The sequence below is a fragment of the Oscillibacter sp. PEA192 genome, assembly GCF_003574015.1.
In the GTDB taxonomy this organism is placed as follows: domain Bacteria; phylum Bacillota; class Clostridia; order Oscillospirales; family Oscillospiraceae; genus Oscillibacter; species Oscillibacter welbionis.
The window spans coordinates 907353-965023 of record NZ_AP018532.1 but is presented as its reverse complement, the minus strand read 5'-3'; the positions used below and the strand labels follow the sequence as shown (position 1 = coordinate 965023).

General features: G+C 55.8%; 53 protein-coding genes, 5 tRNA genes, 3 rRNA genes and 2 pseudogenes (1 of these 63 only partly in view). 23 read left to right on the top strand and 40 right to left on the bottom strand.

Translation table 11 applies throughout. From position 1 onward, the window contains the following. Positions 1-134: 134 nt before the first annotated feature. From DN611_RS04695 to DN611_RS04670, 7 genes are all read right to left on the bottom strand, one after another. Positions 135-1019: a hypothetical protein gene (locus tag DN611_RS04695; protein WP_025543706.1), complete on the bottom strand. Its 885-nt coding sequence runs from the start codon at positions 1017-1019 to the stop codon at positions 135-137. Between the two features lie 40 nt (positions 1020-1059). Continuing rightward, positions 1060-1743, bottom strand: a complete 684-nt coding sequence (gene kdpC, locus DN611_RS04690) for a K(+)-transporting ATPase subunit C (RefSeq protein WP_025543707.1) — start codon at positions 1741-1743, stop codon at positions 1060-1062. Positions 1744-1758: 15 nt separating this feature from the next. After that, positions 1759-3819, bottom strand: coding sequence for a potassium-transporting ATPase subunit KdpB (kdpB, locus tag DN611_RS04685; RefSeq protein WP_021750421.1), 2061 nt, complete (start codon positions 3817-3819; stop codon positions 1759-1761). Between the two features lie 15 nt (positions 3820-3834). Then, complete coding sequence (locus DN611_RS04680) at positions 3835-5640, bottom strand: potassium-transporting ATPase subunit KdpA (protein WP_021750420.1); 1806 nt, start codon at positions 5638-5640, stop codon at positions 3835-3837. Positions 5641-5676: 36 nt separating this feature from the next. Then, positions 5677-5754: a K(+)-transporting ATPase subunit F gene (kdpF, locus tag DN611_RS17255; protein ID WP_081692053.1), complete on the bottom strand. Its 78-nt coding sequence runs from the start codon at positions 5752-5754 to the stop codon at positions 5677-5679. Positions 5755-5874: 120 nt separating this feature from the next. Beyond that, complete coding sequence (locus tag DN611_RS16935; protein ID WP_021750419.1) at positions 5875-6006, bottom strand: hypothetical protein; 132 nt, start codon at positions 6004-6006, stop codon at positions 5875-5877. A 151-nt stretch (positions 6007-6157) separates the two neighbouring features. Further along, positions 6158-8839 (bottom strand): DUF4118 domain-containing protein, encoded by a 2682-nt coding sequence (locus DN611_RS04670; protein ID WP_119310764.1) that lies wholly within the window; start codon positions 8837-8839, stop codon positions 6158-6160. Between the two features lie 307 nt (positions 8840-9146). Between DN611_RS04670 and DN611_RS04665 the strand changes: the two genes are divergently transcribed. From DN611_RS04665 to DN611_RS04650, 4 genes are all read left to right on the top strand, one after another. Then, the gene (locus DN611_RS04665) at positions 9147-10304 is read left to right on the top strand and encodes an ABC transporter ATP-binding protein (protein WP_021750417.1); all 1158 of its coding nucleotides are present in this window, start codon (positions 9147-9149) and stop codon (positions 10302-10304) included. Then, positions 10286-11056 carry an ABC transporter permease gene (locus tag DN611_RS04660; RefSeq protein ID WP_025543709.1) on the top strand — a complete coding sequence of 257 codons (771 nt, stop codon included), beginning with the start codon at positions 10286-10288 and terminating at the stop codon, positions 11054-11056. Before DN611_RS04665 ends, DN611_RS04660 begins: the two co-directional genes overlap by 19 nt. Before the next feature lie 68 nt (positions 11057-11124). Next, entirely contained in the window at positions 11125-12066 is a 942-nt protein-coding gene (locus tag DN611_RS04655) for a glycine betaine ABC transporter substrate-binding protein (RefSeq protein WP_025543710.1), read from the top strand. A gap of 73 nt (positions 12067-12139) precedes the next feature. Continuing rightward, complete coding sequence (locus tag DN611_RS04650) at positions 12140-13042, top strand: YitT family protein (protein ID WP_021750414.1); 903 nt, start codon at positions 12140-12142, stop codon at positions 13040-13042. Between the two features lie 197 nt (positions 13043-13239). Here DN611_RS04650 and DN611_RS04645 read toward each other — a convergent pair whose 3' ends face one another. The 3 genes from DN611_RS04645 to DN611_RS17245 are packed head-to-tail and all read right to left on the bottom strand — an operon-like array spanning position 13240 to position 14576. Continuing rightward, on the bottom strand, positions 13240-13998 hold the full coding sequence (locus tag DN611_RS04645) for an IS5 family transposase (protein WP_158629822.1): 759 nt from the start codon (positions 13996-13998) through the stop codon (positions 13240-13242). A gap of 45 nt (positions 13999-14043) precedes the next feature. Next, positions 14044-14361: a DUF6718 family protein gene (locus tag DN611_RS17250; RefSeq protein ID WP_442950790.1), complete on the bottom strand. Its 318-nt coding sequence runs from the start codon at positions 14359-14361 to the stop codon at positions 14044-14046. Between the two features lie 56 nt (positions 14362-14417). Continuing rightward, positions 14418-14576 (bottom strand): Fic family protein, encoded by a 159-nt coding sequence (locus DN611_RS17245; RefSeq protein ID WP_353734004.1) that lies wholly within the window; start codon positions 14574-14576, stop codon positions 14418-14420. 129 nt (positions 14577-14705) lie between these two features. On the opposite strand from DN611_RS17245, the gene DN611_RS16640 reads away from it, so the two are divergent. Beyond that, positions 14706-15005 (top strand): hypothetical protein, encoded by a 300-nt coding sequence (locus tag DN611_RS16640; RefSeq protein ID WP_160117407.1) that lies wholly within the window; start codon positions 14706-14708, stop codon positions 15003-15005. Between the two features lie 308 nt (positions 15006-15313). Here DN611_RS16640 and hydA read toward each other — a convergent pair whose 3' ends face one another. The 10 genes and pseudogenes from hydA to DN611_RS04580 all read right to left on the bottom strand — a co-directional run bounded on the left by hydA (position 15314) and on the right by DN611_RS04580 (position 27006). Beyond that, the gene (hydA, locus tag DN611_RS04630) at positions 15314-16786 is read right to left on the bottom strand and encodes a dihydropyrimidinase (protein WP_119310762.1); all 1473 of its coding nucleotides are present in this window, start codon (positions 16784-16786) and stop codon (positions 15314-15316) included. A gap of 22 nt (positions 16787-16808) precedes the next feature. Continuing rightward, the gene (locus DN611_RS04625) at positions 16809-17765 is read right to left on the bottom strand and encodes an ABC transporter permease (RefSeq protein WP_025543713.1); all 957 of its coding nucleotides are present in this window, start codon (positions 17763-17765) and stop codon (positions 16809-16811) included. Positions 17766-17785: 20 nt separating this feature from the next. Further along, entirely contained in the window at positions 17786-19291 is a 1506-nt protein-coding gene (locus DN611_RS04620) for a sugar ABC transporter ATP-binding protein (protein WP_025543714.1), read from the bottom strand. A gap of 5 nt (positions 19292-19296) precedes the next feature. Next, on the bottom strand, positions 19297-20484 hold the full coding sequence (locus tag DN611_RS04615) for a Zn-dependent hydrolase (protein ID WP_160117406.1): 1188 nt from the start codon (positions 20482-20484) through the stop codon (positions 19297-19299). Positions 20485-20499: 15 nt separating this feature from the next. Further along, positions 20500-21474, bottom strand: coding sequence for a threonine ammonia-lyase (locus tag DN611_RS04610; RefSeq protein WP_119310760.1), 975 nt, complete (start codon positions 21472-21474; stop codon positions 20500-20502). Positions 21475-21477: 3 nt separating this feature from the next. Beyond that, on the bottom strand, positions 21478-21939 hold the full coding sequence (locus tag DN611_RS04605) for a RidA family protein (RefSeq protein WP_025543718.1): 462 nt from the start codon (positions 21937-21939) through the stop codon (positions 21478-21480). 97 nt (positions 21940-22036) lie between these two features. After that, positions 22037-23083, bottom strand: a complete 1047-nt coding sequence (locus DN611_RS04600; RefSeq protein WP_025543719.1) for a sugar ABC transporter substrate-binding protein — start codon at positions 23081-23083, stop codon at positions 22037-22039. Positions 23084-23341: 258 nt separating this feature from the next. Further along, positions 23342-24019 carry a helix-turn-helix transcriptional regulator gene (locus DN611_RS04595; RefSeq protein WP_158629821.1) on the bottom strand — a complete coding sequence of 226 codons (678 nt, stop codon included), beginning with the start codon at positions 24017-24019 and terminating at the stop codon, positions 23342-23344. Between the two features lie 1868 nt (positions 24020-25887). Beyond that, positions 25888-26313, bottom strand: a pseudogene (locus DN611_RS17240) (DUF6076 domain-containing protein). Beyond that, positions 26314-27006, bottom strand: a complete 693-nt coding sequence (locus DN611_RS04580; protein ID WP_036626896.1) for a hypothetical protein — start codon at positions 27004-27006, stop codon at positions 26314-26316. Positions 27007-27201: 195 nt separating this feature from the next. Between DN611_RS04580 and DN611_RS16635 the strand changes: the two genes are divergently transcribed. The 7 genes and pseudogenes from DN611_RS16635 (at position 27202) to DN611_RS04545 (ending at position 32227) form a co-directional block, all read left to right on the top strand. Beyond that, positions 27202-27348, top strand: a complete 147-nt coding sequence (locus DN611_RS16635) for a hypothetical protein (RefSeq protein ID WP_155979257.1) — start codon at positions 27202-27204, stop codon at positions 27346-27348. Positions 27349-27548: 200 nt separating this feature from the next. Further along, the gene (locus DN611_RS04570; RefSeq protein ID WP_025543725.1) at positions 27549-27908 is read left to right on the top strand and encodes a hypothetical protein; all 360 of its coding nucleotides are present in this window, start codon (positions 27549-27551) and stop codon (positions 27906-27908) included. Between the two features lie 618 nt (positions 27909-28526). Next, positions 28527-28787 (top strand): annotated as a pseudogene (locus DN611_RS16850) (plasmid mobilization protein); the annotation flags it as partial. A gap of 1 nt (position 28788) precedes the next feature. Next, on the top strand, positions 28789-29658 hold the full coding sequence (locus DN611_RS04560) for a relaxase/mobilization nuclease domain-containing protein (RefSeq protein ID WP_119310758.1): 870 nt from the start codon (positions 28789-28791) through the stop codon (positions 29656-29658). A gap of 117 nt (positions 29659-29775) precedes the next feature. Continuing rightward, positions 29776-30699, top strand: coding sequence for a tyrosine-type recombinase/integrase (locus tag DN611_RS04555; RefSeq protein WP_136891615.1), 924 nt, complete (start codon positions 29776-29778; stop codon positions 30697-30699). Positions 30700-30827: 128 nt separating this feature from the next. Further along, positions 30828-32006 carry a tyrosine-type recombinase/integrase gene (locus tag DN611_RS04550; RefSeq protein ID WP_119310756.1) on the top strand — a complete coding sequence of 393 codons (1179 nt, stop codon included), beginning with the start codon at positions 30828-30830 and terminating at the stop codon, positions 32004-32006. Continuing rightward, positions 32006-32227, top strand: a complete 222-nt coding sequence (locus tag DN611_RS04545; RefSeq protein WP_119310755.1) for a hypothetical protein — start codon at positions 32006-32008, stop codon at positions 32225-32227. The genes DN611_RS04550 and DN611_RS04545 overlap by 1 nt, the downstream gene beginning before the upstream one ends. A gap of 294 nt (positions 32228-32521) precedes the next feature. Here the strand turns inward: DN611_RS04545 and DN611_RS04540 are convergent, their stop codons facing one another. From DN611_RS04540 to DN611_RS04515, 6 genes are read right to left on the bottom strand one after another with little or no spacing between them, the layout of a single operon-like run. Next, positions 32522-33478, bottom strand: coding sequence for a 3-hydroxyacyl-CoA dehydrogenase family protein (locus tag DN611_RS04540; RefSeq protein ID WP_158629817.1), 957 nt, complete (start codon positions 33476-33478; stop codon positions 32522-32524). A gap of 56 nt (positions 33479-33534) precedes the next feature. Then, positions 33535-34833, bottom strand: coding sequence for a GntP family permease (locus tag DN611_RS04535; protein WP_119310753.1), 1299 nt, complete (start codon positions 34831-34833; stop codon positions 33535-33537). Further along, positions 34830-35630 carry an N-acyl homoserine lactonase family protein gene (locus DN611_RS04530; RefSeq protein WP_119310752.1) on the bottom strand — a complete coding sequence of 267 codons (801 nt, stop codon included), beginning with the start codon at positions 35628-35630 and terminating at the stop codon, positions 34830-34832. Before DN611_RS04530 ends, DN611_RS04535 begins: the two co-directional genes overlap by 4 nt. A gap of 13 nt (positions 35631-35643) precedes the next feature. Continuing rightward, positions 35644-36417 (bottom strand): N-acyl homoserine lactonase family protein, encoded by a 774-nt coding sequence (locus DN611_RS04525; protein WP_119310751.1) that lies wholly within the window; start codon positions 36415-36417, stop codon positions 35644-35646. 14 nt (positions 36418-36431) lie between these two features. Then, a complete protein-coding gene (locus DN611_RS04520) occupies positions 36432-36740 on the bottom strand; it encodes an AtuA-related protein (RefSeq protein WP_119310750.1) in 309 nt (102 codons plus the stop codon). Position 36741: 1 nt separating this feature from the next. Then, entirely contained in the window at positions 36742-38088 is a 1347-nt protein-coding gene (locus tag DN611_RS04515) for an acyclic terpene utilization AtuA family protein (RefSeq protein ID WP_119310749.1), read from the bottom strand. A 178-nt stretch (positions 38089-38266) separates the two neighbouring features. On the opposite strand from DN611_RS04515, the gene DN611_RS04510 reads away from it, so the two are divergent. From DN611_RS04510 to DN611_RS04495, 4 genes are all read left to right on the top strand, one after another. Further along, positions 38267-39529 (top strand): PucR family transcriptional regulator, encoded by a 1263-nt coding sequence (locus DN611_RS04510; protein WP_160117405.1) that lies wholly within the window; start codon positions 38267-38269, stop codon positions 39527-39529. Between the two features lie 378 nt (positions 39530-39907). Continuing rightward, positions 39908-40120: a hypothetical protein gene (locus DN611_RS04505; RefSeq protein WP_136891614.1), complete on the top strand. Its 213-nt coding sequence runs from the start codon at positions 39908-39910 to the stop codon at positions 40118-40120. 21 nt (positions 40121-40141) lie between these two features. Then, the gene (locus tag DN611_RS04500) at positions 40142-40957 is read left to right on the top strand and encodes a site-specific integrase (protein WP_136891613.1); all 816 of its coding nucleotides are present in this window, start codon (positions 40142-40144) and stop codon (positions 40955-40957) included. Continuing rightward, entirely contained in the window at positions 40890-41111 is a 222-nt protein-coding gene (locus DN611_RS04495; protein ID WP_119310745.1) for a hypothetical protein, read from the top strand. Before DN611_RS04500 ends, DN611_RS04495 begins: the two co-directional genes overlap by 68 nt. 60 nt (positions 41112-41171) lie before the next feature. Here the strand turns inward: DN611_RS04495 and DN611_RS04490 are convergent, their stop codons facing one another. Together DN611_RS04490 and DN611_RS04485 are read right to left on the bottom strand one after the other, a co-directional pair. Further along, complete coding sequence (locus tag DN611_RS04490; protein ID WP_119310744.1) at positions 41172-41879, bottom strand: gamma-glutamyl-gamma-aminobutyrate hydrolase family protein; 708 nt, start codon at positions 41877-41879, stop codon at positions 41172-41174. Between the two features lie 63 nt (positions 41880-41942). Beyond that, positions 41943-42019: transfer RNA gene (locus DN611_RS04485), tRNA-Arg, on the bottom strand. Between the two features lie 360 nt (positions 42020-42379). Between DN611_RS04485 and DN611_RS04480 the strand changes: the two genes are divergently transcribed. The 3 genes from DN611_RS04480 to DN611_RS16790 all read left to right on the top strand — a co-directional run bounded on the left by DN611_RS04480 (position 42380) and on the right by DN611_RS16790 (position 44364). Continuing rightward, a complete protein-coding gene (locus tag DN611_RS04480) occupies positions 42380-43009 on the top strand; it encodes a redox-sensing transcriptional repressor Rex (protein WP_021750403.1) in 630 nt (209 codons plus the stop codon). A 26-nt stretch (positions 43010-43035) separates the two neighbouring features. Beyond that, positions 43036-44127 (top strand): S-layer homology domain-containing protein, encoded by a 1092-nt coding sequence (locus DN611_RS04475; protein WP_119310743.1) that lies wholly within the window; start codon positions 43036-43038, stop codon positions 44125-44127. 81 nt (positions 44128-44208) lie between these two features. Further along, positions 44209-44364, top strand: coding sequence for a hypothetical protein (locus DN611_RS16790; protein ID WP_170180093.1), 156 nt, complete (start codon positions 44209-44211; stop codon positions 44362-44364). Positions 44365-44438: 74 nt separating this feature from the next. Here the strand turns inward: DN611_RS16790 and DN611_RS04470 are convergent, their stop codons facing one another. The 9 genes from DN611_RS04470 to DN611_RS04430 form a co-directional block, all read right to left on the bottom strand. Further along, entirely contained in the window at positions 44439-45011 is a 573-nt protein-coding gene (locus DN611_RS04470) for a manganese efflux pump MntP (RefSeq protein WP_021750400.1), read from the bottom strand. Between the two features lie 12 nt (positions 45012-45023). Continuing rightward, a complete protein-coding gene (gene sfsA, locus DN611_RS04465; protein ID WP_025543746.1) occupies positions 45024-45704 on the bottom strand; it encodes a DNA/RNA nuclease SfsA in 681 nt (226 codons plus the stop codon). A gap of 55 nt (positions 45705-45759) precedes the next feature. Continuing rightward, positions 45760-45875, bottom strand: a 5S ribosomal RNA gene (gene rrf, locus DN611_RS04460). Positions 45876-45961: 86 nt separating this feature from the next. After that, positions 45962-46036 (bottom strand) — tRNA-Glu (locus DN611_RS04455). 1 nt (position 46037) lies between these two features. Beyond that, positions 46038-46113 (bottom strand) — tRNA-Lys (locus tag DN611_RS04450). A gap of 77 nt (positions 46114-46190) precedes the next feature. Then, positions 46191-49027: ribosomal RNA gene (locus DN611_RS04445) — 23S ribosomal RNA — on the bottom strand. A 316-nt stretch (positions 49028-49343) separates the two neighbouring features. After that, positions 49344-49420, bottom strand: a tRNA-Ile gene (locus tag DN611_RS04440). Positions 49421-49451: 31 nt separating this feature from the next. Further along, positions 49452-49527: transfer RNA gene (locus DN611_RS04435), tRNA-Ala, on the bottom strand. A gap of 105 nt (positions 49528-49632) precedes the next feature. Then, positions 49633-51163 (bottom strand): 16S ribosomal RNA (locus tag DN611_RS04430). Together the 16S, 23S and 5S rRNA genes with 4 tRNA genes alongside form the textbook arrangement of a ribosomal RNA operon. Positions 51164-51720: 557 nt before the next feature. Between DN611_RS04430 and dapF the strand changes: the two genes are divergently transcribed. Together dapF and DN611_RS04420 are read left to right on the top strand one after the other, a co-directional pair. Beyond that, positions 51721-52563 (top strand): diaminopimelate epimerase, encoded by an 843-nt coding sequence (dapF, locus tag DN611_RS04425; RefSeq protein ID WP_051320066.1) that lies wholly within the window; start codon positions 51721-51723, stop codon positions 52561-52563. Between the two features lie 55 nt (positions 52564-52618). Next, positions 52619-53914 (top strand): dicarboxylate/amino acid:cation symporter, encoded by a 1296-nt coding sequence (locus DN611_RS04420; protein WP_021747575.1) that lies wholly within the window; start codon positions 52619-52621, stop codon positions 53912-53914. Positions 53915-53968: 54 nt separating this feature from the next. Here the strand turns inward: DN611_RS04420 and sdaAA are convergent, their stop codons facing one another. Both sdaAA and sdaAB read right to left on the bottom strand, forming a co-directional pair. After that, a complete protein-coding gene (sdaAA, locus tag DN611_RS04415) occupies positions 53969-54862 on the bottom strand; it encodes an L-serine ammonia-lyase, iron-sulfur-dependent, subunit alpha (RefSeq protein ID WP_119310742.1) in 894 nt (297 codons plus the stop codon). Position 54863: 1 nt separating this feature from the next. After that, entirely contained in the window at positions 54864-55532 is a 669-nt protein-coding gene (sdaAB, locus tag DN611_RS04410; RefSeq protein WP_174232994.1) for an L-serine ammonia-lyase, iron-sulfur-dependent subunit beta, read from the bottom strand. A gap of 136 nt (positions 55533-55668) precedes the next feature. Here sdaAB and DN611_RS04405 point away from each other — a divergent pair, with 136 nt between their 5' ends. Then, complete coding sequence (locus DN611_RS04405) at positions 55669-57027, top strand: 8-oxoguanine deaminase (protein ID WP_119310741.1); 1359 nt, start codon at positions 55669-55671, stop codon at positions 57025-57027. Between the two features lie 66 nt (positions 57028-57093). Here DN611_RS04405 and DN611_RS04400 read toward each other — a convergent pair whose 3' ends face one another. After that, positions 57094-57447, bottom strand: a complete 354-nt coding sequence (locus tag DN611_RS04400) for a helix-turn-helix domain-containing protein (RefSeq protein WP_158629814.1) — start codon at positions 57445-57447, stop codon at positions 57094-57096. Positions 57448-57586: 139 nt separating this feature from the next. Between DN611_RS04400 and DN611_RS04395 the strand changes: the two genes are divergently transcribed. After that, positions 57587-57671, top strand: partial view of an AbrB/MazE/SpoVT family DNA-binding domain-containing protein gene (locus DN611_RS04395; protein ID WP_119310740.1) — the 5' portion only. The gene runs 161 nt beyond the window's last position; only the first 85 of its 246 coding nucleotides appear in the window; its start codon is at positions 57587-57589; its stop codon lies beyond the right edge, outside the window.

Below are 57671 nucleotides of genomic sequence, written 5' to 3'. Positions count from 1 at the left end.
TTTGACCTTATCATACTGCTTTTCAGCTTAAATCGGGAAAAAGAAAGCGTTTCCCGTATTAAGGAATCATAAGAGGCTGAAAGGCGAACCGGATGTACCGGTCCGCCTTTCAGCCTTATTTCAGAATCTCTCGGTCATTGGTTGAGCGGGAACAGGACTTTCATCAGCACCTGCTCTGCCGCCTCGGAATGGTCTACACCGAAATAGATGCGGTGTCCTTCCTTGTCCAGCAGCTCAAATTGTCCGTCCTTACAGAAAAAGCGAATGTTCTCTTCCTCCAGAACACGATAGAGCGCTAAATGCCACTCGATCCAGTTTGGAACAGCTCCCTGGAGCATTGCATCTCTGAGCCATTCGAATTCCGGCAGAAATAGCCGCTTTCCCAAAAACATCCGCCACAGTTCGCATTTCTGCTGAAGCGTCAGTCCGGAAAGCCATCCGACCGGGTCCGCGCTCTCCTCTTCTTCAAGTGAGACATAGCAATAGGAGAGTGTCCGGTCAATTCTTGCCAGCCGCTGCTGTTCCAGAAAATCGGCGTACTCCCACTCCAGGGCCACGGCAGCAGACTTTTTCTCCACCGCGTCCAGCAAACGGAACATACAGTCCGCCGCCAGAGGATCCGGGAACTTCACGCAGAAGTACAGGTCTCTCAATTCCGCACATGGAATCCCGGAGACGTTCTTCTGCTGGATAGTGGGGGCTGTCCCCTCCTTTGTGAAGGACAGCTCGACCAGCTCATCCTGGCTTCCCATTCCAAATACCTGCACAGGCCATGCCTGATTGATCGCATAGATCAGCGGGCCGAAAATCTGTGCAAACTCCGCAACCGGGAACGTCAGCACCTCATAGCCGAACTGCAGGTACGGCTCCTCACTTTTGCAAAAGATTCTGGGACTCTGGCCGATCCAGTCCTTTATGGACTCCGCCAGGCAAATCATCAGCCACGCCGGGGTCTCGTTCGTAACAGTGACCTGCGGCTCATACCGCTTTTCCAGCGTTTTCTCAAAATGAAACTGCATACCAGTGTCCTCTGCCCAAGAAGGCATCCGGGGCCCGTGATTACTTGGAGATCTCGCCCACCAGGCCCATGGCCAGGGCGATGTCCAGATTCACGCCCAGCACGTTGACGGTCTCCTCTCCGAACACGCCCAGGGTCTTGCCCTTGGTGTTGTCGGCGATGATCTGGCGCACCTCATCCTCACTGAGGCCGGAGGCCTCCACAATGCGGGGAATCTGCACCTCCGCAGAGGCGGGAGAGATGTGGGGATCCAAGCCGGAGCCGGAGGCAGTCATCAGGTCAGTGGGGATATCCTCCCGGCTGACACCGGGATTCTTCTCCAGGAATTCCTCGATGTCCGCTTCCACCCGCTCCGTCAGGGCGGGGTTGGAGGGGGCGTAGTTGTTGGAGCCGGAGCTCAGGCCGGCGAATTCAGAACCGTCGTTGTAGTACTGCTCCACCTGGCCGTCGCCGTCGGTGTCCTCTTCATAGTAAGTATTGTAATTGTACGCGGAGGGACGGCACCACATAAAGTAATCCTCGGTGAAGTCCTGACCCACGTTCTTGGCGCCCACGGCGATGCCGTCTGCCGTCACCAGAGAGCCCTTGGCCTGGCTGGGGAAAATCACAGCAGAGAGGCCGCTGAGCAGCACCGGAAATACCAGGCCGCACAGCACCAGCAATACCACGGTGACCAGAACGGCCTGCCGGATATTGTGGCCAATGCCATGTTTCTTCTCGTTCATCATTCAGGTTCCTCCTTACATACCAAAGCCGAGGGCAGCCAGCACCGGGGCGATGATCAGGTCAATGATCTTGATGCCCACGAAGGGGGCGATGATGCCGCCCAGGCCGTAGATCATCATGTTCCGGCCCAGCATCTTCCCGGAGGACATGGGGCGGTACTTGACGCCCTTCATGGCCAGGGGGATCAGGCAGGGGATGATAATGGCGTTGAAGATCAGCGCGGACAGGATGGCGCTGTAAGAGGTCGCCAGCCCCATGATGTTCAGCACGTTCAGCTCAGGAACAGCCAGCTTGAACATGGCCGGGATGATGGCGAAGTACTTGGCCACGTCGTTCGCGATGGAGAAGGTGGTCAGGGAGCCGCGGGTGATCAGCAGTTGCTTGCCGATCTCCACCACTTCCAGGATCTTGGTGGGGTCGGAATCCAGGTCCACCATGTTGGCCGCTTCCTTGGCGGCAGTGGTGCCGGAGTTCATGGCCAGGCCCACGTTGGCCTGTGCCAGGGCGGGGGCGTCGTTGGTTCCGTCGCCGGTCATGGCGACGATCTTGCCCTCGGCCTGCTCCTTCTTGATCAGGGCGATCTTGTCCTCAGGCTTGCACTCTGCCACAAAGCCGTCCACGCCGGCTTCCTTGGCGATGGTGGCCGCGGTCAGGGGGTTGTCGCCGGTGCACATGATGGTCTTGATGCCGATGGCCCGCAGGCGCTCGAACCGCTCCACCATGCCGGGCTTCACCGTATCCTTCAGGTAGATGACGCCCAGGACCTTGTTGTTCTCGCACACCACCAGAGGCGTGCCGCCCAGGGAGGAGACCTCCTCCACATGGGTGCGGAGATCCGCGGGGACCTTGCCGCCGTTTTCCTTCACATACTGCTCAATGGCGTCGCTGGCGCCCTTGCGCACCTTGGTGCCGTCAGGCAGGTCCACGCCGCTCATGCGGGTCTGGGCCGTGAACTCCAGGAAGCTGGAACCCGCGGGCTCCACGCTGTTATCGCCGAGGCGGCGGGCCAGCTCCAGAGTGGACTTGCCCTCCGGGGTGTCATCGTGGAGACTGGTGAGGGCCGCGCAGCGGATCAGATCGCTGCGGCTGGCGCCCTCCACCGGGAAGAAGTCGGCGGCCAAGCGGTTGCCGAAGGTGATGGTGCCGGTCTTATCCAGGATCATGGTATCCACGTCGCCGCAGGCCTCCACTGCCTTGCCGCTCATGGCAATGACGTTGAAGCGGGTGACACGGTCCATGCCCGCGATGCCGATGGCGGACAGCAGGCCGCCGATGGTGGTGGGGATCAAGCAGACCAGCAGGGCGATCAGGGTGGAGACGGGGATCTGTACGCCGCTGTATACGGCGAAGGGATACATGGTCACCACCACGATCAGGAAGATGATGGTCAGGGACACCAGCAGGGTGTTCAGTGCGATCTCATTGGGGGTCTTTTTGCGGCTGGCGCCCTCCACCAGGGCGATCATCCGGTCCAGGAAGCTGTTGCCCGGCTCGGAGGTGATGCGGATCTTCAGCCAGTCAGACACCAGCGTGGTGCCGCCGGTGACGGAGCAGAAGTCGCCGCCGCTCTCGCGGACCACGGGGGCGGACTCGCCGGTGATGGCGGACTCATCCACGGAGGCGATGCCCTCAATGACCTCGCCGTCGCCGGGGATGACCTCGCCAGCCACCACCAGAACGATGTCGCCCTTTTTCAGCTCACTGGAACGGACGATGGTCTCGCTGCCGTCCTCATGGAGCAGGTGGGCTTCCGTGTCCTTCTGTGTCTTTTTCAGGCTGGCGGCCTGGGCCTTGCCCCGGCCTTCCGCCACAGCCTCGGCGAAGTTGGCGAACAGCACCGTGATGAACAGGATCACGCATACGATGATGTCGTAGATCCGCAGGGAGCCTGCGTCCACGTCCCCGAACAGGCCGGGGAAGAAGGAGAGCAGCAGGGTGATGAAGCAGCCGATCTCCACCACAAACATCACGGGGTTACGCATCATATAGCGGGGATTGAGCTTGACGAACGCGCCCTTCACCGCCCCCCGGAGGATCTCCGGGGTGATAAATTTCTTATTTTGTTTCTTACTCATATGAAAACGCCCTCCTTAGGCCCACAGGGTCAGATGCTCTGCGATGGGGCCAAGCGCCAGCGCGGGGAAGAAGGTCAGCGCTGCGAAGATGTAGACTACGAACACCAAGATCACAGCGAAGGACAGGGTGTCCGTGCGCAGGGTGCCCACGGTCTCGTTGACAAACCGCTTGCGCATCAGGGAACCGGCGATGGCCAGCTGGATCACGATGGACAGGTACCGGCCGAAGAACATGGCCAGGCCTGCGGTGATGTTCCAGAAGTAGCTGTTGTCTGCCAGACCCTCAAAGCCGGAGCCGTTGTTGGCCGCGGAAGAGGCGTACTCATACAGCACCTGGCTCAGGCCGTGGAAACCCGGGTTGGTGATTCCCTCCAGGCCGCCGGAGGTGGAGACCGCCAGCGCGGAGAAGAACAGGATCAGGAAGGGATGGATGATGATGCACAGCGCGGTGAGCTTCATCTCCCGGCCCTCGATCTTCTTGCCCAGGTATTCGGGCGTACGGCCAATCATCAGGCCGCAGATGAACACTGCCAGGATGGCGTACATAATCATGTTCATCAGGCCGACGCCCTTGCCGCCGAAGACCACGTTCAGCATCATGTGCAGCAAGGGGATCATGCCGCCCAGAGGCGTCAGGGTATCGTGCATGTTGTTGACGGTGCCGGTGGTGAAAGAGGTCGTGGTGGTGGTGAACATGGCCGACTGGGCGATGCCGAACCGGACCTCCTTGCCCTCCATGCTGCCCATGGACTGATCCAGGCCGATCTTTGCCAGAGCCGGGTTGCCCTGGAGCTCCGACCAGTAGCACACGCCCAGGCCGACCAGGAAGATGATACCCATGGCCAGGAAGATCGTGCGGCCCTCCCAGCCGTAGATGGACGCCGTCAGGCTGTGGTCCTTCAGGCGGGGGCCCTGCTCAGCTCCGCCCGCAGACAGCTGGCCGGCGGATTCGCTGCCGGCCAGCGCCTTGTCGCCGGCGGCATCCTTCTTCTTGCGGCCGCGCACCATCTTGCCGAAGGTGATGACGCAGGCGCCGGGGAAGAGCATCATGGAGTACAGCTCGATCATGTCAGAGATGATCGTGGGGTTCTCCAGCGGGGTGGTGGAGTTTGCGCCCAGGAAGCCGCCGCCGTTGGTGCCCAGGTGCTTGATGATCTCAAGTGCGGCGATGGGACCCATGGCGATGGTCTGGAAGGTGCCCTCCAGTGTATTCACCACGATGTTGGCGTCGAAGTTCTGGGGCACGCCCTGCCACACCAGCAGCAGGCCGCCCACGATGGAGAACGGCAGCAGCAGGCGGGTGGTGATGCGGGTCAGGTCGGCGAAGAAGTTGCCCACGTCGTCCTTGGTCTTGCCGGTCAGCCCGCGGATGAACGCGATGCAGGCAGCGTAGCCGCTGGCGGCAGAGACGAACATCATGAAGATGATGACCAGCATCTGGCTTAAGTAGCTCAGTCCGGACTCGCCGGAGTAATGCTGCAGGTTCGTGTTGGTCATGAAGCTGATGATGGTGTTGAACGCCAGGGTCGGCTCCATGTTGCCGATGCTGTTGGGGTTGAAGATCCCGACGCTCTGAATGCGCAGGATCAGGTAGCCGATGGCCACCATGACCGCGTTGGTTCCCACCAGAGCCAGAGCGTACTGTCTCCAGTTCATACCCTGATGGGGATTCACGCCGCCGATTTTGTAAATGACGCCGTCCAGACGGTCAAAGACCGGGTCGGCCAGTGTGTGGTTCCATGTGGCGATATGATACATATACCGTCCAACCGGAATGACAATGATCAGAAAGATGATGATTGTCAGCGCCAGCTGCAACATATCGTATTCCTCCTATTTTCTGCGGTATCAGGCATCTCAGAAACGCTCCGGATGCACCAGCGCGTAAACGAGATAAGCGCCCAGCAGCAGAACGATAATTCCAAGTGCAATCATGGTTATGATCTCCTTTCTGCGCTTACGACTCCGGGTCGTCCAGCTGTTTCTGACACCAGCGGATCAGCAGCCATACCAGGCCGAAGCTGACCGCCAGGGTGCCTACCATCAATACATCCATCATCTTGAAAACTCCTTTCTTCTTTGGAGCTGCCCGCAGGCTGCACACATCATCGTCTCCGGAAGAGTCCGCCACGCGGCGATCCCAATGGCAGCAGCGGCGGCCACTTGAATCAGCAGATACTCCTTCATAAGATTCTCCTTTCGCTCCGGGTAGCAGGCACAGATGCCCCCTATTCTCCCGTTCGCGTTTTCTAGAATAGCGCAGCGCGTTATAAAAGGGGATTAAGAAATTTCTGGCGGTATTAACAAAACATTAATGAAAAACCGCCGTCCTGGACGCTCATTTCACGCCGTCTGTCCGAACTGCGGGCAGGGTGAACCGGAAGGTTGTCCCCGATGGCGCGTGGTCGGAGACGGTGATCGTCCCCCCGTGGGCATTGACGATAGACTGGCAGAGATGTAGTCCCAGCCCCAGTCCCCGCTTGCTGTCAGGCTTTCCCTGCTCCGCGGTATAAAACAGATCGAACAGGTGCTTTTTTGCCTCATCCGGGATCCCGGGGCCATCATCAGAGACGCTGATCTCCACCCAGTCCTTCCTGCGGGTCCCGCTCAGAATGATATGGGAGTCCTTGGGCGTATATTGGATCGCATTGTTCATCATGTTGATGATGACCCTCTGAATCATCCCCGCGTTCATGGACGCCATGAGCGTCTGGTCCTCCAGATCAACTGAGATGTGGTGGTCCCTTGCCCGCCGGTCCAACTGCCGGACAGCACTTTGAAACAGATCCTCCAGCAGTTCGGGAGCGGTTTTCAGCTTGGTCCTGTCAGTTTCCAGCTGTGTGGCCGCCAGCAGATTTTCCGTCATGTTGATGAGCCAGTTCGTGTCATCGTCAATCGCGGTATACAGCTGCTCGCGCACTTCCGGCTTGAGCGTCTGATCCTTCCCCATCAGGATGCCCACACTGCCGTTGATATTGGTGAGCGGTGTGCGCAGATCGTGTGAGACCGCCCGGAGCAGATTGGCCTGAAGGCTCTCCCGCTGGGTCTGGAGCGCGATCTGGTTCCGCTCCTCCTCCAGACGAATACGCTCCTGGCTGAGGCCGCACTCTCCCAGGAGTGCCACCATCAGGTTTTTTTCAAAAGCGTCCGGGACCACATAACCGGCAATGGGAACTCCTACGATCCCCATCACGCCGCGGGTGCCCCGCACGGAAAGAAACAGCCATTTTGAGTCCGGAAGCGTATTCGTGGTGGCGCCGGCGTGCTTGTTGTTTTTCTGCACCCATTTGGCGACGCCGATCTCTTCCATGCTCAGCTTTTCCAGAAGCGTGTGTTCGTCCGCCGGCTCGATCCGGAAGTCCAGCTCCTTGTCGGCGTCGTTCAGGGCATAAATGACCGGCCGGTCAAACATGCGGCTGAGCTGCTCCGCCGTCAGGCGCAGACAGTCCCACTCCGTCCGGATGGTCTGCAGCTTTTGGCTGCTTCCCAGCAGCAGCTCCGTATAGTAGCTCTTTTCCGCCACCATGCGGGCCTGCTCCTTCACGCGGCTGGCCAGAGAGCTGGCGATGATGCTGGATGAGAGCATAATCAGGAACGTGACGGGATAGCTGGGCCCGTCAGCCTGGAGGGTGAAGCGCGGCTCGGTAAAAAAGAAGTTGAACGCCAGCACGCTCAGCAGGGAGTTGGCCGCTCCATACAGATGCCCGCTGGTGCTGACTGCTGTCACCAATACGCCCAGAATGTAGATCGTGATGATGTTGGATTCGCTGAAGCCCGCCCAATCAAAGGCAAACCCCACCGCTGTGGAGATCGCCAGGCACAGCAGCGTGACCACAGCGTCTCTCCAGGAAAAGCGGACTCTGGACTTCCGGAGCTTTCCAAGGGGCTTTTTATAGAGCGGCTGGCGGTCCGGAATGATATACACATCCAGGTCCGTCCGCTCGATCAACCGGTCGGCCAGACTTTTCTGCCCGATCCAGGGGTGCTGCCGGTGATTCACGCGCCCCATGACGATTTTCGTGATACCGCTGACCCGGGCGTACTCCGCGATCTGTTCCGCCGGGTCCGCGCCATAGACGGTGGCGATCTGTGCGCCCAGCTGTTCCGCCAGGCGCAGGTTGCTCCGCAGGCGTTTGATATTCTCTCCGGACAGCTCCTTGGTCTCCGGTGTCTGGACAAAGAGCGCCGTGAAGCCGCTGTGGAACGCCTCGGCCATCCGGGCGGCCGTGCGGATCACCTTGGCGTTGGAGGGGGCTGAGGACAGGCAGATCAGAATATGGTCTCCCGCCCGCGCGGCCTTCCCCTTTTTCTCCTGGACCGCCGTGCGGTTGAGCTGGTCCGCTGTCCGGCGCATGGCGATCTCCCGCAGGGCCGTCAGATTCTCGGCGGTAAAAAAATTCTCCAGCGCCTGCTTCGCCTGGCGCTGCCGGTAAATCTTCCCCTCCTCCAGCCGCTTTTCCAGGTCAGCGGGCGCAATGTCCACCAGTTCCACCTGGTTGGCGCGGTCAAACACGTGATCCGGGATCCGTTCGTTCACCACGATCCCTGTGATGGAGGTGACAAGATCGTTCAGAGATTCCAGGTGCTGCACGTTTACTGTGGTATAGACATTGATCCCCGCCTGCAGCAGCTCCTCCACATCCTGATACCGCTTGGTGTGGCGGCAGCCCGGGGCGTTGCTGTGAGCCAGTTCATCCACCAGGATCAACTGTGGTCTGCGCGCCAGGGCTCCGTCCAGGTCAAACTCCCGCAGCCGGATCCCCCGGTAGTCCACCTCCCTGCATGAGAGGACCTCCAGCCCTTCCAGCAGCGCCAGTGTATCCGGCCTGGCGTGGGGCTCCACATAGCCGACCACCACGTCGACGCCTTCTTTCTGCGCCTGATGGGCTGCCTCCAGCATAGCGTAGGTCTTGCCCACGCCTGCCGCGTACCCGAAAAAGATCTTCAGTCTTCCGGTGCCTCCGGTCTCCGCCTCTCCGTACCGGGGGGAATAGGGAGTGCTGTTCTCTGTTTTTTCCATATATCTTCATCTCCCATGATTCTGGATCGGAATTCAACAGCCTTATCCTATCATGCAGGATACCATAATTATATAAGTATTTCGCCCACAGCATTAAGATTGGATTAAGAGGCGTGTAGGCGGCGTATATCCCAGCTTTCGCATTTCCTTTCTGGAGCCCATTCAGAAGCTCCGCCCCCACCTCACACGCAATGAAATGGAATCTTAATGCCCGCTGAGCAGAACTTAATCCCATTTTAATAAATCACAGCCCATAATATGGGCAAACCAGCGCTCGATTCAATTACGATGTGAAGATGGAGGAGACATGATCGAATTTGAAGACGTTCGCATCGCCTACAAAGATAAGCCTGTGTTGGACGGTGTTTCGCTGACAATCCATGACCGCGAATTTTTCGTTTTGATCGGTTCCAGCGGATGCGGCAAGACCACCCTGCTGAAGAGCATCAACAAGCTGCTTCCCCTGCGGGGAGGCTCGCTTTCCATCGACGGCATTCCCGTAGAACAGATCAAGGTCCAGGACCTTCCCAAAAAGGTTGGATATGTGGTACAGTCGGGCGGCCTGTTCCCCCACCTGACGGTGGAAGAAAACATCGCCCTCACCATGCAGATCGCCCGTTTTTCCAAAGAGGCCATCCGGGACCGGGTCGATAAGATGCTGAAGATGGTCAATCTGGACCCGGAAATCTACCGGGGCCAGTACCCATCCCAGCTCTCCGGCGGTCAGCAGCAGCGGGTGGGCATCGCCCGGGCTTTTGCCGCCAATCCGCCCATCGTCCTGATGGATGAACCTTTCTCCGCCCTGGATCCCATGACCCGGGCGGAGCTGCAGAACGAAATCCATGATCTGCAGACCAAGGCGCAAAAAACGGTGGTCTTCGTCACGCACGACATGGACGAAGCCATCAAGCTGGCCGACCGCATCTGCATCATTCAGGATGGAAAAGTCGCCCAGTGTGACACCCCGGAAAACATTCTAAAGCACCCTGCGAACCAGTACGTCACAGAGTTCATCGGCGCCAACCGGCTGTGGGCCAACCCGGAATATATCCGCGCAGCGGACATCATGCGCCGCCGTCCCTTCACTATTTCAAAGGGGCGCACCGTCATCCAGGCCCTGCAGATCATGAGGCACAACAGCGTGGACAGCCTGCTGGTGCTGGATAAGGGGCAGACGCTCCTGGGTGTCGTCTGGCTGGAGGAGCTGATCGGAAAGCGGGAGGCCGACCCCATAGAATACTACATATCCGATGATTACATCGCCGTGGAGGGGGAAACTTCCCTGAAAGAGATCATCGCCACCATTGATTACGATGTGTCCGGCATTATTCCCGTGATCCAGCATGACCGGAAGCTGCTCGGCTATTTGACGAAGAGCATCATTCTGGCCACCATGAGCAAGCAGTTCGTTCCGGAACATACCGCCGGAGAAAGGAGCGGAGTGATATGTCCCGCTACACTTTGATGGATTATTTCTCCATTTATGTGGAGGAGTGGGACAGTCTGCTGGAGGAGTTTCTCCGGCACCTGGCCATGACCAGCTTCTCCGTGGTGCTGGCCCTGATCATCGCCGTTCCCCTCGGCATCTTCATCACCCGGAACAAAGCGGTATCCAATGTGGTGATCGGAATCGCCAACGTGATGCAGTCCATCCCCTGTATGGCGCTGCTCGCCATGGGCATTCCCTTTCTGGGCGTGGGTGAGACGCTGGCCATTTTCATGGTATTCGTCTATGCGTTCCTTCCCATTTTGAAAAATACATATACCGGCATCTCCGGCATTTCCCCCGTTTCCATGGAAGTGGCCCGGGGCATCGGCCTGACCCGGATGCAGCAGCTGCGCCGGGTGGAGCTGCCCATGGCCATGCCGTACATCATGTCCGGCATCCGCATCGCCGCGGTGAGCTCTGTGGGCACCATGACCATCGCCGCCTTCGCCGGTGCCAACGGCCTGGGCTCCTTCATCCAGCTGGGCATGAACTCCCTGAATTACCCCATGACGATCATGGGAGCCGTGGCCGCCGCGCTGATGGCACTGACTCTGGATTTCCTCCTGGGCCGCGTGGAGCGGGCCTTCACCAGCGAGGGACTGCTGCCTCAGGACCAGATCAAAAACCTGAGCCTGTCGGTCCGGTCCCGCCGGAAGGCGATGGCCGCCGCGCTGTGCGGAGCCCTGCTGGTGGTTTCTGTGGCATCCTACGCCTCTATCATCGCATGAGTCCTCTGTGAGGCAGATTCGATATCTCAACCATATCAACACCCTATTCTGAAAAGGAGTCTATTTGTATGAAACACTTGAAACGATTCACCTGTATGGCGATGGCCGCCGCCATGGCCCTCTCTCTGGCCGCCTGCGGCGGGACCCCCTCTGATGCGGGCGGCAGCGGGTCCGAAGCTGGCAGCGGCGATCAGAAAACCATCGTAGTGGGCACCTCCAACTTCACCGAGGTCAACATTCTGGGCGAGATCTACACGGAGCTGATCGAGGCAAACACCGATTATGAGGTGGAACAGCGCTTCGGCCTATCCGGCGCGGCCATGTGCTTTGACGCCCTGGAGCAGGGCAGCATCGATATGTTTGTGGAGTATACCGGAACGGCGCTGCTGAACCTGCTGGCCCAGCCTATGGACACCGATAAGGACCGGGTGTGGCAGACCGTTCACGATCTGATGCTGGAGGATCACGGGATCCAGACCTCCAACCCCCTGGGCTATAACAACACCTATGTGATGAGCGTCAAGCCCGAGACTGCGGAGAAATATGGCCTGACCTCTCTGTCTGACCTGATTGAAAAGTCCCCGGAGCTGCGTCTCGGCTGCACGGTGGAGTTTATGGACCGCGAGGACTGCCTGCCCCTGCTGGAGAGCAAGTACGGCACCGCTTTCCAGGACGTGAAGGGCCTGGACGCCAGCCTGCGCTATACCGCCATTGAGAACGACGAGGTGGACGTGGTGGACGCCTTTGCCACGGATGCTCTGCTGTCCAAGCTGGGCCTCACTATGCTGGAGGACGATCTGAGCTTCTTCCCGCCTTACTACGCTGTGAACTTTGTGGATGCCGAGCTCCTGGAGTCCGACCCCGAACTGGCCGAGGTGCTGTCCAGACTGGACGGTGCCATCGACGAGGCGACCATGGCTGCCATGAACGCCCAAGTGGACGTGGACGGCATGAGCGCCCAGGAGGTGGCCCACCAGTTCCTGGTGGAACACGGCCTGGTGACTGAGTAAGATCAAGTTGTGGAGAAGCCCTGGCACAGATTGTGCCAGGGCTTCTCCACAGAGCGAAAAGGAGAGATGAGAAATGGAGCAAACGCATGACAGCCCCACGGCACTGGAGCTGTACAAGGGACATCCGGTGCAGGAAGCCGCTCAAATCATCCTGGGTTCCCTGCTGTTTTCCGCCTCCATGAACTGGATTATTCTGCCGCATGATATGTACAGCGGGGGATTCCTGGGAATCGCACAGCTGCTGCGAATGCTGCTGCTGCATTTCTTCCCTGCCATCCAGCAGATCGGCGACTTGGCGGGCATTCTTTATTTTCTGCTGAATATTCCCCTACTGCTGATTTCCTGGTTCCGGTTCGGGCACTTTTTCTTTGCAAAGACCGCCCTTTGCATCGTCTGTTACAGTGCCTTTTTGGCCCTAATCCCGATCCCGGCGGAAGGATTGTTTGACGAGACAATCGCGGCCTGCGTTATTGGCGGGCTGGTATGCGGCGTCGGGGCGGGCATGACGCTGACAGCGGGATGCTCCGGCGGCGGTGAGGAGATCCTCGGGTTGTTGTGCGTCCAGAAAAAGCCGGATTTCAGTGTGGGGCGAATCGCCATGATCCTGAATGTGTTCGTATACGGGATCGGCCTCCTCCTGTTTGAACAGGACGTGGTGGTTTACAGCATCATCTTCGGCTGCACCACCTACCTGACTCTGGACCGGATGCACCTGCAGAATGTAATGGTCACCATGCTGATCATCACCAAATCTGAGGCCATGGAGCAGTTGGTGTTCCGATATGCCGGCCGCGGCGTGACGAAGTGGACTGGCGTCGGAGCTTACAGCAACGAGCCGTCCGACTTGCTGCTGACAGTAGTTTCTAAGAAGGAGGCGCTCCACCTGCGGAAAATCCTGCGGGAAGAAGATCCCAATTCCTTTATTATCATGGATGAGGATGTTTCCGTGGCGGGCAATTTTCAGAAACGGTTGTGAGGATGACGGTAACAGCAGTGTGTGCCCAACAGGTTAGGCGCTTTCACCCGGCAACGGCTTTCTGCCCGGATATTCTTCCCTCACACGCAAATCACCGGATATCGGCAGTATCCTTGCTTCTCCATTTCCCAACCGGCTATCCGTAAAAAGGATGGGGTCGCTTACTAGGGCTTATTCGAAAAAAGGCGGAGATTGTGCTAAAGTAACAAAATAGCGATGGCGGCAAAATACACAAAGGCCAAGAGGGAAGCATCCGGCTTGTCATATCGGGTGGCGATTCTGCGAAACCACTTGATTTTCTGGGAAAAACACTTCACCAGATGGCGCTCTTTATACAGATGCCAGTCAACCGGCCAGGGATCGGAAACATTGCTTTGCGGCGGGATCACATAGCTGGCCCTGTGCGCTGAGATATATTCCCGAATCGTCCGGGCACCATAGGCCCGGTCTGGCGGCACGGCACTCCTGCCGATTCTGACCTTTTGCGGCAGTTCAACAGCGTGAACCGAATCGTGGCCATTTCCAGCGGAGATCCGGAACTCCAGCGGGTTTCCCAGACCGTCTACAACAGCGTGGAGTCTTGTGTTCCATCCGCTTTTGGTACGGCCAACCGCCTTATCTGCCGTTTTTTCCTCGCCATTTGCGCTTTCATGCACCCTTACGCAGGTGGAGTCCATGTTCAGGTTCTCCATATCCGCGTCCGTAGACAGTGTGTGGAATACCACTTCCAGAGTGCCGTCATCCCCCCATTTAGCGAATTGGGCGTATATAGACTGCCAAGGGCCATAAGTCTCCGGCAGTTCACGCCACTGCGCACCGCTCCGGACGATCCAGAGCATTCCGTTGAGCATAATCGGGTTATCCTTCCGGGGGCGCCCCCGCTTTCCCATTTCTTCTGGTGGCAGCAGCGACTTGATCCGTTCCCATTGTTCTTTTGTTAATTCATATCGTTTCATGCTCATAGCTTCGCATAACTTGGTTTCTTGTGTAACTTTTATTTTTCAAACAAGGCCTAATCTTCCCGACGGGCTCATTCTGGACCTCTTTATCGTAAGCGGCATGGAATTCTTCCTCAGTATCTCCGGGTAATCTTCTGCATTATAAACCCCTCTCCAACTGTCCCCCCCGATCAATGATATTCTCCATGTCCTCCACATACGTGTAGGGACACACTCCGAATAAATCTCAGGACCATCCAGGATCACGATCTGGACGCCGACAGCCTGCAGAACCTCTAGTATACCTGAAAGGTACCAAGCCTCATTAGACGTCTTACAGAGGTATGCAAGGCAGCCTAACTTATCAAAGCTTTTCGCCACAATATAGTTTTTTATTACCCAAGATCATGCCTTCAATTCTTTATTCCAAATTGTGTTCAATTTTTAGGTACAGCCCCTTGCACCGTCATATATTTCTGGCTGTGGCTCTGAGGTTTATCGGGAAGGGTCATCTTCAGCATCCCAAGGTTCAGCAAAAGTTTAAGATACTTCTGCGTGAAATGTTTGAAATCCTGAAAACCACAGTGTTGCATAATCCTCGCTTTAGAGCGCAGTTCCGTTCAAAAAACAAGGATACGCTCAAGCAGGGTATCATGTAGGGTCACATGGGTGACGTCCTGCGGTCCGACCATTTCAGCCGTAATTGGAGCAAGCGGCATGACTGTGTGGAACACGTCACCCTCAATAAATTCCGGGCTCCCGCCGGAGTAGAGCTTTGTGTATTTATAAGTATTCCCCATCCCGGATCCCTGTTCGTCCGCCAGCCCAATCTCCCGGAACACTTTGGAGATGGGCGGGTTTTGGGAGCAGAGCTCACGCAGGATGCGATTTCTGGCGCTGATGCTCTGGATGCCCTCCTGCACAAAGGGGGTGCTGAGGTTCTTTTGACCAAACGCAATCAGACGGTCGTAGGTCTCCAGCAGATTGATGATATTAACATTCCAGTCATCGTACTAAGCAGATAATGGTTTCGTCAATTTCTTCAAAATCGGCACGCCCTCTTTGTCAAGCCAACAGGAAATATTTTCTGAGATACAGACGATATAAGTTAAGATCGGCCTTTCGGCGGGATAGCCTCATATTCTTATAATCGTTTTACACTTACAACGTTCCCTATGTAATAAAGGTAGTTCGCATATGCAAACTGGATGATGACAGAAGGCGCCGAGTATGTACTCGGCGCCCTGTTACAGCATTGATAGGAAATTGATCAACATCGTCTCTTATACATCCGTGAAAGTTCAAGGAGTTCATCCCGATTGCAATCCTCTTCTTATGATCTTTTCAAGAGGTCATATCCCAAACCATAGGGTTTGCCGGGAATAAACTTGCCGTTGGCGCTGGTGCATCCCTGATAGGTAATGCCGTCAGCCACAACTTCTGTAACTTCACCCAGATACCTGCCGTTTTCCACCACGACGCTGCCGCGCAGCAACACCGTATCAGCGCGGCCGATTTGCTCCAGGCCCTCGAACACGTTGTACTCCACGCCAGTGGGGTTGGTCTCCAGCGTGATCGTCCCCTTGTAGTCCGGGTCGAACAGCACCAGGTCCGCGTCAGCGCCCACCTGGATGGTCCCCTTGCGGGGATAGATGCCGTTCAGCTTGGCCGGCGTGGTGCAGCACACATCCACAAACTTCTGCCGTGTCATGCGGCCGGCGGCAACGCCATAGGTCCACAGGGCATTCATGCGGTCGCCGGCGCCGGGGCAACCGTTAGGGACCATCCGGAAGTCGCAGCGCTGATGCTCCTCGTCCCAGCCCCAGTTCTTCTGTGCCTGGGGGATGCCGGAATTGTCAGAGCCGCAGATGGACAGCCAATCCTTATTCAGCGCCTTCCATAGGTAATCCTGGTCCTCCTTGTCCCGCAGGGCCGGAGAGCAGATCCACCGGGCGGCGATGTGCCAGTCCGGATGGTCCATCTTGTGCTTGTCCAGCACCAGATAGTGGGGACAGGTCTCGCCGATCACCGCCTTGCCCTCCGCACGAGCCTTGCGGATCTCCTCGCCAGCCTCGATGCAGCTGACATGGACAATGCACATGGGACAGTGCATGGCATCCGCAAACCGGATGGCACGGGAGACGGCTTCCGCCTCGCCGTAGGGGGGGCGGGTCATGTAGTGGTATTTTGGCTCATAGTGTCCGGTAGCGGCCGCGTCATTGCGGCACTTATCCAGAACGTCCGGATTCTCCGCATGGACCATCATCGTCATGCCCTGCTTGCCAGCCTCCTCCAGGCAGGCCAGCAGCTTGCTGTCATCCATGTAGAGGGAGGTGCCCTTATAGGCCAGGAACAGTTTCATGGTGGGAACACCCATCTCCACCAGCTTTTTGATCTCACCGACGGTCTCATCCGTGAAATCGTTGCAGCAGGCGTGAATGGCGATGTCGGGAGCCACCTTGCCTTTGGCGCGGACATTCAGGCGGTAGTTGACGGAATCCACCAGGTTCATGCCGGGTTCATTGGTGCAGAAGTCCACAATGGTAGTCGTTCCTCCCTGCAGGGCGACCCAGGTAGTCGCATAGGGCTCGTTTGTGGTGATGCCGTCCGTATTGAGCGCCTCAAAGTGGGCGTGGTTGTCCACACCGCCGGGGAGCACATATTTGCCCTCTGCATCCAGGATTCTATCAAAGGGGCCTTCTAGATTGGTGCCGATTGACGTGATCTTTTCATCGACAATGAGAATATCTGCTTTGTACTCACTCTCTGCTGTGACAATGGTCCCGTTTTTTACCAGTGTTCTCATACAAGTATTCTCCAATCCTTCGTTAATTCTTGTGGCTCTTCTGAACCGAGGTGATAATAACGGCGGCGAGAATAATCAGGCCAGTCGCAATATCCTGATAGTAATAGGAGACATTGAGGATCGTGAGGCCGTTGGCCATTGTTCCGATAATCAGAGCGCCCAGCAGTGTACCAGCCAGATTCGGCTCACCGTCTTTGAAAGCGGTGCCGCCCAGCCATACGGCCGCAATAGCATCCAGCAAGTAATCCTCCGCAGCCTGAGGATGCGCAGAGCCCAGTCTGGAAGTCAGCATCACGGCCGTGACGCCGCAGGCAATGCCGCAGAAAACATAGGCCCACACAATGGTGGAGCGCGTATTGACGCCGGACATCAGAGATGCCTCTTCGTTATCACCCACGCCATATATGTATCGTCCCAACTTTGTCTGGTTGAGGATAATGCTAGACACGACCAGTACAATCAGCATGATGATAACCGCGTTCGGGATCACACCGCCCAGTCGCTGAGCGCCAAAGATCTCAAAGTCCGCCGGGAGATTGGAGATGGGGTGGCCTTTGGTATAGGCCTGATTGATGCCAGCCACCACGTAACCGACTCCCAAAGATGCAATAAAGTCCGGAACTCCTAGATAGGCGATCACAACGCCGTTGATCAGTCCAATCAGTGCGCCGAGAAGGACCGTGATCAATGCAGCAAGCCATATGTTCATTCCAGCCCTGACCAGGAGCGCAGCCACTACGATCCCGAGGAAGCTGGTGCTGTAGCCGATGGACAGATCCGAGCGCTTGGTGATCAGGACGAAGGTCAGGCCCAGGCTGATGGTGGCCAGCATGGCGATCTGCCGCAGGATGCTGATCACGTTGGAAAGTGTCGGGAAAGCACTCGGCGCCAGGATCGAGAACACCAGCAGCATGATGATATAAGCGAAAAGCGTCCCGTAATTCCGGGCAATTCTGGAAACATTTAATTTGGCGTTCATCAATGAACTCCTCCCTATCCTCATATTCCGATTGCATTCCGCAGAATATTATCGGAATCCGCAAATTCAGAACGATCGATCACGGTCGTCACTTTCCCCTGGCTCATGACGCAGATGCGGTCGCACATCAGCTGCAGCTCCGGTATCTCAGAAGAGATCACGATCACTGCCATTCCCTGCTGTGCCAGGCCCTCAATGATTTCATAAATCTGATCTTTCGCACCGACATCAATGCCGCGGGTGGGTTCGTCGAGGATCAGCACGCGGATATTGCGGTCAATATACTTGGAAATGACTACCTTCTGCTGATTACCGCCACTGAGATTTCCCACATTCTGGAATACGGAGGAGCAGGCGACGCCCAGTATCTCCGTGCAGTGCTTGGCGTATTCCAGTTCCTTCTTCTTGTCGATCAGGCCCAGACGCGACAGCGCCTTCAGATTGCAGATGGACACATTCTTGTAAATCGGCGTGTTGGGAAGGATCCCCTGCTTCCGCCGCTCCTCCGGCACAAGCGCGACGCCAGCGGCTAGGGCCTGTCCGATGTTTTTGAATACGACGGGCTTACTGTCCAACCGGATTTCCGCCGTGTCATACCGGTCAACCCCCAGCATGGCGCGGACCGCTTCTGTCCGACCGGCGCCCACTAGGCCGAACATCCCCAAAATCTCACCCTTGTGGACTTCAAACGAGACGTCCCGCAGCACACCCTTTTTCGAAAGTCCCTTTACAGAGAGGACGGTCTCGCCGATGCTGCTCTTCCGGGTCCGGGTGGTGTTGACTTTGATCTGCCGGTTGACCATCAGGTTGATCAGCTTGTCGCTGTCCATCTGGGAGGTGGGAGCGGTCTGGATCGTCTCGCCGTCGCGCAGGACTGTGATGGTATCGCAGATCTCGAAAATTTCCTCCAGACGATGGGAGATGTAAATAATGGTCTTCCCGCAGGTTTTCAGATATTGAATATATTTCAGCAGCTTCGTCACTTCTCCATGACCAAGTCGCGCCGTCGGTTCATCCATGATAATGATGTTGGCATTCTTTGCCAGTACGCGAGCGATGACCATCATCTGTTGATCGGAGACATTCAGCTTTCCGGCCTGCATTTTGCTGGGCAGATCGATTTTCAGCTCTTTGAGCTTCTCATCACAGGCGGTATACAGCTTTTTCCAGTCGATCAGCAGAGGCAGAGGACGTGTAGGCTCTTCGCCATAGAAGATGTTTTCCGCCACCGTAAAATAGCTGATAAAGGACAGCTCCTGCGGAACGATGGCGATGCCCAGCTCCTCTGCATGGCGGAGGCTCTGGATCTGGACCTCCTCCCCATTGAGCAGGATCTTTCCGCTGTCTTTTGCAATGATACCGGTCAGGACCTTCATCAAGGTCGATTTGCCAGCGCCGTTCTCGCCCAGAAGGGCATGGCAGCTTCCGCGCTTCACCTGCAGATCAATGTTACGCAGCGCCTTGACGCCGCCAAAGCTCTTCTGGATGCCGTGCATCTCAATGATATAGTCGTTTTTCTCGCTCAAAAAATTCACCTCCCGGGTGTTTCAAGGCGATCGATGTCACACAGGGCGTGCAAGAGGACATTTGCTCCATTGGTCACATCGTCCCACGTCGTGAACTCCTCTTTGCTGTGGCTGATTCCCTTGACGCTTGGGACAAAAATCATGCCGATCCTCGTCACCTGCGAGAGGCTCATGCTGTCGTGACCGGCTCCGCTGTCCATAGTCATCGCCGCAAGTCCCAGCTTCTGGGCCGCGTTCCGGACGCTCTGCTGCACGGTTTCCGACATATGGAAGCAGGGCTGTTCCATCGTCAGCCGGCAGGAGACGATGTCCTTCCGGAACTCCTCCATCAGCATCTGATAAACGGACTCCAGCAGATCCTCCCGCAGTCCCCGTAGCTCCAGCGTCAAAGCCACACGGCCCGGAACCACGTTCATGGCGTTGGGCTGCACCTCCAGATGCCCTACCGTACCCACCATGTGGGGGTCGGTCTCCATGACCACCTGGCGGACCCGCATGATGAACCTGGCCGCCTTGACCAACGCGTCATTCCGCAGCGTCATGGGCGTCGTGCCGGCGTGATTGGCCACGCCCGCAAACTCCACGATATAGCGCCGGAGGGCAATGATCGAGCGGACCACGCCGATATCCTTCTTCTGGGACTCCAGCACACCGCCCTGCTCAATATGCAGCTCAAGGGAGTAATCGATGTCTCCCGTGTATTTCGCCTCCGCCAGGTCCTGAAGGGTAAATCCGAACTCCCCCATCTTCTCTAGCACCGGCTCTGTGGGCGGCAACCCACAGTAAGCACGGCTGCCGATCAGTCCGGTGATCACAATGCCCTCCTCCTCGGCAAAGGACACCACGTCGATGCTGTGTTCGGGGACGATCCCGTTTTCAGATAAGGTGTGGACCGCTTCGATCCCCGCGAGAACGCCCAGGCAGCCGTCAAAGATCCCGCCATTTACTACAGAATCGATGTGAGAGCCTATGGTAATCTTTCTCGGAGACCTGCCAGGATAAGTGCCCACCACATTTCCAACTGGATTGGTGGTGACGCTCATGCCAGCCTCCCGCATCAGCTGCGCCACATAGGCGTTGGACTTCCAAAAGCTGTCAGAATAGGAGAGTCGGCAAATCCCGTCCGGGGTTCGGGCAATATCCGCCAGGGCCTCAAGATGTGCTTGGAGCCGCTGGCCATTCACGGTCATCATAGCCATCATTTCCTCTCAAGCCTGCATACACAGGTCCAAAACAGCTTTGTCGATATTTCCACCGGAGCAGATCAGAACCGTTCCGGGACTGAGCGGACACTTTTTCTCCAGCAACGCCGCCAAGGCCAGGGCACCGGAGCCCTCCAGCGTCAGCTTTCCATACAAGCACGCTGTTCTGACCGCCTGCCGGATGCTGTCCTCCGTGACTGTAAAGATGTCATCCACATATTTTTCAATGTAAGGATACAGGTATTCCTCTCCGGTTTTCCGTACAACTGCATCCGCCATAGAGGAACAGTGATCCAGCGTTACCAGCTGGCCCTGCCGACGGGATTCCACATAGACAGCCGACCCTACCGGCATCACACCATAGATCTTGACGGAGGGCTTCAGCGTCTTCATGGTCAGAGCGATCCCCGTGATGAGGCCGCCGCCCCCGATGGGCACCACGATCTGCTCTACTTGGGGGCACTGGTCCAGAATCTCCAGGGAAATGGTCCCCTGGCCGCCCACAGTATACCGGTCAGAGGTGGGGTGCACATAGTACAGATGCTCTTTTTCTGCCAGCTCACAGGCAGAGACGAAGGACTCGTCATATGTCGCGCCGACTTCCACCAAATTGGCCCCCAGTGCGCGGATGCTGTCCTTTTTGACCTGGGGCGTGGACACGGGAACCACGACATTTGCTTGGACCCCCAGATTCCGGGCGGCCAGTGCGCAAGCCATGCCATGATTTCCGGAGGAAGCTGTGACGATCCGAAGCTCCTTGCCGTACCGCTCGATCAGAGAAGTGATCTTGTTCATGGCGCCGCGGTATTTATAGGCCCCCGACGGCAGAAGGTTCTCCGCTTTCAACCAGACTTGCGCACCCAGCTGCTGGTTCAGGAATTCCATGTTCAGCAGCGGAGAGGGCGGAAAGGCTTTCCGGAGTCTCTGTTCTGCCGCGAAAATGTCCGCGATCTCTACAGGGCTAACATCCCTTCCCAGCATTGTTTAGGCCTCCTCGATCTCAAAGATGGATTCCACTTCCACGGCCAAGCCCAGCGGCAGGGCGTTGGAGCCGATGGCGGATCTGGCGTGCCGCCCCTCTTCTCCAAAGGCGTCTATAAAGACCTGAGACGCGCTGTTGATGACCTGCGCCTGCTCATGGAAATCATCTGTGCTGGCCACGAAACCCAGGATTTTCACGCACCGCTTCACCCTGTTCAGATCCCCCAGATAGGCCTCCAGCGCGGCCAGTGTGTTGATCGCGCAGATCCGCGCAGCTGCGGCGCCCTCTTCCACGCTCAGGTCAGCGCCCACACGGCCGGTGATCTTCGTATCATCCACCATGCTGCCCTGGCCGGAGATGAACACCAGATTCCCGGCCTGATTCACAGGCTTATAGAGTCCGGCCGCAGCCAGCTGCTTGGGCAGCTCGATCCCATGTTCTTTCAAATTCTCATACACGCTCATTGGTCAGTTCCCCTTCATTTTCTAAAAATATTTCATAGATGGCATCGGGCCGCCCCATTCCGGAGCGCAGGGCGGCCCAATGTTCTCTATATCAGCCTTATTCCGCGTACTTCTCAGCCTCGGCAGTGGCCTTCTCCAGGAACTCATCCACATTTTCTTTTGTGACGACGGCGTACGGGATTTCGTGGTACTTCGCCACATCCTCGCCGGCCATCAACGCCTCACAGGCATCTACGACATTGACATTGGCGCTGTCCAGATCGGACACCACCGTGGCAATGCAGGAGCCGTCGGCCTTGATATCATTGAGGATGTCTACCTCGCCGTCAACGCCTATGCACTTTACCTGAGGATAGAGATCGTGCTCCTTCAAAGCCTGGATCGCACCCATGGCCTCCAGATCCTGAGATGTGAAGATCGCAACCACATCGGGGTTGGCTGTCAGCGCAGAGTCTACGCCGTTATAAGTCACTTCGGTCGTACCAGGGAAGGTTGTCTGTACATGAGCTACAACATCAAATCCATATTCTTCTACAAATGCGTCATGGATGTAGGAGCCAGCCCTCAAAGCAAAGTTGTCCTGATGCCCCGTTGTGATGATCTTGCCGCTAAAGCCCACCTCAGCCGCCAGGATCATGTTAATGTCTGCCTGGACAGCAATGCTGTTCAGCAGGAACATGGCGTCGATGCCGTCAATCCAGCCGGTGTCTTCGCAGATCACGCGGATGCCTGCCATTCTGGCCTCCTGAACCGCATTCTTCAGAGAGAAGTTGTCCGCGTTCTGAACGACGATGACATCGCATCCGGCCTGCACCAGATTTTCAATGTCGTTGGCCTGTTGCGTGGGGTCACCATTGGCGTTTGCCGTGACGACAGTATGGCCGCGCCCCTCCGCCTCTTCTCTCAGTCCCTCAAACATATGCCGGTTGTGGATATTGGAGAGCGCGTTTGTCGAAATACCAATGGTCAGACTGCCGGTCTTCGCAGGAATCTCCGGGTAAACTACGGTGTCGGTCTCAGAGGAGCTTTGACCCTGGTCTGTTTCCTGGGTCTGCTGGGTGCCTCCGCTTTCGGTACCGCCGCATCCAGTCAGTGTTGCGAGCATCATCATTGCCGCAAGAGCGAGAGCAAACCATTTTTTCATCGTTTTTCCCCCTGTCAGTTTTTATATGCTTCAGAAGTTGGCCTCTGATAGCAGACATACTTTATGTTTTTTATACAGACATTCTGTTTTGTCAAAGGGTAAAAAAATTCGCAGAAATAAACTCTCAATTTTGAGAGGAAAACATGATCGGATTCGTCTCTACCGTTGTTCTTATTTCTGCGTTTTAAGTTTGATTGTTTTTTAACACAATAATCCGTTCTATGTCAAGACAAAAAATGTGTCTTTTAGACAAACATTTTATTCTACAGGAGTCCGGCTTTCCCCACGCATTTTCCTCCCCTGCTCCAGATATGTATAGAATGTGTATCGGGAAATCCCAAGCAGCGAGTAGACGCGATCGCTGGCCTTCGTGATCACAAAGGCCCCCTTCATATCCAGATCCGCGATAAACTGAATTTTTTCCTCTTTGGTCAGGAGCTTCGGAGGCTTTCCATATTTTTGGATGCACTGGTCGATCAGGCGATTCAGCAGCTCATGGACGTCCGGCATGAAGACCTCCTTCGGAGAAGCATCTTCCCTGTTTTCATAGTCGTGGGTATTGTTGTATTCCCGCAGCATCTTTTCAAAATACGTGGTATCCGTAATATCCGTGTTGATGCACAGGGAACCGATGGGCTGTCCAGCGCTGTTGTGAAAATAGATGGAGGAAGACCGCAGAAGATGCCCATTTTCAGCATAGGTGGCATAATTGAATGCATCCTCCGCCGGTTTTCCGTTGAGGATCTCCAAGCCCAGATTCGTAACGCATCCGCCAATCTCCCGGCCCGTTACCTCCCCATTTTCAATTCCGATGATTGTATGGTTGTCAGGCGCCATAAAATCATGAAGCACGATCTCGCAATTTTTCCCGAAATGCTCTGCCATCAGCTTCATCACGTGTTCCAACAGTTCTTTCTCCTCATTCATGGACTCCATTCCGTTTTCTCTCCTTTCTGATAATCCCATGCCAAATTGGCCTGTAGTTTCACTTTGGTGCTCCACAGCAAAACACTTGATTCATCTACTGACCGCAAAGAAATATCGCCAGCCGCTGCATATTTGAACAAAAAGTGTATTGTTCTCACCAATGTGTTAGTTATATTTTAACATCAACGCACAAATTTTACAATCCATTGTTTACAATAAATGACAATGCTGCAAGGGCTCCCCAAGCAGGACCACACCTATGCTGCCTATTCTGATAACCATGTAGAGTTCTTGTTTACACCCCCGCAAAAAAATAGGATCGCCTGAAGATGATGAAGCACCTGTCCCACAGCCATAAAACACCGGACAAATTACATGGAGCAGAGCGCAACCGTCCTATATAATACACAATACCAATGGCGCCAACGTCTCTCTGCCAATGCCTGCTCGGCTCAAAGTTTTTCCACAAATGTACCAAGGCAGTCTCTAGGATTGACTTCCGTGCAAAACAACTAGACCTTGACTCTTATATCGAGATTCCACTGTTATTTGATCCATGTCTCTTGTGGCGTGCAGTAACAGAACTCCTGCTGTGCCTTCTGGAGAGGTCTCTGGATGTCCGGCCACACTCCGCCGTGGACGTGTTGTTTCAGTTTTGGGATAACACGCTTGAATGCCCTTTCCACTCCACTGGGGCCGTTGTAGTTCATCCAGATGGCCAGCCCATGGAACGTCATGCCCTGCTTCTCCGGATGGCCGATCTACAACAAAATCAGATGGTGCTTAACAAAAAAAGCTAAATATAAAAGGATGCGGAGCCGCGTGGCTCCACCTCTCCCTTATTGTCAGTATCCCTACCTGTGTGTCTACGACGGCAACAGTAACTTCAATCCCAAGACCGATGCAGACGGCTGTGGGAGTCGGCAAGAAGGTTTCCGAATCATCTTCACGGATGGATTATTTCCCCCACCACACCGGATAGGATAGACAGGCAGTGGAATCTCCTGCCCTCGCATTCCTCATCAGCCGGAAGGCCCTGCGCCAGCGGTGGAGATCACTTCCGGGACAGCGTTGGCGCAGGTGCCCCAAGACTGTCTTTCTCGCCTTTGTCATGTTATCGGAGGAGAGCATCTCCTGCAGGCCCAGTTTTCATCAGCAGACAGCTGTTCATAGCCGTATACCCCCGAAGGTGTGGCCCAGAATAGAGCGGTTTTTGACGCTTAGCAAGCAGAGCAGTAGCTCCAGCAGTTCCAGGTGCACCTTTTGGTAGACGATCTGCTCCACAGACGTTCCTTGCTCATGCTCCTCTAGTTACTCAAATGGATCACCCTCCTCGCCTTCCCTCTACAAATCAAATACAGATAGGAAATGGATATGGTATCCGACCAGTCTTGCGGCTGACATCCCGGAGATATATAACAGTGTCGCGATCTCGTCGATGGTCTTTCCCTCCGCATGGCAGAGTTTCTGGGGTAGTCGTACACGTTCCATCTCATCCTTGCTCAAAGCTATGACGCCCAAATTAGTCTTCAGATAGCAGTACATTCTTCCCCGCAAAAGGGGTTGAGATAGGTGGTTAATTTCCCGCATGCTTATCATGGCTGCCGACCTGAATCCAATCCCACAACTCCAGGTTTCCTTCGGCACATAGAGCTTCTATCAGCAATGTCGCTGCAGTGTCTGTACATTCAAAATGCCTAGCCGCATCCAGAGCAATGCTTCGGATGAAGTTTTCCACCTGTCTGTGGAGCTATTCAAAGGCGGTGGAGTCACCGCTCCGACATTTCTGATACAGTTCCTCGTTTGTCACAGGCCACCGCCCACTTCCTTCCAAGATGAAAGATCAACGTTCTTTTTCTTCCTCTGGATCTGCTTTTTCACTGAACGGCACAGAGCGGATACAGTTTCTTATTAGACAGAGATGTGTTAAATGCCTCATAGAACATACTCGGTTTTGTTCTTGCTACGCGGTAAATCTCTTGTGCTTTCTCTCGCAGCAGCTTTCGCTCCTCCGCTGTAATGGCACCTCGGGACCAACCCTTGTCGATCCGCTGATAGCAGTGGTAAAGATCCTGGGACAGCGAACTGTCCTCCGCCTCCTCCTTGACGCCTCTGATCCGGTAGCCCAGCTGGGCGCAGGTGTACTTGGGGTTGGTGGAGTTGGGCAGGTCGCAATATCTGATGTGGTAACCTTTTTACAGCAGAAAATACCGTCCACCGTTCTCACACCTGCGGATTAGGTGCCCGGCCTCCAGTGCCTTATAGAAATCCAGCTTCATCATGGTCTGGAGGAGGTCTGCCAACTAGTACTCGTAGACTTTGAATGCGCCGGAGCCAGGAGCCGTTTCCTGGAGGCGAAGATGAATCCGCACGTCATCCATGTAGGTGTAAAATCCGGTCCCTTCCGCGGGATTTGTAACCCACTTATGGGCTCGCTCATGAAACAAAAATTCATGCAGTGATGCCACATAGTTATTGGGCGTCAGCTTTTCCAGCGACGAGAATCCCATACGAACGAACGCCCGAAGTGTCTGACAGACCGACGCGATGTCTTCCAGGAGTCTTTTGTAGTTCATACAATATTTTTTATAGGCGGCCCACTTCACGTTCAGCTGCCCATAGGCAACCAACAGCGCCCTCGTCTTTTCCGGTGACTCCGGCGGTATCGGCGTTCGAGGAACAGACGAAGTATAATACTCATCGCCAAATTGATAGACGATGTGATCTTCCCCACCATAGTCCTCTGGGTACTCCAAGTAGTCTTTATATGCTCCGATTGCGGCCAGGCCCTCTCTGTCCCGTTCTCCGAGTTCCAGATCTTCTTCTGGGAAAAGAGAATTCTGCTCCGGGAATGTTCTCGCTTCTGATAGGATCTCATCCTTCTCTTGGATCAGTCGAAATATCTGGCGGCAGCACAGGGCGTCATGGAGCAGGATCATCTCCTCGTTGGCATCGAACCAATCCCGTATCCAGTGATCTTCCTCATAGCGGTCCATGCTGTCATTGCCCTATCCAGCATCTGCTGCAGCTCATGGTACTCCTCCGGAGAGATGTTCAGTGCCTCTGCTATCAATTCTCCCAGGGGGATATTCCCAGGGTTGTTCAGACTCAAGACATTTTCTCTGGTGTAGAGGGCGTGGATCGATGGCCGTCGATCCGCGCCTTTATTTTGGGGAAAGGGAGATTTTCGGATGAAAAAAATGAATACCATTAATGCAGATACCCAGCAGATCATTCCCCATGCCCCTCTGGTTCGTCGTGGAGGAGACCTGCTGCCCCAGGGGCTCCACCTGCTGGCAGGAGCACCGAAGATCGGCAAGTCCCGGCTGGCCCTGTAGATATGTCTCTGTGCCGCACAGGGCAAATCGCTCTGGAGCTTCGCTATATACCCGTGTGAAGTCTCTACCTCTACCTGGAAGACAGCTTCCAGCGTATCCAGAGCTTGCTCTTTGATCTCACGCCTCCGTCGCTGCACTTCGCCATGATGGCGGAGCAGCTCCACAGCGGACTGGTGGAACAGATCGCGTAGTTTCTCAAAGTGCATCCGGCTATTGGTCTGGTAGTCATCGATACCCTCCAGCGCATTCGCGCGGCTGGGAACAAAACAAATCCCTACTACCAGGACATCGGTGTCCTCAAAGATCTGGCAGACCGGCACTACATTGCCGTCTTGTTGATCCATCACCTGCGGAAGCTGAATGATGACGACCCTATGGACATGATCTCCGGCATCACAGGCTTGAGTGGCGCCACAGGCTCCAACTTCGTGCTCCGCAAGCGCAGGCGGGGAGAGAACGCCGCCACCCTCTACTGTACCGGCCGGGACATCATCTACCGGGAGCTATTCCTGGAGTTCGATGGTAAAAGTCACATCTGGAATCTGCTCAGGGACAACTGAGCGGAAGCGGAACCGTCCAATAGTCGGATTGTCTTTCTTCTCTCCGCCTTGCTATGGGAACAATCGGAGATCTGTGTCTCTGCCAAGGCGCTGCTGGAAAAGATTGATCCTGCCGACCTCGAAGGGCTAACACGCAACAGCCTCTCCCATCAAATTTGGAAAAACATTGGGGCTCTAAGGAACAGTGGCATCGTCGTGTCATTTCGCAGGTGGAGCAGAGGCAGACTCATCTGCCTGAAAAGTGTCGATGGTGTCGATGATCTCGCTACCGAAAAGATCGTCACCATCGACCCATATGAATAATTTGCTGGGTGTGGTGTTCACAGCTCCGGCAGGGAAAAACCTCCCATATGGGAGGGCAAGCATCGCGTCCGGGGCTATACACCGGCCGCAGTTTCGGGGCCCTGCCCCGCCCCCAGCCCCTTCGTCGACACAAGCTCCATATCATTTGCCCCGCCGCGAGCGGCAGGGCGCATTCATTCCGCTGTGTCTCCTCTCCAAACGAAACCCGCTTCGCTGGACTTTCGTTTGGTTGGGGCGAAAGTTTGAAAGGAGTACGAATGCCGAGAGAAAAGAAAACGGAAATCATCACGCTCCGAGTGACGCCCCCGGACAAAGGCCGTCATCCAGGCGCGTGCGAAAAGCGTAAACAAAACCGTCACCGATTGCCTGTGCCTCTGCGGCCTGGGTAAGGAGATCGTGCAGGTGGAGGGGCTGGACAAGGTGCTCTCCGAGCTGAAGGCTCAGGGGCGGAACCTGAACCAGCTCACCACCCTGGCCAACATGGGCAAGGTCACGATTCTGCGCGGCGACGCCTTAGCGGACAAGTACGAAGCGATCTGTGGGCAGCTCTGCCATCTGCTGCGGGAGGTGAACTGAGATGGCTACCTTCACCACCATCAAGAACCGGGGCGGTGGCCGGGGCGCGCTCGCCGGAGTGCTTCAGTACATCCGACAGGACGAAAAAACGCTGTGGGAAGGACATCGGCTGGTGTCAGGCTGGAACTGTACTGCCCCGACGGCGTGGCAGGAGATACAGCTCACCAAGGAGCGGTTCGTTAAAACAGATGGCTGGCAGTACTACCACTTCGTCCAATTCTTTGCGGCAACGGATGGCCTGACGCCCCAGGAGGCACATGCTATTGGCTTGGAGTTGGCCCAGCGGAAGTTTCCAGACTTCGAGGTGCTGGTGGCGACTCACATCGACACCGACATTCTGTACAGCCACCTGATCGTAAACAGTGTCAGCTTCCAGAACGGCCGCAAGCTCCACCAGAGTGCCGCCGACCTGCAGGCCCATCGGCTGGCCAACGATGAGATCTGCGCCGCCCACCATCTGTCGATCCTTCCACCTCCGCAGAAGCAGGTCCAGCAGAAGTGGATGGACACCCGGGAGTATCGCTCTGCCGCCAAGGGCGAGAGCTGGAAATTCCGACTCATGAATGCCATCGACCAATGTATGCGGTTCGCATCTACCAGGGAAGACTTCATCTCCCTGATGGAGAGCGAGGGGTATCAAGTTCGATGGTCGGCCACTCGGAAGTCCATTACCTACACCACACCCCAGGGCATGAAGTGCCGGGACGACCGGCTCCACGAATTGAAATACACGAAAGAGATCATGGAACGTGAGTTCCGAATCCGAGAGAAGATTATCTACATCTGCAGGGCCAAGACTATCCGGGTGCCGGAGAGCATTCCCAAGCGCGATATCCGGCAGTATGTGGCTCACGAGGCGGAAGAACTGTAACGGCAGTTCAAATCTGGTTACAGCGAGGACGGGAATCTGCCCTTTCAGGAGTACGCCGAACGGTGGCTAGCCCGGCAGGTCCGGTATGCCCCCAGCACGTTGGAGAGCTATCGGCGGATGCTTGGAAGGGTGTATCCCTTTATCGGGGCCATCCAGTTGAACCGGCTACGGCCGATTGCTCTGGAGAATATGCTGGTAGAACTGCGGAAGCGGAAATACCGTGGCAAGCCCATTGGGGAGGCCACGGTGCAGAAATACCTGACTGTGGTCTCCGCTGTCCTTAGCGACGCCAAGCGGAATGAGATCATCCAGAAGAACCCGGCCCGGATGATCGATCTGCCTCTAACACGCCGCACTACACAGTACATTCCCTCCCCCGTGGAGATTCAGAAACTGCTGGATGCTCTGGCAAAGGAGCCTCGGCACTACCGGATGTTCTATCTGCTCTCCATGTGTACCGGCTGCCGCCGGGGGGAGCTGTGCGCCCTCAAGTGGGAGGATTTCAAGTTCAGCAGAGGCGGTCTGCTCCTGACCATCAGCCGCTCCCGCAGCGTTGTCCCTGGAAAAGGTGTCGTGGAAGGCTCTACTAAGAACGGCCGCAACCGTGAGATCGTTCTCTCATCTGATATCCGAGGAATCTTTTTGAGCTACCGCCGGCGGAAACAGCTGGAAGCCCGGCTGGCGCATCGGGAACTTGGTCCCTATCTCTTCACGGATGCCCTCGGGCAGCTCATTCACCCGGATACCTTCACCAAACGGCTGCGGAAAATCTATGAGTCCATTGGATTTCCAAAGGAATATCACCTGCACACGCTTCGCCATTACTATGTGACCTCCCTGCTCCACTCCGGCGTGGACAAGCAGACAGTGGCGGATCTGGTAGGGCACGCGGACACGGGCTTTCTGGAGCGCACCTACTGCCATCCGCAGCAGGAGCAGAAAGAGCAGGCCGCCGGGGCCATGCGCGCCATGCTCCGCCCGGAGGGCGAAGTCCTGTTCAATCTGGCCGCCGCGTGTCCCGCCAAATCCCGCAGCGCCTGATTGTTGCTTTCGTAGAAAATGTTCTTTCCAGGAAGTTTCAATAGCTTTACTTCCCCACTTGCGGTATGTTGTGTTTGCAAAACCGGCCTCAACTGGAGTGAGGCCAGCGAAAGAGAGGTCAACACAACATGGCAAGTATCCGAAAACGGGGCAGCAGCTACCTGCTGGTGGTCTCTATGGGCTATGACTACGAGGGCAATCGCATCAGGCCCAAGCAGAAAACCGTTCATCCACCGGAGGGTCTGACCCCAAAACAGCGGGAAAAATGGTTGAAGGAGCAGGCGGTCCTGTTCGAGCGGGAGTGCAGGTCACTTCCCCAGGAGGAAGTGGATCGGAGCATCACACTGGCGAAGTACACGGAGCTGTGGCTCCGGGAGATCGCCCCCGGCAAGTTGGCCAAGTCCACCCTGGCCCGTGACCGGCAGGACATTGACCGCTTCCTGCCGATTCTGGGGCACTACAAGTTGGCAGAACTCCGCCCCGAGCACTTCCGTAACTTCTATGCGGATCTGCGAAAGGTCATCAGCCTTGAAACTGGAAGGCCGCTCTCCGAGCATACCGTGGAGGGCGTACACGCAACGCTGTGTACGATCCTCTCCGATGCCATGGAGGGCGGCTTTCTGAATCACAACCCCGCCTGGCGGACATACCGCTATGCGGGGAGGAAAACGGAAAAGAAGATCGCAGATCTGGAAACCCTGCAAAGGATCATCTCCGCCCTGGAGGAAGAGAGTCTCAAGTACGAGACCTACTTCAAACTCATCATCGCAACCGGGATGCGTCGTGGCGAGTGCTGTGGCCTGCAGTGGGGTGACATCAACTGGCACGAGCGGTCCATCCACATCCAGCGGAATGTGGTAAAGGTCACCGGCGAGGACATTATCGTCAAGGAAACAAAGACTGTGGCCGGGGACCGATACGTGTACTTCTCACTGGAGATGGAGTCCCTGCTGAAAGAGTTCCAGCGGGAGTGTGCCTGGGAAACGGAGACGTATGATGGGAGGGAATTGGAGACTTCAGACTACATCTTCCGCCGCCATGGAGAGCGGCTCCCCATGACGCCCTCCACTTTCACCTGGCGGTTCAAGCTGATTCTGAAGAAGCATGGTCTGCCCTCTGCCCTGAATGTCCACTCCCTGCGCCACACCAACGCCAGTCTGCTGATCGCCGGCGGGGCCGACGTGGCCACCGTAGCGGGCCTGCTGGGCCACAGTCAGCCGTCCACCACGCTGGACATCTATACACACGCTTTCGATAAGAACAAAAAGGCAGCCAGTCAGGTGCTGCAGGAGGGGTTGGAGATATAATGATCTACAGAGAGGAAAAACAGCCGCAGATTCCCGTCAACCATTGCGCCTGGTGCGGATCGTATGACCTGGGGATCGGCTGGCAGCAAAATGAGGCCATCGTGACCTTCCGGCGGAACGGACTCCTGGGCAACCGGCTGAAGTATGTGATCTGCCGGAACTGCGGTGCGGTTCTGTACCAGTATGTGGCGGAGCCGTGGAGGTTTCCTCCGGCGGAATAGAGGGCTGTAGAAGTACCAACGCCCTACCGCAAAATATGAAACTTCTATAACGTAAAAACCGCCGAAAGCAAATTGCTTTCGGCGGTTTTGGTACGCTTAGCCAAATTTGGGTCAATAGCCTACAGAGATGGGGTTATCAAGCGATCAAGCAGGAAGTCGTTGGGCCCTAGGTATTTTGTGGGTTTTGGCCATTTTTTAGGAAAATTGCCAAATTTCCAAAAATACCCAGAGCCGTTGCAACACAATGACTCCGGGTGTTTTCCGGATAGTGGTCTTCGTATGACACTGTACGATTTACTGGTCAGAAGTGCCAGTTGGGAGCTCCCATTCTCTTACCTGGGTGAAAAACGGGCGTTGCAGGCGATCACGAAAATCTTCCAGATCAGACTCCGACCAGATGTACAGACCCTGTCGGGCTTTTTGCCCAGTTTTTCCGAAAGCAATTCCATCTGCCACAAGTTGCTGCACAGATCTCGCATTGCACAATGTGGGATAGATATTTCCGGCGATGGCTGCCTCCAATTCATATCCGACGGCATCGAAATATTCCAGCAGGCCAATGGATGCATACCGCATACCCACGGCGTAACGTACAGCTCTGTCGATATCGGCTGGTTCCGCAACTCCCCGCTCAATGAGGTCAATGCATTCCCTATACAGAGCCTGAGCCAGCCGATTGACTATGAACCCGGGAACGCTGTGGTTGAGGATTATTGTCTGCCGGTGCAGAGAGTCCATCAACGCCTTGGCCCGCCGCAGCGTAGAGGGGCTCGTTGCCTTGCATCCCACCAATTCCACCAGCGGCTGCAGATGAACCGGCTGAAATGGGTGGGCAATCAGAAAGCGGTCGGGATTGGGAATATCAGCTGCGAGTTGGTCCGCGTCCATGGAAGACGTACACGATGCAAAAATAGTATCCGGCCTGCAGATGGAGGCAATCTTAGCATAGACCTCCCGCTTGACATCCGGGTCTTCCGATACCGCTTCCAGAATAAAGGTGCAGTCCTTCAGCGCCTCCAATTCATCGGAAAAGATCAGCAGATTCATTGCTGCCGCCTTATTTTCTTCGGACGCTAGACCCTCGGCAATAAGATCATCCCAGTTATGCTCAATTGCGCGTTTGCAGCGGCTGATTCCTCTGGCGGAGTGTCCAACTACCACAACTGCATACCCATTACCTGTAGTCAAGGTAGCCTGACCGGAGCCAATGGTACCCGTTCCGTAAACACCAATGATTTCTTTTCTTATCATATTGTACCTCTTGTGATATGTGTTGCGGCCTGGATATTCCAGGCCGCAATTTTTTGTTATGCCAGGCCGAACATTGCACATAGAGGGATCAGCAGCAATGTTTCAACAATAGGCGCAATGACGGACACCACGCAGACGTGCCAGTAGCCCTGTCGATGAGTGGTGTGGCTGTGGTTGAGGATATTGCACACAAAGCCGCTTTGCGGAGTGGAATCCAGAGTGCTGGATGCAACCACGATCACCCGGTGCAGCGCCTCGGCGTTGACACCCATGGCCAGGAACCTCTCACCCAGGATGGGACAGACAATGGCCATACTGCCGGAGGAGGAGTTCATAACTCCCGCCATCAGCATGGTGGCAATGCCGGCGATCAGCAGGGGATTGCCGTCCAGATTGAGGACAAAGTCTGTAATTTCCTGGAAAGCCGGTGTCGCGGCGACCACAGCACCGTAGCCCGCTGCGGCGGCAGTAATGGAAATCGTCTTCAGCCCAGAGAACACACTGTCCTGCACCTCGGCGCTGATCTCCTTCAGGCTGTGGGGCATATGCTTGAAGTAGAACACAAATGCTGCCACAATACCAGCCAGCAAGGAGGTGACAATGGGCTGCTTGGCCACATTCAGCACCAGCAGGATCACCAGCATGGGCAGCACAGATGCCAGCACGGAGGGGCCAGAGCTTTCCTTACCCACCTCAGTGGCGGGAGCCTCTCCCTCCAGCTCTTCAAAGTGTTCCCCGCGATTCTTGGCCCGTTTGACGACCCACATCACATAAGCAGTGCAAAACACCAGCTTCAACACAGTAGAGATCATGCCCGGAACAGCGGCGGCGGCCACTGTGGTGCCAAGATAGACAGTGGGTGTCGCGTTCTGGATAGACGGTGTGAAGGGCGCGGTCATCGTCGCACCGACACAGCCCACAAAATAAGCGGCAGCAAAGAACTTGCGGGGGATGTCTGCCCTGCGGAACATAGCCATGGCCAGGGGGTACATGGTAAACATGGCCACAAACAGGTTGACCCCGCCCAATGTTAAGATAATGCCCATGATGATCAGGCCGATGATTGCAAAGCGATCTCCAAAGGCTCGGAAGATAAATGTAGAGATGCTGTTGGCCGCGCCGCTGATCTCCACCAGCTTTCCAAAGAGTGCACCCAGCATAAATAATAGGAAGAAATCTCTTACGTAGTCTCCAAAGCCTGTCATGTATGTGGCGGTAATTCCATCATACAAGTCCATCTGCTGTGTCAGCAAGAGAAAGATAGAGGACAGGATCGTGGCGATGACGATGGGAACATTTTTCAGAACCAGCGCAATGAACAGTGCAATGGCCAATAATAAAAACAGGATATTCATTCAGAACCCTCCTCGACGGATACAGGATAGACTTTGTGATCCAGTACGTGTACATCGTGACCAGGGATGATCTTGATATGTTCTGTCTGTTCCAGCGCCTCTATTTTCTCATAGGTCTTGAAATATGCTTTTACATCGGAATGCAGCCCGCCGATGATGTGCCGGAGCTTTCCGTTGCCCTCCCAGTTCTGATACAGGTTGATGCAGTCGCCTGCCAGCAGATACGGGCCGTTCTCCGTGGAGACCAGTACACCCTGGATACCGTCAGAATGACCGGGTAGCAAAATCAGGCGGATGCCGTCATCAATCTCAGTATCTCCGTCCACGGTGACCAGCTGATCCCTAGCTCGCATCCAGCTAGACACCACACCGTATTGCGGAGATTCGTAGGTGGCACGGTGGATGGGCAGTGGATCCAGTGCATATTCCAATTCCGATGCCTGTACATAGATCTTTTTGCCAGGAAACTTGTGGTTGCCGCAGCTGTGGTCCCAGTGGAGATGGGTGTTGATGATATAGTCCAAATCCCCCGGCGCAAGGTCAAAGTCTCTCCTCAGAACCTCCACGATCTCACACCCGTCCGGAATATTTAGGGGCATATGATACTTGGCACCCCATTCGGCATCGCAGGGGCCGGTGTCCACCAGGATTTTTCTACCGTTGCTGCCCAGAAGCAAAAAGGAGATGAATGGACAAGTCATTTTGACGCCGGGATCCACCATATAAGTAAAGCTGGACTTATCATGTACTGGAATTTCCCCCAGATATATGGGAAAAATCTTGTAGGTTGTAAGCATATGGTTCTCCTCCTCAGTAGGGATATACGCTGTGCTCCAGCACCTTCATATCATGACCTGGAAGGATGACCTTGAAATCGATCTTATCCATCTTTTTGAAGGTCTCTTCATACTCTCTCAGGTCTACATGGATACCTGCAGGCACATGGTGGTATTTGGCATTGCCTTCCCAGTTTTCATAAATATTGACTGTGTCGCCGGCAATGAGATAATAGCCATCCTCTGTGTTGACACGTACGCACTGAGAACCGGGAGTGTGTCCGGGAGTCAAGAACACTTCGATGCCGGGAATAATCTCTTCATCGCCGTCCAGGACAACCAGCTTCGTGCCGGCAGAAGCCCAGACAGGTGTCAATCCGCACTGCGGAGACTCGTAGGTATACCAGTGTAGTTCCACAGGATTGATGGCATACAGGACTTCCCGCTTCTGGGTATAGACTTTTTTGCTGGGGAAGCAGTCATTGTTCTGGCAGTGGTCCCAATGCAGATGCGTGCAGATGATGAAGTCAATATCTTCCGGTTTCAGTCCGTGCTTTTCCAAGACCTTGAGCAGGTGAACCTCTGGGGGCACGTCTGCCTCCACATGGCTGTGATATCTTTTAATGACCTCCAGATTTTTGGGGCCGGTGTCCACCAGAATGTTCTTCCCATCACCCTGTACCAAAAAGGCCAGATAGGGAGAGTGCATCTTGACACCATAGTCAAAGGTGAATGTGTGCATGGATTTTTCATACCTGGTCATCTCGCCCAGGTACAGCGGTTTGATGGTATAGGTTGGTTTGTTCATAGCTGGCCCTCCATTCACACGTTATCCAGTTCCACATCCAGCAAATAGGAGCAAAGGCACTTCCCGTGGGTATCCAGCCGCAGGCTGCGGGTCACACCGCCACCCAGGGTTTTGGTCAGGACGAAATTCAGCGCGCCGATCTTGGGTAGCTCATACCGGGTGACTGTCCCGCGGCAGTATCCGGCAAATACCTTGGCTACCAGCTCAACCGTGACTTTTTCTTTGATGAACTCGTAATCCTTCATATCGTAGGCGATGACAGAAATATTGGAGATATCGCCTTTATCGCCGGTTCGGGAGTGTGCGATTTCCAGCAGCTTCATCTTACAAAACCTCCTCCACATAAGAGATCTCGATATCTTCACGAGGCACCAGGACAGACAACACCGCGACCAGCTCCGTGATATGGCGTTCCATACCGCCGCAGTTGGCGGGGCCGTCAATAGTAAAGGCATCCACCTCATTGAAGATCATGGTGAGCATCTCTTTTTCGGCATCGCGTACGGCAACCCGCATCCGCAGCTCCAGCGGCTCGGCTCCGCCGGGGAACCCCTCCGACAGGTCCCGGGGATACAGGGAGTTGTAGCCGATAATATCCACCCGGTGCTCTGCAGGATGGTAGTAGGTCTCAATGATCTTCTCCATGGTCTGAACAGCCAGTACCATCCGTTCAAAACACTTGGGGCCTCCGAAGCTCAGTCCGCAGCTCCCGATGTACCCGTCTTTGTATCCCACACTGACTTTCAGCGTGTCGGTCCGGGGGCGGCCGGTAGCGCCTGTTACCCGAACACGGTCCTTTCCGACCTGTTCAAAGGCGACTTGGGAGAAGTCCGCCACACAGTCTGGCGTATAGTAGCTGGAGGGATCGTGGATCTCGTAAATCAGTTGCTCTGAGCAGGTCTGCACGTCTACGCGTCCGCCGGTCCCCTCCAACTTGGAGATCTCGATGGTGCCGTCCTCACTGACATCCGCATAGGGAAACCCCAGATGCCACAGATCTTCTACATCCTTATATCCGGGCACGCAGAAGTTACCGCCGCTGACCTGTCCGGAGCACTCCAGAAGATGTCCCACAACAGTCCCCTTGCCCATCAGATCATAGTTATCCATGGGCCAGTTGAACTCGTATACCAGCGGCCCGAGAAACAGCGCGGGATCGGAGCAGCGGCCTGTGATGACGATATCTGCACCGTCCTTAAGAGCCTGCACGATGCCGGCGCAGCCCAGATAGGCGTTGGCGGCCACTTTGTTCTTCAAATCGCCAAGCCGCTCACCAGTTTCAAAAATGGGGTAGTCCGCGTACCGGTCCAAACGGTCAAAAATGTCATCTCCCAGCACACCTACAATTTTTAGGCCGGAGATTCCTGCACTTCTGGCAATCTCTGCGGTTTTTTCAACAGCTTTCTGAACATTTGCGCCACCCATGTTGGTAATGACTTTCACATGTTTTTCCGCGGCGATAGGCAGGATCTTCTTCATACGATATGCGAGATAAGGATTGTAACCAATGTTGGGGTCTAGATTTTTCTCCTTTTGTGCAATGGCTATGGTCCGTTCTGCCAGACACTCCAAGCAGAAATAGTCCAGCTGTCCCTTCTCAAGCAATTCAATTCCGGGTTCTACCCGATCATTGCTGAAGCCTGCGCCAGAACCGATGCGAATTGTCCGCATTTGAAAAAATCCCTCCCTCTTAATGTCATTTTTTGATGGCTGGTTTTGTTAGGACCTCTCAAATTAGTATCCTCTGTAAATAATTTAGCATTGCGAAAAAAGGGACTCAATGTTACAATGGTATCAATTTGATGGCTGGATTTGTACTCATAGAATAAACCCATTCTACAGAGGAAAGGTGAAACTGTGCAAAATGTGCAAAATTGACTATGAGACGATCCAAGAATTTCTGAGCTTTTCATTTCATTACAACAATATGGATCTGCTGGTAGATCGGGCAGCGGAGGTGCTGAAAAATCCCATTGCAGTGTTTGACAAGAACTACTACACGGTATCATATTCTGATACCACTGATGTTCAGGATGAGGTGTGGACTGCCGGAAAGAAGCGAGGATACTGTCTTTTTGAATATGCGGCTATGCTCCATGGGGTGGAGAGTATGCGGGGAACTCCGCTGCCCTTTCAAATCTTTGATGACTGGGGGCCCCATCGGAGGCGAATATGTCCTCTGATCTCCAACTCTCTGACCATCGGGTATCTTTCCGTGCTGGAATACCATACCGCTTTTGATGCGGTCCCTGGGGAGATCTACGATCTCGTGGCAGGCGTTTTGGTAAAGGAGCTTACCATCGAACAGGCAATCAGGCTTAGCCACCAGCATGACTCCGCAGAAATGCTGCTATCCAGCATACTGAATGAAGGCTTTGCCAATCGTGCGCTTTTTCTCCAGAGAATTTTGGGAACAGTTTTCGAGCAGGCCGGTCCTTATTCCCTGATCGGTATCAATATGCACGCGTTTTCTTCTCGAGTCTCCGGAGAGCGGCATTTCAAGGCACGTTTGGGAACGATCTTTCCAAAGGCGTGGTCCCTGTTTTTCCGAGAATATGTGGTCTTACTGGTGGAGTGCGGAAAAAGCAGGCAAATTCCGCAGGACGGATTGCAGCAGTTGGAGGGATACCTGTCAGAGCATGATCTGTGCGCCGGTATCAGTGATACATTCTCAGACCTGTATGAGATCCGGCGTTACTTTAATCAGGCTGCCATGGCAGAAAAAATGGCCAGGATCTCCGGGAGTGATGCCAGGATCGCCCAATATGATGACTACAGGCTTTGGCGGCTTGCTGCCTCGATCCCCGCAGAACAGCGGACGGACTATGTCAGTGCTTTTTTGCGTAATCTGATGGCATACGATATAGACAATCAGTCCGACTATGTAAAAACATTGTTTATCTATCTGAAAAACGGACAGAGCTTGGCTTTGACGGCCCAGGAACTGCATGTACATCGAAATACAGTCGTGTACCGGATTGAAAAAATGCGTGAAAGGTTCGGCGGTGTGTTTGATTCTCCTTACCATAATTTTCAGAATTTTTTTGGTTGCCTGCTTTTGCTGACCTCTGATGGGCAACCCGGATCCACGGATTATTTTGATACCATTTAACAACATCTTGTCTATTACTCCATATATTGGGACGATCTTGCGACAGCGTTCTCCGCAAATTCCGTTGAACGCTGGAACTGGTCAAAAAGCCAATTCTCTGTCAAAATACTGATAAGCGTTAAAAGCAAGAAAGCCTCCGCAATGCAAGGATTTCAGTGAATTTGTACAAGTTTCTCGTCATTTGCAAAAAGGCCCGGAGCCATTGCGATGCAATGGCTCCGGGCCTTTTTGCAAATAGTGGTCAGGCTCACACAGCTCGGTTCAACCGGCTCGCCAGATCAATGAAATCTTTTATATCCTCCCGTATTTGACGTTTATGAAAGCAATATGCTTTCGGCAGTTTTTGTCAAGTGTTGCAGGTCGCTTCCTCAGGAAGAAGTGGAGTGGAGTATTACACTGGCGAAGTACACGGAGCTGTGGCTCCGTGAGATCGCTCCCGGCAAGCTGACCAAGCCTACCCCGGCCAGGGACCGGCAGGACATTGATTGCTTCCTGCCAGTCCTAGGGCACTACAAGCTGACGGAACTTCGGCCGGAGTATTTCCGGCAGCTCCACTCCGGTCTTCGGAAAGTGAAGAATCAAAGAACGTGAAAGCCGCTCTCCGAGTGCACTGTGGAGGGTGTACACGCAACGCTGTGTACGATCCTCTCAGATGCCATGGAGGGCGGCTTTCTGGACCATACCCCGGCTTGGCGGACATACCACTATACCGGGAAAAAGAAAGAGAAGGTGATCGCTGGCGAGGCCACCGCCCAGCAGCTCATTGCCGTACTGGAGGAGGGGAACCTCAAGTACGAGACCTACTTCAAGCTCATCATCGCCACCGGGATGCGCCGGGGCGAATGCTGCGGGTTGCAGTGGGGCGACATCAACTGGGATGAGCGGTCCATTCACATCCAGCAGAATGTGGTAAAGGTCACCGGCGAGGATATCATCGCCAAGGAGACAAAGACTGTGGCCGGAGGCCGGTATGTTTACTTCTCTCTGGAGATGGTGTCCCTGCTGCAGGAGTTCCAGCGGGAGTGCGCCTGGGAGACGGAAACGTATGATGGGCGGGAATTAGAGGATACGGACTATATCTTCCGCCGTCACGGAGACCGGCTCCCCATGACGCCCTCCACCTTCGCCTGGCGGTTCAAGCTGATCTTAAAGAAGCACGGCCTGCCCCCTGCCCTGAACGTCCACTCCCTGCGGCACACCAACGCCAGCCTCCTGATCGCGGGCGGGGCCGACGTAGCCACAGTGGCGGGACTGCTGGGCGCCACAGTCAGCCCTCCACTACGCTGGACATCTACACACACGCATTTAATAAGAACAAGAAAGCGGCCAGTCAGGTTCTGCAGGAGGGACTGGAGATTTGATGAAATACAGAGAAACGAAACAGCCGCAGATCCCCGTCAACCACTGCGCCTGGTGCGGATCGTATAACCTGGGGATCGGCTGGCAACAGAACGAGGCCATCGTGACCTTCCGGCGGAATGGACCCCCGAGCAACCGGCTGAAGTATATCATTTACCGGAACTGCGACGCTGTGCTGTACCAGTGTGTGGCGGAGCCGCGGAGGTTTCCTCTGGCTGAGTGAAAGCGGCAACAGAAAGAAATCCCCCGTCCTTTGGACGGGGGGTAATTCTTCGATGGCAGCTCATTTTTGTTGGACAGCCCCGACAAACGCCTCAAAAATTTTCCTGCTGGACTCTTCCTGCAGGGACATCTCCGGATGCCACTGGACGCCCCAGACAAAGGTCTTGCCGGGCAGATACATCGCCTCGATGAGGTCATCTGTGCTGCGGGCCATTTCTACGAGACTGGGGGCTAAACTCCTGATCGCCTGGTGGTGACAGCTGTTCACCTCCAGTTCCGTCTTTCCCAGCAGAGAGGCCAGAGGCGTCATCGGCCATATATGCACCGTGTGGGCCATCCGGTCGTAGGGCGGCTTCATGGAATGCCCGATCTCTGACGGGTGCTCCGTGGGCAGGTCCTGATAAAGGGTTCCGCCCAAGGCTGCATTTAGGAACTGAATACCCCGGCAGATGCCCAGGATGGGCTTGTCCCGCTCCAAAGCCTGTCGGAGTAACTCCTGCTCCAGAGCGTCCCGGGCAGGGCACAGCTCGCCGCAGAAGGGCTCCATGGCCTCCCCGTACAGCTGGGGATCGACATCCTGCCCACCAGTAAAGAGAAAACCATCGCAGAGATCCGCGAGCTGGGCAATATCCGCCCCATTGGTTGTCAGCGGCAGGATGACGGGGATGGCACCGGCTTCCTTCACTCCTTCCAGATACCCCGGCAGCATCCAGTAGGACTTCTTTTCCTCGTCCCACAGGGGCGTTACCCCGATGATGGGTTTCTCCATAGTTCATCACCTCTGATTGATAAAAGCAAAGAGGCACTCGAAATTCGAGTGCCTCTTTGCACGTGGTACGCCCGACTGGATTCGAACCAGCGGCCTTCAGAGTCGGAGTCTGACGCGCTATCCAACTGCGCCACGGGCGCATACCTAAACTATGTTCTATTATAACACGGGATTTTCAAAATTGGTAGTCAAATAGTAGTCAACGGAAACAGAATTTTTTCTCTCTGCCCGTTAAAACCAAAGACTCCCAACGCTTTGCGCCATCTCTCAACTGAACGAGCCTGAAATGTCGGAGTCTGACGCGCTATCCAACTGCGCTACAGGCGCATACATCAACATCTTCTTCAAACAGCTTATTTAGTATACCAACATTTTTCCGCTTTGTAAAGCTTTTCTTGAAAAAATTTTTCTTAAAAAGATTGTTAAAAAAATTGACAAGTCCCTGATTTTGGTCTAAACTTAATTGAGAATGATTTAACAAATAGCAAGGAGTGACTTATATGCGAAAGGAAAACATCTCCGACGCCGTGATACGGCGTCTGCCCAGATATTACCGCCAGCTCACAGACCTCTGCAACCGCGGCGTCGTGCGCATCTCCTCACACTCCCTGGGGCAGGAGATGAACATCACCGCCTCTCAGATCCGCCAGGATTTCAGCTGTTTCGGTGAGTTCGGCCAGCAGGGCTACGGCTACAATGTAGAAGAACTGCGGGCCGAGATCGGTCATATCCTGGGCGTGGACAACAACCACCACCTCATCATGATCGGCGTTGGCAATCTGGGCCACGCACTGCTGCAGAACTTCCCATTCTCCCAGAGTGGGTTTACGGTGGACGCAGCCTTTGATGTCTCCCCCGCCGTGATCGGGACTGTGGTGAATAATGTGCCGGTATACGCCATGTCCGAGCTAGATCACTTCCTACAGGACCACCCGGTGGACGTGGTGGTGCTGACCATTCCCCAGTCCGTGGCCCAGGACACCGCCAGCCACCTCATCAATCTGGGCGTCAAGGGCTTTTGGAACTTTACCAACATTGAGCTCAGCAGTCAGCTCCCGGATGTGCAGTTTGAGAACATTCACTTCGCAGACAGCCTCCTGACCCTCAGTTACCGCATCGCCAACCGCTGACGCTCCAGCGTGGAAGGGAATCATCTATGACAAGGAAGACCAAGACTGCCCTCATCACCGTCTGCCTCTTACTTACCGTCACCGTTGTGTACGCCTTGGCCGCGGCCGGCGGTGCCTCCGATCCGCTGGCCTCCCTCTCCTATCTCACCGGCACTTTCACCGATGCGGTAGACCAGCGGGTGGAGGAAAAACTGGACGCCTCTGACCAAGCGCTGCTGAACGGAGACGCGGCTCCTTCCGACGGCGGGGCCGCCACGTGGATGGAGACCCGTCTGAAGGCAGGCGACGCCCTGACCGGCTCCACCGGCACGGGCGTCCTGTTGCTGGCGGGCGGTATGCAGGTCACGTTCAACTCCGGCGCTGTGGTGGATGTCACCACAGGGACCACCGTTACCAGTGGCAGTGCCCTTACAGCCAGCCACCGGTATCTGGTGGCTGAGGAAACCACCGCCGTGTTTACCGTCACCTCCAAGACGGCGGTTGTGGATTATCAGGGCCCCTACGCCTTCAGCTACTCCACCAACACGGACTACAACGCCATTGCTGTCGCGCTCAAGACCATGCACCTGTTTCAAGGCAGCTTCACCGGCTACGGAGATGGATATGACCTGGAGGTCGCCCCTACCCGCCTGCAAGCCCTCATCATGTTCATCCGCGTCCTGGGCGAGGAGAATGATGCGCTGGCCTACACCGGCTCCACTCCCTTCACGGACATCACCTCCGGGACCCAGAGCGAGAAATACGTGGGCTACGCATACAGCAAGGGCTACACCAACGGATACTCCGCCACCACCTTCCGGCCCAGCCAGACGGTGACAGCCAGCCAATACATGGAGTTCATCCTCCGGGCACTGGGATACAGCTCCGCGGACAACAAGGACCTCTCCGGCACACTGACCAATGCCTTGACCAATGGCGTCATCACGGAGGGCGAGCTGGCCGCCCTGCAGGGCGGCACGTTCCTCCGTGCGGATCTCGCATACGTCTCCTACTACGCGCTGGATGCCGCGGTGTCCGGCAGCAGGCAGACACTGGGAGACACGCTGATGGACAAGGGCGTCTTCACCGTGCGGGAGAAACAGGCGGCCGACGCACTCGTCACCAGCGGCCGGAAATAAAACCGGAACCCCTTTGCCGGTCCGGCATACTATGGATTGAGACCGGTTCGGTCGGTCTACGATTTCATAGGAGGTTCCGGTATGTGCAATAACGGCTTTGGCGGCGGCAACTGCTGCTGGATCATCATTCTGCTGATCATCATTTGGTGCTGCTGCGGCAACGGCAGCTGGGGCGGCAACGGCTGCGGCTGTGGCTGCAACAACAACTGCGGCTGCAATCCCAATCCCTGCTGCTGAGATTTCATAAGATAACCAGCGCCCCGGGCCAAATGGCCCGGGGCGTTTTCCACTTCGCTGTTTTTTATAGGCGCTTACAGGATCCCCAGGTGCTCCAGAAGAATCTTTCCACCCAGAAGGATCAGGATCACACCGCCGGCGATCTCCGCCCAGCGCTGAAGGCGGGCGCCGAAAAAGGTCCCGATCACCACACCCGCCAGGGAGATCACAAAAGTCGTGCAGCCGATGACCGTCACAGCAGGCAGGATGTCCACGTTCAAAAATGCAAACGTGACCCCAACAGCCAATGCGTCGATGCTGGTAGCCACCGCCATCAGCAGCAGCTGCTTATAATCCAGCGTCACACTCACCGCACAGGCCGTCTCCTCCGCCTCCCCTTTCAAAGACTCCCACACCATCTTACCGCCGATGAATGCCAGCAGAAAAAAAGCCAGCCAGTGGTCCAGATGTTGGATATACCCGGCAAATTGGGCGCCCAGCAGCCAGCCGGCATAGGGCATCAGCGCCTGAAATCCGCCAAAAAACAGCGCAATCACAGCCGCATAGCGCAGATTCAGTTTTGGCATACAGAGTCCCTGGCACACCGCTACAGCAAAGGCGTCCATCGAGAGCCCCACGCCGATCAACAGCAATTCCAAAAATCCCATATTGCCGCTCCCTTATAATACCACCGGCACCGGCTGGTGGATAGTCAAACTGTCCGGCGTCACCAGGCAGTCATAGGCGTACACTTGGACACCCCAGGCAGCTGCCTCCCGAAGGGCCGCACCGAAGGCCGGATGGGTGGCGTCGTTGGGAGAGAAGCGATCCACGCCGTGCATCTGGATCACAAAAAACAGGGTAGCGCCCAGTCCCTCCCGGACAGCCCGCTGTAACTCGTGAATATGCTTCACGCCCCGTTCTGTCGGCGCGTCCGGAAATCGGACAACACCGTTTTCCTCCAGGGTAACACCCTTGACTTCCACCAGGTGCAGCCCGTCTTCTGTTGTCAGCGCAAAGTCCAGACGGGACTCTCCATAATGATATTCCGGTTGAATGGACTTTAGATCTGGCAGGAAATGTCCTTGGGCGGCCCACTCCTGAAAAGCACGATTTGGGGCCTGCGCATCCATATTGATCAGCAAGGCCCCTTTCTCCACGGCGATAAGGTCATACGCTGTCTTTCTCGCAGAATTTGCGGCCTTTTCCAGATAGACCGCTGCTCCCGGCACCAGCAGCTCCCGGCAGCGTCCGGTGTTTTTTACATGGCAGATCTGCAGCCCGTCTTCTGTCTCCACATGAGCGATAAAACGGTTGGGCCGCCGTAGAAATCTTCCTTTGACCACTTGATGATATTGCAAAACGATGCCTCCCATGCGACGAAAAAAGGCCACATCAAACGATGTGGCCTCTCAGTGTTGGCGCTACCTATCTTCCCGGGCCGTCGCCAGCCAAGTATTGTCAGCAGGAACGAGCTTAACTGCCGTGTTCGGAATGGGAACGGGTGGACCCTCGCCCTAATCAGCACCAACTCTATGTCATCCGGTCTTGCCGGAGAACAAACTGTATTATATTGTATTTCGCTTCCCTTGTCAAGAACTTTCGCCCTTGAAAAGTCTGGTGACCCGTACCGGATTCGAACCGATGTTAACGGCGTGAGAGGCCGCTGTCTTAACCACTTGACCAACGGGCCATGGTGCACCTTCACGGACTCGAACCGGGGACCCACTGATTAAGAGTCAGTTGCTCTACCAACTGAGCTAAAGGTGCAAATCCCTTGAGCATGCTTCCCTGCACCCTCAAAACCGAACAATGTGACGCTGCTTTCAGGCTCGCCTGCTTTCTCGTAGGTCAAGCCCTCGGGCTATTAGTACCGGTCAGCTCCATACATTACTGCACTTCCACCTCCGGCCTATCTACCAGGTAGTCTTCCTGGGCCCTTACCCTCTTTCGAGGTGAGAGATCTCATCTTAGGGGGAGTTTCACGCTTAGATGCTTTCAGCGTTTATCTCGTCCGTACTTAGCTACCCAGCTATGCCCTTGGCAGGACAACTGGTGCACCAGAGGTACGTCCATCCCGGTCCTCTCGTACTAAGGACAGCTCCCTTCAAATCTCTTCCGCCCGCAACAGATAGGGACCGAACTGTCTCACGACGTTCTGAACCCAGCTCGCGTGCCACTTTAATCGGCGAACAGCCGAACCCTTGGGACCGAATTCAGCCCCAGGATGTGACGAGCCGACATCGAGGTGCCAAACCTCCCCGTCGCTGTGGACGCTTGGGGGAGATCAGCCTGTTATCCCCAGGGTAGCTTTTATCCGTTGAGCGATGGCATTTCCACTCACATACCACCGGATCACTAACTCCAACTTTCGTTACTGCTCGACCCGTCGGTCTCGCAGTTAGGCTGGCTTTACGTTTACACTCACTGCACGATTTCCGTCCGTGCTGAGCCAACCTTTGAGCGCCTCCGTTACTCTTTAGGAGGCGACCGCCCCAGTCAAACTGCCCGCCTAACAGTGTCCCCCGACCGGATTCACGGCCGCAGGTTAGAAATTCAGCAATCCAAGAGTGGTATCCCACCGGCGGCTCCACAGAGCTGACGCCCCTGCTTCCAAGCCTCCCACCTATCCTGTACATGGGTTACCGAATTCCAGTATTAAGCTGCAGTAAAGCTCCATGGGGTCTTTCCGTCTAGTTGCGGGTAACTGGTATCTTCACCAGTACTACAATTTCGCCGGGCGGGCTGTTGAGACAGTGCCCAAATCATTACGCCTTTCGTGCGGGTCAGAACTTACCTGACAAGGAATTTCGCTACCTTAGGACCGTTATAGTTACGGCCGCCGTTTACCGGGGCTTCAATTCAATGCTTCGCTTGCGCTGACATCTCCTCTTAACCTTCCGGCACCGGGCAGGCGTCAGCCCATATACGTCATCTTTCGATTTAGCATAGACCTGTGTTTTTGGTAAACAGTTGCTTGGGCCTTTTCACTGCGGCCTCTTTCGAGGCTCCCCTTATTCCGAAGTTACGGGGTCAACTTGCCGAGTTCCTTAACAACCCTTCTCCCGTTGGCCTTAGGATTCTCTCCTCATCTACCTGTGTCGGTTTGCGGTACGGGCACCTTAGTATCCATCAGAGCTTTTCTCGCCTCTCAGCATCGCGGACTTCGCTACTATATTTTCGCTCCCTTTCGCCCGGGTCAACCAACGCCCGGGTTCCGCTATCCAAAAGTGTCCCTCTGACTTAAAGTTCGGTGGCTACGGAATTTCTACCGTATGTGCATCGACTACGCCTTTCGGCCTCGCCTTAGCTCCCGGCTTACCTTGGGCGGACGAACCTTCCCCAAGAAACCTTAGATTTTCGGCCATTATGATTCCCACATAATTCTCGCTACTCATTCCGGCATTCTCACTTCCATGCAGTCCACCGCTGCTTTCGCTACGACTTCACCCCACATGGAACGCTCCCCTACCACTGTCTTACGACAATCCTAAGCTTCGGTTAGATGCTTAGCCCCGTTACATTTTCCGCGCAGAGTCACTCGACCAGTGAGCTATTACGCACTCTTTTAATGAGTGGCTGCTTCTAAGCCAACATCCTGGTTGTTTTCGCAACTCCACATCGTTTTCCACTTAGCATCTATTCGGGACCTTAGCTGTAGGTCTGGGCTGTTTCCCTTTTGACAATGAAACTTATCTCACACTGTCTGACTGCTATGCATCAATTAGCCGGCATTCTTAGTTTGATAGGCGTTGGTAACCTTATCGGCCCCGCTACCATTCAGTGCTTTACCTCCGGTAATCTAACATAACGCTAGCCCTAAAGCTATTTCGGGGAGAACCAGCTATCTCCGAGTTCGATTGGAATTTCACCGCTACCCACAAGTCATCCGCCACCATTGCAACGGGGGTCGGTTCGGTCCTCCATGGGGTTTCACCCCCACTTCAACCTGCTCATGGGTAGGTCACCCGGTTTCGGGTCTATGGCAACGAACTTTACGCCCTATTCAGACTCGCTCTCGCTTCGCCTCCGGCACTGAATGCCTTAAGCTCGCTCGTTACTATAACTCGCCGGACCGTTCTACAAAAAGTACGCCATCACACGTTAACGTGCTTTGACAGCTTGTAAGCACAAGGTTTCAGGTTCTCTTTCACTCCCCTCCCGGGGTCCTTTTCACCTTTCCCTCACGGTACTGCTCCTCTATCGGTCATCAGGTAGTATTTAGGCTTGGAGGGTGGTCCCCCCTGTTTCCCACGGGGTTTCACGTGTCCCGCGGTACTCTGGATTCAGTCGCACGGCCTTCTCTTTCGGATACGGGGCTCTCACCCTCTGTGGCGGGCCTTCCCAGACCCTTCTCCTAGATAACTTCCGCTAAATGACTGTCCGCAACCCCGAGGAATAAATCCCTCGGTTTGGCCTCTTCCGCGTTCGCTCGCCACTACTTGCGGAATCTCGGTTGATGTCTCTTCCTCGCCCTACTTAGATGTTTCAGTTCAGGCGGTTCCCTTCCTACGCCTATTTTGTTCAACGCAGGATGACTGGATATTGTCCAGCCGGGTTGCCCCATTCGGATATCCCCGGATCAATGGATATTTGCTCCTCCCCGAGGCTTTTCGCAGCTTGTCACGTCCTTCTTCGGCTCCTGATGCCAAGGCATTCCCCTTGCGCTCTTTCCAGCTTGACCTATCGCTGTTCTCACAGCGACTTGTCAGAGAATTCTTGGTTCTCTTTGAGAATTATGCAGGCTTTACAAAGATCGAAATTGTATGTCACCCTGCATCCTTTCGGATGCTGTTCCACAATCAATTTGTTTCCTCTGTGTTTCCACAGAGAAACCTCTCTGTTGCCTTACTTGCTTTTGTCACATTGTTCAGTTTTCAAGGTGCAGATCGCCGTCCGCAAGCTTTCGCTTGTCTCCGGCACAGCTTCCAACCGCTTTTGCAGTCAGATTTGAAGATCCGATCTTTCGATCAGGTCTTCAAATCCAAAGGCAAATCGCCTGGTGGGCCCGAGTGGGCTCGAACCACCGACCTTACGATTATCAGTCGTACGCTCTAGCCAGCTGAGCTACGGGCCCTCGTCTTGGACGAGGTGACGCTTTATTCTCTTGGTGGAGATAGTCGGGTTCGAACCGGCGACCTCCTGCTTGCAAGGCAGGCGCTCTCCCAGCTGAGCTATATCCCCTTCTATCTCCCGGCGTACGCCCTCTAAATTAAACAACGTAACTCTTTTTCCGCTCCAGCTGACCAGGAATTCCAGGCAGAGCTTGCTCTGCCCAGGTCTCCTTAGAAAGGAGGTGATCCAGCCGCACCTTCCGATACGGCTACCTTGTTACGACTTCACCCCAATTATCGAACCCACCTTCGGCCGCGCCCTCCTTGCGGTTAGGCTACGGACTTCGGGTGTTCCCGACTCTCATGGTGTGACGGGCGGTGTGTACAAGGCCCGGGAACGTATTCACCGCGGCATGCTGATCCGCGATTACTAGCGATTCCGACTTCACGCAGGCGGGTTGCAGCCTGCGATCCGAACTGGGACGGCTTTTGGGGGTTTGCTCTGCCTCGCGGCTTTGCCTCCCTCTGTTGACCGCCATTGTATTACGTGTGTAGCCCAGGACATAAGGGGCATGATGATTTGACGTCGTCCCCACCTTCCTCCGTTTTGTCAACGGCAGTCTCGCTAGAGTGCTCTTGCGTAGCAACTAACAATAGGGGTTGCGCTCGTTGCGGGACTTAACCCAACATCTCACGACACGAGCTGACGACAACCATGCACCACCTGTCTCTACTTTCCCCGAAGGGCACCTGATGTATCTCTACTTCGTTAGTAGGATGTCAAGCCCTGGTAAGGTTCTTCGCGTTGCTTCGAATTAAACCACATAATCCACCGCTTGTGCGGGCCCCCGTCAATTCCTTTGAGTTTCAACCTTGCGATCGTACTCCCCAGGTGGGATACTTATTGTGTTAACTGCGGCACGCAGGGGGTCAGTCCCCGCACACCTAGTATCCATCGTTTACAGCGTGGACTACCAGGGTATCTAATCCTGTTTGCTCCCCACGCTTTCGCGCCTCACCGTCAGTTGCCGTCCAGTTATCCGCCTTCGCCACTGGTGTTCTTCCTTATATCTACGCATTTCACCGCTACACAAGGAATTCCGATAACCTCTCCGGTACTCAAGACCTACAGTTTCAAATGCAGTTTGGAGGTTAAGCCTCCAGATTTCACATCTGACTTGCCGGCCCGGCTGCACGCCCTTTACACCCAGTAAATCCGGACAACGCTTGCCACCTACGTATTACCGCGGCTGCTGGCACGTAGTTAGCCGTGGCTTATTCGTCAGGTACCGTCTTCTACTCTTCCCTGACAAAAGAAGTTTACAACCCGAAAGCCTTCTTCCTTCACGCGGCGTTGCTGGGTCAGACTTGCGTCCATTGCCCAATATTCCCCACTGCTGCCTCCCGTAGGAGTCTGGGCCGTATCTCAGTCCCAATGTGGCCGGTCAACCTCTCAGTCCGGCTACTGATCGTCGCCATGGTGGGCCGTTACCCCACCATCTAGCTAATCAGACGCGAGGCCATCTTCCAGCGATAAAATCTTTGACATGCCCGGGATGCCCCGGTCATGCGTCATGCGGTATTAGCAGTCGTTTCCAACTGTTGTCCCCCTCTGGAAGGTAGGTTCCTCACGCGTTACTCACCAGTCCGCCACTAAGCATTCCTATCATTTGGCCGAAACCTCAGTCAAGGGTGCTCCGTTCGACTTGCATGTGTTAAGCACGCCGCCAGCGTTCGTCCTGAGCCAGGATCAAACTCTCTATAAAATGGTATCTAAACGAACCGTAGTCCGTTCAAACCTTCATAGAGCTATTTGTCATAGCTTCATTTCTCCATCCCACCGGTAATTGACTCAACCCAGTGAGACGGCTTTGTCCTTTGGCAAACTCATCTAAATGAGCTCGCCTTCTGGTGCTTCCTTTTCGTTACGTTGTTTAATTTACAAGGTGCACGCCGTTCCCGGCGGAACATTGCTATTATACTCGATTTCATTTCGTTTGTCAAGAACTTTTTTCAGAAGTTTTTTGACATCCGATCCATCTCGTATCAGCAGCAACCTGTTTAGGTTACCACATCTCAGCCTTGCTGTCAAGAACTTTTTTCATTTCTTCCCGGCCCGGCTCATCACCGCGCCGACAGCTTTGTTAGAATACCAAATCCTTCCCCTTTTGTCAATACCTTTTTCCTCTTTTCTCGATTTTTTTCGACCGTCTTCCCACTGACGTGGATTTCGCAGGTTCTGCATGGTTTTCCGCACATTCTCTGCTTTTCATTCTCAGTTCTCGCTGTTATAATAATGTATATACAAGAAGGAGGTGGAAACTTGAGATTTTGGAAAATGAACGGCGCGGGAAATGACTTTGTGATTCTGAACAACCTGGAGGAGCACCTCCCCCTGGAGCAGCTGCCACAAATCGCCCGGACGCTGTGTGAACGGCACATGTCCATCGGGGCGGACGGGTTGATGGTTGTGGATGCCCCCTCCCAGGGCGGAGATTATCGGATGCTGTTCTATAATTCTGATGGCAGCGTAGGTGAGATGTGTGGGAACGGTGCCCGCTGCATCTGCCGGTATGGCTACGAAAACGGGCTGGCCGGAGAGACGCAGACTGTGGAGACCACGGCAGGCATCGTCACCGGCCGGCGGATCGACCAGCGGCTGTACCGCATCCGGCTGAACGACCCCACCACCGTACGACTGGATAGCCCGGTGGAGGCAGACGGCGTGACATACGTCTGCTCCTATGTGGAGCTGGGAAATCCCGGCATCCCCCACGCCGTGGTGCCATACGCCGGACTGCGCCAGGCGGACGAAAACGAGCTGCGGGAGCTGGGCCGGGCTATTCGCTGGAACAAGGTCTTTCCCAAGGGTGCCAATGTGAACTTCTACGAGATCACCGGTGAAGATCTGATTTTCGAGCGGACATTTGAACGCGGCGTGGAGGACTTCACCTATGCCTGCGGCACTGGCACCGGATCTGTGGTGACCGTGCTGACTCTGCAGGGCAAAGTCTCCGGCCACGGCGTACAGGTGGATATGACCGGCGGCCGCTTGGTGATCGATGCGGAGCGGGTCCACTCCCATATCGCCAGCCTTTATCTGACAGGCCCCACCAACGTGGTGTGCAGGGGTGAAGTTACGGATGAGGACCTTATTATAATGTAAGGCCGGAAGGCCATATAGGTCAGCAGCTATTTCAATATGTATTGGAGGAGAGAGAATGAGTACACAGCTGAGCAAAAAGTCTGTTGCCCGGAACTACGCATTTCTGGCCGTCATGCTGGGGGCCATGATCCTGGGCTCCATCGTGGGCTGGATCTTCCCCCAGGAGCTGGATGCGGAGGGCAACGTCATCAGCGCCGGCGCCACGGTGCTGGAACCTCTGGGCACCCTGTTCCTGAATATGATGTTCTGCATCGTGGTGCCCATGGTGTTTTCGTCCATTGCCGGGTCTGTGGCTACCATGAAGAGCCGCAAACGGGCCGGCAAGATCATGGGCACCACCGTGCTGACCTTCGTCATCACCGGCGCCATCGCTGCGGTCATCATGATCGTCATTATGAAGATCTTCCCCCCGGTTCTGGAGCCCTGGACCAACCTGACTGAGGGCGTGGTGGAGGATCCCATCTCCATCCCGGACCTGATCGTGAACTTCTTCACGGTGAGCGACTTCTCCGGCCTGCTCAGCCGCAGCGCCATGCTGCCCCTGATCGTCTTCTCCATTCTGTTCGGCTTCGGCGTAAATCTGGGGCCGGGTCCTGACAGCCTGATTGCAAGATTCCTCACCAGCCTGTCCGAAGCTATGATGAAGGTCGTTCAGCTAGTCACCTACTACGCCCCCATCGCCTTCTTCGGCTTCTTCGCCAACCTGGTGGCCACCTACGGCTCCCAGATCGCTACGGACTATGCCCGGGCTCTGGTGGTGTACTATCCCCTCTGCTTCATTTATATTTTTGTGGCCTTCCCCTTGTTCGCCTGGTTCGGCGGCGGCAAGGGAGCGGTCAAGGAAATGTTCCGGCACATCGCCAAACCTGCCATCACTTCCCTGGGCACCTGCTCCTCCGTGGCCACCATCCCCACCAACATGGAAGAGGCGGAGGCCACCGGTATCTCCAAGGATGTCAGCGAGATCGTGGTTCCTCTGGGCGCCACCATGCACATGGATGGCTCCTGCTTCTCTTGCATTCTGAAGATCACGTTCCTCTTCGGCGTGTTCGGCCGGCCCTTTGACAGCATCGGCGACATGGCACTGATGGTGATTGTGGCCGTGCTGTCCTCCGTGGGCATGTCCGGCGTCCCCGGCGGCGGCTACATCGGCGAGTTCATCATGTGCTCCGTGTTCTTCCCGGACCAGCTGGCCATCGCCTATCCCATCGCCATCACCATCGGAAACCTGGTGGATCCCCCCGCTACCATGATCAACTCCGCCGGCGACTATGTGGTGAGCTTTTTGGTCTCCCGCTTTGTAGACGGCAAGGACTGGTTCCAGAAAGTCCTGGCCAGCCGGAACGCCTGATCTTCCCTTTCGCAAAAAGAAGGACCTGCCGCAGGGCAGGTCCTTCTTTCGTCCTCACAGCTCCTGTTCCTGGGAGCGGCGCTCTTCCCGCTTTGCCTTCACGCTCTGTCCGAATGGTGTGGCGGCGAGACCGCCCAGAGCGGTCTCCCGCAGCTCTACCGGCAGCCGGCGGCCCACGTCGCCCATGCAGTCGATCACCTGGTCCACAGGCACCCGGCTCTCAATGCCCGCCAGGGCCATGTCCGCCGCGCTGACGGCATTCACCGCGCCGATGACGTTTCGCTTGACGCAGGGGACCTCCACCAGTCCCGCCACCGGATCGCACACCAGGCCCATCAGGTTCTTCAGCGCCATCGCCACGGCGTGGCCGATCTGCTCCGGCCCGCCGCCCCGCAGGTCCACCAGGGCCCCCGCCGCCATGGCCGCAGCCGTGCCTACCTCCGCCTGGCAGCCGCCGGAGGCGCCGGAGATGGACGCCCGGTAGCCAACCACCGCGCCGATACCGGCAGCCACATACAGCGCCCGGACGATGGCCTCCTCATCTACAGCGCCCCGGCGGTACAGCGGCACCAGCACAGCCGGCAGCACGCCGCAGGCCCCCGCCGTGGGTGCCGCCACGATCCGGTGCATGCAGGCGTTGGACTCCGCCACGCACAGGGCCGTAGCGATCACCTCCTGCAGATAGGGGCCGCAGAGCGTCTCCTGCTGGGCGGCGTAGTCCCACATCCTCTGGGCGTCGCCCCCCACCAGGCCGCTGACGCTGCGCCGGTCCGCCCGGTAGGTGTCCACGGACTCCACCATGGCCCGCCAGGTGGCGTGCATCTTCTCAAAGGAGGCCTCCGCCGTCACCTGCCGCTCCTCCACGTCCGTATCCCGCACCACCTGCCAGAAGGGCTTCCGCCCCGCCTGGATCTTGTCGAAGATCTCCTGCATGGAATCCAGAGCCATTTCAGTCTTCCTCCTTCTCGTAGTAGGTGGCGCCCAAGACGCCGTAGAGCGCCTGGATACGCTCCAGGGCATCCGCCGGGATCTTCTGGTCCGTCTCCACCACCGTCAGGGCAGCGCCGCCCCGGCGGTCCCGGTTCAGGCTCATGTTGGCGATGTTCACCCCGCTGACGGAGAGCTCATTGAGAATCCGGGACAGCTCTCCGGCCACGTCCTGGTGGCGGACCACCAGGGTGTTGAAGATGCCGGTGAAGCTCACCTCCACTCCATCCAGCCGATCCACCCGGATGCGGCCGCCGCCGGTGGAGGCCGCCTGCAGCTCCAGCTTCCGCCCGTCGGCACTCTCCACCGTCAGCACCGCCGTGTTGGGGTGGGCATCCCGCAGACGGGCCGTGTGGAAGTGGAATTCCAACCCCTGGTTGGCGGCGATCTCAAAGCTCTGAGGAATGCCCAGATCGTCCGGCTTCATCCCCAGGAGGCCCGCCACCAGCGCCCGGTCCGTGCCGTGGCCTCGGCCGGTATCGGCAAAGGAGCCGTGGAGGCCGATGTCCGCCCGCGCCACTTCCGCCCCCAGCAGGGTCCTGGCCATGCGGCCGATCCGCACCGCCCCCGCTGTATGGGAGCTGGAGGGGCCCACCATCACAGGGCCCAGAATATCAAAGATGTCCAGCATAACCGTGTTCCTCCCGGTGATCCGAAATTGCTCTCAGCGTATCACATCCTCCCCGTTTCCGCAAGAAGTTTTCCCGGGAAAGTTGACCTTTCTCCCGCCGTCCTTTATACTGGGAGCAGAAAGGAGCGTGACCGCCATGTCCTCTTTGCTGCTGCGCAATCTGCGGACCATCCTCACCTGTGATGACGGCGACGCCGTGCTGGAGCACGCCGACCTCTATTGCGAAAACGGCATCATCCGCGGTCTGGGCCCAGACCTGCCCCAGACCGCAGACACTGTGATCGACGGGTCCCATTACTGGTGCTATCCCGGCCTCATCAACACCCACCACCACCTGTATCAGGTGTTCTCCCGGAACCTGCCCCAGGTGCAGAATCTGGAGCTGTTCGACTGGCTCACCGCCCTGTATGAGATCTGGAAGGGCCTGGACGAGCAGGTGGTGCGTCTCAGCTCCCTCACCGGCATGGGGGAGCTGCTGAAGCACGGCTGCACCACCTGCTTTGACCACCACTATGTCTTTCCCGCCGGATGCGGAGACCTGATCGGCGCCCAGTTCGCCGCCGCGGAGGAGCTGGGGATGCGGATGTTCGCCTCCCGGGGCAGCATGGACCTCTCCCGCAAGGACGGCGGCCTGCCGCCGGACAGCGTGGTCCAGACGGTGGACGCCATCATGAAGGACTCCGCCCGGGTGATCGAGGCGTACCATGACCCGTCCTTCGGATCCATGCGGCAGGTGGCCCTGGCCCCCTGCTCCCCCTTCTCCGTCAGCGGAGAGCTGCTGCGGCAGAGCGCCATCCTGGCCCGGCAGTACGGCGTCCGGCTCCACACCCACCTGTGTGAGACGAGGGACGAGGAGCACTACACCCTGGAGCACTACGGCGTCCGGCCGCTGGAGTACATGGCATCTCTGGGCTGGACAGGCCCGGATGTGTGGTACGCCCACGGCATCCACTTCAACGACGAGGAGCTGCGGGAGCTGGCCCGCACCGGCACCGGCGTGGCCCACTGCCCCATCAGCAACATGAAGTTGGCCTCCGGCGTCGCCCGGGTGCCGGAGATGCTGGCGCTGGACGTCCCGGTGGGATTGGCGGTGGACGGCTCCGCCAGCAACGACGGGTCGTCCCTGATGGAAGAGCTGCGGGTGTGCTACCTGCTCCACCGGCTGACCTCCAGCGAGAAGGCCCCCTCCGGGTATCAGGTGCTGAAGATGGCCACCCGGGGCAGCGCCCGGCTGCTGGGCCGGGAGGACATCGGGCAGCTGGCCGTGGGCAAGTGCGCGGACTTCTTCCTGGTGGATTCCCGCCGACTGGAGCTGGTGGGCGGCGCGTACAGTCCCGCCGACGTGCTGGCCACGGTAGGCCTCCGCGGCCCGGTGGACTACACGGTGGTGAACGGCCGGGTCGTGGTGAAGGAGGGGCATCTCGTCACCATCGACGAGGAAAAAACCGCCGCCGATGCCCGGAATGCCTGCGGGGCGTATCTGGCAAAGGCGTAAAAAGAGCCGCTGCATCGGTTGATGCAGCGGCTCTTTTCTATTTATAAATTATAAAGGAGCGGTTGTTCAATTCCGGATTTCAGTCTCGTCCGCCCGCATCAACTGGATATACCGCAGCAGATGGCCACACTCCGCCTCTTGCAGACGTCTGACCTCGTGGAGCAGCGCCGTCCGATTCTCTCCCGCTTCTCCCTTCCGCCGGTTGTATTCCAGACTCTCCCCCAACATATAATCCACGCTGGCGTGGTAGAGATTCGCCATGCCCAGCAGGACAACAGTAGAACAGATATCTCGTCCCGTCTCAATATTGGACACATAATTTGGGCTGATTCCCAGAGTCTCCGCCGCTTGCTCCTGGGTCATACCAGCCGCCCTGCGGAGTGCCTGAATCCGTTTTCCGATAGCTTTTGTATCAATCATCACCATACCCCATTTCAGGTACAGTGTATAGTATGAGTTATTCCAGTTTGAACATCCTATATTTCATATAAATATTGACTATATTCTGGAATTTTAGTATGATAGAACCGCAAATTGTCGAAAAAGGAGGATGTCAGATATGAAAAACGTGGGAATACCGAGAAGGCTGGACGAGCTGGGACGGATTGTGATCCCGATAGATGTGCGCCGGGCTCTGTCTCTAA

Coding starts and splice junctions, on each gene's coding strand:
- DN611_RS04695 (WP_025543706.1), bottom strand. CDS start 1,019: ATGCAGTTTCATTTTGAGAAAACGCTGGAAAAGCGGTATGAGCCGCAG.
- kdpC (WP_025543707.1), bottom strand. CDS start 1,743: ATGAACGAGAAGAAACATGGCATTGGCCACAATATCCGGCAGGCCGTT.
- kdpB (WP_021750421.1), bottom strand. CDS start 3,819: ATGAGTAAGAAACAAAATAAGAAATTTATCACCCCGGAGATCCTCCGG.
- DN611_RS04680 (WP_021750420.1), bottom strand. CDS start 5,640: ATGTTGCAGCTGGCGCTGACAATCATCATCTTTCTGATCATTGTCATT.
- kdpF (WP_081692053.1), bottom strand. CDS start 5,754: ATGATTGCACTTGGAATTATCGTTCTGCTGCTGGGCGCTTATCTCGTT.
- DN611_RS16935 (WP_021750419.1), bottom strand. CDS start 6,006: ATGAAGGAGTATCTGCTGATTCAAGTGGCCGCCGCTGCTGCCATTGGG.
- DN611_RS04670 (WP_119310764.1), bottom strand. CDS start 8,839: ATGGAAAAAACAGAGAACAGCACTCCCTATTCCCCCCGGTACGGAGAG.
- DN611_RS04665 (WP_021750417.1), top strand. CDS start 9,147: ATGATCGAATTTGAAGACGTTCGCATCGCCTACAAAGATAAGCCTGTG.
- DN611_RS04660 (WP_025543709.1), top strand. CDS start 10,286: ATGTCCCGCTACACTTTGATGGATTATTTCTCCATTTATGTGGAGGAG.
- DN611_RS04655 (WP_025543710.1), top strand. CDS start 11,125: ATGAAACACTTGAAACGATTCACCTGTATGGCGATGGCCGCCGCCATG.
- DN611_RS04650 (WP_021750414.1), top strand. CDS start 12,140: ATGGAGCAAACGCATGACAGCCCCACGGCACTGGAGCTGTACAAGGGA.
- DN611_RS04645 (WP_158629822.1), bottom strand. CDS start 13,998: ATGAAACGATATGAATTAACAAAAGAACAATGGGAACGGATCAAGTCG.
- hydA (WP_119310762.1), bottom strand. CDS start 16,786: ATGAGAACACTGGTAAAAAACGGGACCATTGTCACAGCAGAGAGTGAG.
- DN611_RS04625 (WP_025543713.1), bottom strand. CDS start 17,765: ATGAACGCCAAATTAAATGTTTCCAGAATTGCCCGGAATTACGGGACG.
- DN611_RS04615 (WP_160117406.1), bottom strand. CDS start 20,484: ATGATGACCGTGAATGGCCAGCGGCTCCAAGCACATCTTGAGGCCCTG.
- DN611_RS04610 (WP_119310760.1), bottom strand. CDS start 21,474: ATGCTGGGAAGGGATGTTAGCCCTGTAGAGATCGCGGACATTTTCGCG.
- DN611_RS04605 (WP_025543718.1), bottom strand. CDS start 21,939: ATGAGCGTGTATGAGAATTTGAAAGAACATGGGATCGAGCTGCCCAAG.
- DN611_RS04600 (WP_025543719.1), bottom strand. CDS start 23,083: ATGAAAAAATGGTTTGCTCTCGCTCTTGCGGCAATGATGATGCTCGCA.
- DN611_RS04595 (WP_158629821.1), bottom strand. CDS start 24,019: ATGGAGTCCATGAATGAGGAGAAAGAACTGTTGGAACACGTGATGAAG.
- DN611_RS04580 (WP_036626896.1), bottom strand. CDS start 27,006: ATGGACCGCTATGAGGAAGATCACTGGATACGGGATTGGTTCGATGCC.
- DN611_RS16635 (WP_155979257.1), top strand. CDS start 27,202: ATGAAAAAAATGAATACCATTAATGCAGATACCCAGCAGATCATTCCC.
- DN611_RS04560 (WP_119310758.1), top strand. CDS start 28,789: ATGGCTACCTTCACCACCATCAAGAACCGGGGCGGTGGCCGGGGCGCG.
- DN611_RS04555 (WP_136891615.1), top strand. CDS start 29,776: ATGCTTGGAAGGGTGTATCCCTTTATCGGGGCCATCCAGTTGAACCGG.
- DN611_RS04550 (WP_119310756.1), top strand. CDS start 30,828: ATGGCAAGTATCCGAAAACGGGGCAGCAGCTACCTGCTGGTGGTCTCT.
- DN611_RS04545 (WP_119310755.1), top strand. CDS start 32,006: ATGATCTACAGAGAGGAAAAACAGCCGCAGATTCCCGTCAACCATTGC.
- DN611_RS04540 (WP_158629817.1), bottom strand. CDS start 33,478: ATGATAAGAAAAGAAATCATTGGTGTTTACGGAACGGGTACCATTGGC.
- DN611_RS04535 (WP_119310753.1), bottom strand. CDS start 34,833: ATGAATATCCTGTTTTTATTATTGGCCATTGCACTGTTCATTGCGCTG.
- DN611_RS04530 (WP_119310752.1), bottom strand. CDS start 35,630: ATGCTTACAACCTACAAGATTTTTCCCATATATCTGGGGGAAATTCCA.
- DN611_RS04525 (WP_119310751.1), bottom strand. CDS start 36,417: ATGAACAAACCAACCTATACCATCAAACCGCTGTACCTGGGCGAGATG.
- DN611_RS04520 (WP_119310750.1), bottom strand. CDS start 36,740: ATGAAGCTGCTGGAAATCGCACACTCCCGAACCGGCGATAAAGGCGAT.
- DN611_RS04515 (WP_119310749.1), bottom strand. CDS start 38,088: ATGCGGACAATTCGCATCGGTTCTGGCGCAGGCTTCAGCAATGATCGG.
- DN611_RS04495 (WP_119310745.1), top strand. CDS start 40,890: ATGAAATACAGAGAAACGAAACAGCCGCAGATCCCCGTCAACCACTGC.
- DN611_RS04490 (WP_119310744.1), bottom strand. CDS start 41,879: ATGGAGAAACCCATCATCGGGGTAACGCCCCTGTGGGACGAGGAAAAG.
- DN611_RS04480 (WP_021750403.1), top strand. CDS start 42,380: ATGCGAAAGGAAAACATCTCCGACGCCGTGATACGGCGTCTGCCCAGA.
- DN611_RS04475 (WP_119310743.1), top strand. CDS start 43,036: ATGACAAGGAAGACCAAGACTGCCCTCATCACCGTCTGCCTCTTACTT.
- DN611_RS16790 (WP_170180093.1), top strand. CDS start 44,209: ATGTGCAATAACGGCTTTGGCGGCGGCAACTGCTGCTGGATCATCATT.
- DN611_RS04470 (WP_021750400.1), bottom strand. CDS start 45,011: ATGGGATTTTTGGAATTGCTGTTGATCGGCGTGGGGCTCTCGATGGAC.
- DN611_RS04420 (WP_021747575.1), top strand. CDS start 52,619: ATGAGTACACAGCTGAGCAAAAAGTCTGTTGCCCGGAACTACGCATTT.
- sdaAA (WP_119310742.1), bottom strand. CDS start 54,862: ATGGCTCTGGATTCCATGCAGGAGATCTTCGACAAGATCCAGGCGGGG.
- sdaAB (WP_174232994.1), bottom strand. CDS start 55,532: ATGCTGGACATCTTTGATATTCTGGGCCCTGTGATGGTGGGCCCCTCC.
- DN611_RS04405 (WP_119310741.1), top strand. CDS start 55,669: ATGTCCTCTTTGCTGCTGCGCAATCTGCGGACCATCCTCACCTGTGAT.
- DN611_RS04400 (WP_158629814.1), bottom strand. CDS start 57,447: ATGATTGATACAAAAGCTATCGGAAAACGGATTCAGGCACTCCGCAGG.